53 protein-coding genes (2 of these 53 running past the window's edge) are annotated in these 57,111 nt (G+C 68.2%); 35 read left to right on the forward strand and 18 right to left on the reverse strand.

Annotation, left to right across the window (positions count from 1 at the left end):
- From BEMPMBAN_RS07500 to BEMPMBAN_RS07570, 15 genes are all read left to right on the forward strand, one after another.
- On the forward strand, positions 1 to 406 hold the 3' portion of the coding sequence (locus BEMPMBAN_RS07500; protein ID WP_159229732.1) for an ABC transporter permease. It extends 446 nt beyond the left edge of the window; only the last 406 of its 852 coding nucleotides appear in the window; the start codon falls outside the window, past its left edge; it ends in the stop codon at positions 404 to 406.
- A gap of 4 nt (positions 407 to 410) precedes the next feature.
- Complete coding sequence (locus BEMPMBAN_RS07505) at positions 411 to 1,784, forward strand: MCE family protein (protein ID WP_159229733.1); 1,374 nt, start codon at positions 411 to 413, stop codon at positions 1,782 to 1,784.
- A gap of 34 nt (positions 1,785 to 1,818) precedes the next feature.
- Positions 1,819 to 2,844, forward strand: coding sequence for a virulence factor Mce family protein (locus tag BEMPMBAN_RS07510; protein WP_234897345.1), 1,026 nt, complete (start codon positions 1,819 to 1,821; stop codon positions 2,842 to 2,844).
- Complete coding sequence (locus BEMPMBAN_RS07515; RefSeq protein ID WP_234897346.1) at positions 2,829 to 4,154, forward strand: MCE family protein; 1,326 nt, start codon at positions 2,829 to 2,831, stop codon at positions 4,152 to 4,154. The genes BEMPMBAN_RS07510 and BEMPMBAN_RS07515 overlap by 16 nt, the downstream gene beginning before the upstream one ends.
- Entirely contained in the window at positions 4,151 to 5,449 is a 1,299-nt protein-coding gene (locus BEMPMBAN_RS07520; RefSeq protein WP_425294942.1) for an MCE family protein, read from the forward strand. The genes BEMPMBAN_RS07515 and BEMPMBAN_RS07520 overlap by 4 nt, the downstream gene beginning before the upstream one ends.
- Positions 5,449 to 6,621: a virulence factor Mce family protein gene (locus BEMPMBAN_RS07525; protein WP_159229735.1), complete on the forward strand. Its 1,173-nt coding sequence runs from the start codon at positions 5,449 to 5,451 to the stop codon at positions 6,619 to 6,621. Before BEMPMBAN_RS07520 ends, BEMPMBAN_RS07525 begins: the two co-directional genes overlap by 1 nt.
- A complete protein-coding gene (locus BEMPMBAN_RS07530) occupies positions 6,621 to 8,060 on the forward strand; it encodes an MCE family protein (protein ID WP_159229736.1) in 1,440 nt (479 codons plus the stop codon). The genes BEMPMBAN_RS07525 and BEMPMBAN_RS07530 overlap by 1 nt, the downstream gene beginning before the upstream one ends.
- Positions 8,061 to 8,220: 160 nt before the next feature.
- Complete coding sequence (locus BEMPMBAN_RS07535; protein WP_159229737.1) at positions 8,221 to 10,518, forward strand: glycoside hydrolase family 3 C-terminal domain-containing protein; 2,298 nt, start codon at positions 8,221 to 8,223, stop codon at positions 10,516 to 10,518.
- Positions 10,519 to 10,664: 146 nt separating this feature from the next.
- Positions 10,665 to 11,684, forward strand: a complete 1,020-nt coding sequence (locus BEMPMBAN_RS07540) for an NAD-dependent epimerase/dehydratase family protein (protein WP_159229738.1) — start codon at positions 10,665 to 10,667, stop codon at positions 11,682 to 11,684.
- A gap of 161 nt (positions 11,685 to 11,845) precedes the next feature.
- Complete coding sequence (locus BEMPMBAN_RS07545) at positions 11,846 to 12,547, forward strand: cutinase family protein (protein WP_159229739.1); 702 nt, start codon at positions 11,846 to 11,848, stop codon at positions 12,545 to 12,547.
- A 48-nt stretch (positions 12,548 to 12,595) separates the two neighbouring features.
- Positions 12,596 to 13,477, forward strand: a complete 882-nt coding sequence (locus BEMPMBAN_RS07550) for a LysR family transcriptional regulator ArgP (RefSeq protein ID WP_425294943.1) — start codon at positions 12,596 to 12,598, stop codon at positions 13,475 to 13,477.
- A gap of 13 nt (positions 13,478 to 13,490) precedes the next feature.
- On the forward strand, positions 13,491 to 14,255 hold the full coding sequence (gene cobF, locus BEMPMBAN_RS07555; RefSeq protein WP_159229740.1) for a precorrin-6A synthase (deacetylating): 765 nt from the start codon (positions 13,491 to 13,493) through the stop codon (positions 14,253 to 14,255).
- Positions 14,255 to 15,760 carry a cobyric acid synthase gene (locus tag BEMPMBAN_RS07560; RefSeq protein WP_159229741.1) on the forward strand — a complete coding sequence of 502 codons (1,506 nt, stop codon included), beginning with the start codon at positions 14,255 to 14,257 and terminating at the stop codon, positions 15,758 to 15,760. Before cobF ends, BEMPMBAN_RS07560 begins: the two co-directional genes overlap by 1 nt.
- Positions 15,757 to 16,509: a cobalt-precorrin-6A reductase gene (locus BEMPMBAN_RS07565; protein ID WP_159229742.1), complete on the forward strand. Its 753-nt coding sequence runs from the start codon at positions 15,757 to 15,759 to the stop codon at positions 16,507 to 16,509. The genes BEMPMBAN_RS07560 and BEMPMBAN_RS07565 overlap by 4 nt, the downstream gene beginning before the upstream one ends.
- On the forward strand, positions 16,506 to 17,030 hold the full coding sequence (locus BEMPMBAN_RS07570; RefSeq protein ID WP_159229743.1) for a bifunctional adenosylcobinamide kinase/adenosylcobinamide-phosphate guanylyltransferase: 525 nt from the start codon (positions 16,506 to 16,508) through the stop codon (positions 17,028 to 17,030). Before BEMPMBAN_RS07565 ends, BEMPMBAN_RS07570 begins: the two co-directional genes overlap by 4 nt.
- 3 nt (positions 17,031 to 17,033) lie before the next feature.
- On the opposite strand, the gene bluB is transcribed toward BEMPMBAN_RS07570, so the two are convergent.
- Genes bluB through BEMPMBAN_RS07585 form a run of 3 tightly spaced genes read right to left on the reverse strand, consistent with a single transcriptional unit; the run spans position 17,034 to position 19,071 of the window.
- Positions 17,034 to 17,678: a 5,6-dimethylbenzimidazole synthase gene (gene bluB, locus BEMPMBAN_RS07575; RefSeq protein ID WP_159229744.1), complete on the reverse strand. Its 645-nt coding sequence runs from the start codon at positions 17,676 to 17,678 to the stop codon at positions 17,034 to 17,036.
- The gene (cobM, locus tag BEMPMBAN_RS07580) at positions 17,675 to 18,463 is read right to left on the reverse strand and encodes a precorrin-4 C(11)-methyltransferase (protein WP_159229745.1); all 789 of its coding nucleotides are present in this window, start codon (positions 18,461 to 18,463) and stop codon (positions 17,675 to 17,677) included. The genes bluB and cobM overlap by 4 nt, the downstream gene beginning before the upstream one ends.
- 29 nt (positions 18,464 to 18,492) lie before the next feature.
- On the reverse strand, positions 18,493 to 19,071 hold the full coding sequence (locus BEMPMBAN_RS07585; RefSeq protein WP_159229746.1) for a TetR family transcriptional regulator: 579 nt from the start codon (positions 19,069 to 19,071) through the stop codon (positions 18,493 to 18,495).
- A 133-nt stretch (positions 19,072 to 19,204) separates the two neighbouring features.
- Between BEMPMBAN_RS07585 and BEMPMBAN_RS07590 the strand changes: the two genes are divergently transcribed.
- Both BEMPMBAN_RS07590 and BEMPMBAN_RS07595 read left to right on the forward strand, forming a co-directional pair.
- Entirely contained in the window at positions 19,205 to 19,831 is a 627-nt protein-coding gene (locus BEMPMBAN_RS07590; protein ID WP_234897348.1) for a TetR/AcrR family transcriptional regulator, read from the forward strand.
- A gap of 81 nt (positions 19,832 to 19,912) precedes the next feature.
- On the forward strand, positions 19,913 to 21,529 hold the full coding sequence (locus BEMPMBAN_RS07595; RefSeq protein ID WP_159229747.1) for a diflavin oxidoreductase: 1,617 nt from the start codon (positions 19,913 to 19,915) through the stop codon (positions 21,527 to 21,529).
- Positions 21,530 to 21,533: 4 nt separating this feature from the next.
- Here BEMPMBAN_RS07595 and BEMPMBAN_RS07600 read toward each other — a convergent pair whose 3' ends face one another.
- From BEMPMBAN_RS07600 to BEMPMBAN_RS07620, 5 genes are all read right to left on the reverse strand, one after another.
- Positions 21,534 to 21,773, reverse strand: coding sequence for a hypothetical protein (locus BEMPMBAN_RS07600; RefSeq protein ID WP_159229748.1), 240 nt, complete (start codon positions 21,771 to 21,773; stop codon positions 21,534 to 21,536).
- A gap of 20 nt (positions 21,774 to 21,793) precedes the next feature.
- On the reverse strand, positions 21,794 to 23,017 hold the full coding sequence (locus tag BEMPMBAN_RS07605; RefSeq protein ID WP_234897349.1) for an acyl-CoA dehydrogenase family protein: 1,224 nt from the start codon (positions 23,015 to 23,017) through the stop codon (positions 21,794 to 21,796).
- A complete protein-coding gene (locus BEMPMBAN_RS07610) occupies positions 23,010 to 24,212 on the reverse strand; it encodes an acyl-CoA dehydrogenase family protein (RefSeq protein WP_159229750.1) in 1,203 nt (400 codons plus the stop codon). Before BEMPMBAN_RS07610 ends, BEMPMBAN_RS07605 begins: the two co-directional genes overlap by 8 nt.
- 157 nt (positions 24,213 to 24,369) lie before the next feature.
- On the reverse strand, positions 24,370 to 24,777 hold the full coding sequence (locus tag BEMPMBAN_RS07615; protein ID WP_159229751.1) for an STAS domain-containing protein: 408 nt from the start codon (positions 24,775 to 24,777) through the stop codon (positions 24,370 to 24,372).
- Positions 24,778 to 24,930: 153 nt separating this feature from the next.
- Positions 24,931 to 26,169: a DNA polymerase domain-containing protein gene (locus BEMPMBAN_RS07620; protein ID WP_159229752.1), complete on the reverse strand. Its 1,239-nt coding sequence runs from the start codon at positions 26,167 to 26,169 to the stop codon at positions 24,931 to 24,933.
- Positions 26,170 to 26,224: 55 nt separating this feature from the next.
- Here BEMPMBAN_RS07620 and fadD2 point away from each other — a divergent pair, with 55 nt between their 5' ends.
- Entirely contained in the window at positions 26,225 to 27,919 is a 1,695-nt protein-coding gene (gene fadD2, locus BEMPMBAN_RS07625; protein ID WP_159229753.1) for a long-chain-fatty-acid--CoA ligase FadD2, read from the forward strand.
- A 93-nt stretch (positions 27,920 to 28,012) separates the two neighbouring features.
- Here fadD2 and BEMPMBAN_RS07630 read toward each other — a convergent pair whose 3' ends face one another.
- The 5 genes from BEMPMBAN_RS07630 to BEMPMBAN_RS07650 are packed head-to-tail and all read right to left on the reverse strand — an operon-like array spanning position 28,013 to position 33,322.
- On the reverse strand, positions 28,013 to 28,342 hold the full coding sequence (locus BEMPMBAN_RS07630; RefSeq protein WP_159229754.1) for a hypothetical protein: 330 nt from the start codon (positions 28,340 to 28,342) through the stop codon (positions 28,013 to 28,015).
- A 41-nt stretch (positions 28,343 to 28,383) separates the two neighbouring features.
- A complete protein-coding gene (locus tag BEMPMBAN_RS07635) occupies positions 28,384 to 30,573 on the reverse strand; it encodes an acyl-CoA dehydrogenase family protein (protein ID WP_159229755.1) in 2,190 nt (729 codons plus the stop codon).
- Positions 30,574 to 30,631: 58 nt separating this feature from the next.
- A complete protein-coding gene (locus tag BEMPMBAN_RS07640; RefSeq protein WP_200845909.1) occupies positions 30,632 to 31,597 on the reverse strand; it encodes a 2-hydroxyacid dehydrogenase in 966 nt (321 codons plus the stop codon).
- Positions 31,576 to 32,700, reverse strand: coding sequence for an alpha/beta hydrolase (locus BEMPMBAN_RS07645; RefSeq protein ID WP_159229756.1), 1,125 nt, complete (start codon positions 32,698 to 32,700; stop codon positions 31,576 to 31,578). The genes BEMPMBAN_RS07640 and BEMPMBAN_RS07645 overlap by 22 nt, the downstream gene beginning before the upstream one ends.
- The gene (locus BEMPMBAN_RS07650; protein WP_159229757.1) at positions 32,693 to 33,322 is read right to left on the reverse strand and encodes a TetR/AcrR family transcriptional regulator; all 630 of its coding nucleotides are present in this window, start codon (positions 33,320 to 33,322) and stop codon (positions 32,693 to 32,695) included. Before BEMPMBAN_RS07650 ends, BEMPMBAN_RS07645 begins: the two co-directional genes overlap by 8 nt.
- Before the next feature lie 89 nt (positions 33,323 to 33,411).
- Between BEMPMBAN_RS07650 and BEMPMBAN_RS07655 the strand changes: the two genes are divergently transcribed.
- The gene (locus BEMPMBAN_RS07655) at positions 33,412 to 33,999 is read left to right on the forward strand and encodes a VOC family protein (RefSeq protein WP_159229758.1); all 588 of its coding nucleotides are present in this window, start codon (positions 33,412 to 33,414) and stop codon (positions 33,997 to 33,999) included.
- 77 nt (positions 34,000 to 34,076) lie between these two features.
- Here the strand turns inward: BEMPMBAN_RS07655 and BEMPMBAN_RS07660 are convergent, their stop codons facing one another.
- Complete coding sequence (locus tag BEMPMBAN_RS07660) at positions 34,077 to 34,697, reverse strand: TetR/AcrR family transcriptional regulator (protein ID WP_159229759.1); 621 nt, start codon at positions 34,695 to 34,697, stop codon at positions 34,077 to 34,079.
- Between the two features lie 90 nt (positions 34,698 to 34,787).
- Here BEMPMBAN_RS07660 and BEMPMBAN_RS07665 point away from each other — a divergent pair, with 90 nt between their 5' ends.
- From BEMPMBAN_RS07665 to eccE, 12 genes are all read left to right on the forward strand, one after another.
- Positions 34,788 to 35,693 (forward strand): oxygenase MpaB family protein, encoded by a 906-nt coding sequence (locus BEMPMBAN_RS07665; protein WP_159229760.1) that lies wholly within the window; start codon positions 34,788 to 34,790, stop codon positions 35,691 to 35,693.
- Between the two features lie 182 nt (positions 35,694 to 35,875).
- Positions 35,876 to 37,768: a type VII secretion AAA-ATPase EccA gene (gene eccA / locus BEMPMBAN_RS07670; RefSeq protein WP_159229761.1), complete on the forward strand. Its 1,893-nt coding sequence runs from the start codon at positions 35,876 to 35,878 to the stop codon at positions 37,766 to 37,768.
- Positions 37,765 to 39,315, forward strand: coding sequence for a type VII secretion protein EccB (eccB, locus tag BEMPMBAN_RS07675; RefSeq protein ID WP_159229762.1), 1,551 nt, complete (start codon positions 37,765 to 37,767; stop codon positions 39,313 to 39,315). The genes eccA and eccB overlap by 4 nt, the downstream gene beginning before the upstream one ends.
- On the forward strand, positions 39,312 to 43,313 hold the full coding sequence (gene eccCa / locus BEMPMBAN_RS07680) for a type VII secretion protein EccCa (RefSeq protein ID WP_159229763.1): 4,002 nt from the start codon (positions 39,312 to 39,314) through the stop codon (positions 43,311 to 43,313). Before eccB ends, eccCa begins: the two co-directional genes overlap by 4 nt.
- Entirely contained in the window at positions 43,313 to 43,621 is a 309-nt protein-coding gene (locus tag BEMPMBAN_RS07685; RefSeq protein WP_159229764.1) for a PE family protein, read from the forward strand. Before eccCa ends, BEMPMBAN_RS07685 begins: the two co-directional genes overlap by 1 nt.
- Positions 43,622 to 43,671: 50 nt before the next feature.
- Positions 43,672 to 45,249 (forward strand): PPE family protein, encoded by a 1,578-nt coding sequence (locus BEMPMBAN_RS07690; protein WP_159229765.1) that lies wholly within the window; start codon positions 43,672 to 43,674, stop codon positions 45,247 to 45,249.
- Positions 45,246 to 45,539: a type VII secretion system protein EsxG gene (esxG, locus tag BEMPMBAN_RS07695; protein WP_159229766.1), complete on the forward strand. Its 294-nt coding sequence runs from the start codon at positions 45,246 to 45,248 to the stop codon at positions 45,537 to 45,539. Before BEMPMBAN_RS07690 ends, esxG begins: the two co-directional genes overlap by 4 nt.
- A gap of 32 nt (positions 45,540 to 45,571) precedes the next feature.
- Positions 45,572 to 45,859: a WXG100 family type VII secretion target gene (locus tag BEMPMBAN_RS07700; RefSeq protein ID WP_159229767.1), complete on the forward strand. Its 288-nt coding sequence runs from the start codon at positions 45,572 to 45,574 to the stop codon at positions 45,857 to 45,859.
- Positions 45,860 to 45,868: 9 nt separating this feature from the next.
- Entirely contained in the window at positions 45,869 to 46,738 is an 870-nt protein-coding gene (locus BEMPMBAN_RS07705) for an ESX secretion-associated protein EspG (protein WP_159229768.1), read from the forward strand.
- Positions 46,720 to 48,174, forward strand: coding sequence for a type VII secretion integral membrane protein EccD (eccD, locus tag BEMPMBAN_RS07710; protein WP_159229769.1), 1,455 nt, complete (start codon positions 46,720 to 46,722; stop codon positions 48,172 to 48,174). The genes BEMPMBAN_RS07705 and eccD overlap by 19 nt, the downstream gene beginning before the upstream one ends.
- Entirely contained in the window at positions 48,156 to 49,547 is a 1,392-nt protein-coding gene (gene mycP, locus BEMPMBAN_RS07715) for a type VII secretion-associated serine protease mycosin (protein WP_159229770.1), read from the forward strand. The genes eccD and mycP overlap by 19 nt, the downstream gene beginning before the upstream one ends.
- Positions 49,544 to 50,473: a type VII secretion protein EccE gene (gene eccE, locus BEMPMBAN_RS07720; RefSeq protein WP_159229771.1), complete on the forward strand. Its 930-nt coding sequence runs from the start codon at positions 49,544 to 49,546 to the stop codon at positions 50,471 to 50,473. Before mycP ends, eccE begins: the two co-directional genes overlap by 4 nt.
- On the opposite strand, the gene BEMPMBAN_RS07725 is transcribed toward eccE, so the two are convergent.
- Both BEMPMBAN_RS07725 and BEMPMBAN_RS07730 read right to left on the reverse strand, forming a co-directional pair.
- Positions 50,460 to 51,614 carry an alpha/beta hydrolase family protein gene (locus tag BEMPMBAN_RS07725; protein WP_234897355.1) on the reverse strand — a complete coding sequence of 385 codons (1,155 nt, stop codon included), beginning with the start codon at positions 51,612 to 51,614 and terminating at the stop codon, positions 50,460 to 50,462. The genes eccE and BEMPMBAN_RS07725 overlap by 14 nt on opposite strands.
- Before the next feature lie 61 nt (positions 51,615 to 51,675).
- Positions 51,676 to 53,619 (reverse strand): heavy metal translocating P-type ATPase, encoded by a 1,944-nt coding sequence (locus BEMPMBAN_RS07730; protein WP_159229788.1) that lies wholly within the window; start codon positions 53,617 to 53,619, stop codon positions 51,676 to 51,678.
- Between the two features lie 89 nt (positions 53,620 to 53,708).
- Between BEMPMBAN_RS07730 and BEMPMBAN_RS07735 the strand changes: the two genes are divergently transcribed.
- From BEMPMBAN_RS07735 to BEMPMBAN_RS07745, 3 genes are all read left to right on the forward strand, one after another.
- Positions 53,709 to 54,041, forward strand: a complete 333-nt coding sequence (locus BEMPMBAN_RS07735) for an ArsR/SmtB family transcription factor (protein WP_159229773.1) — start codon at positions 53,709 to 53,711, stop codon at positions 54,039 to 54,041.
- Positions 54,042 to 54,045: 4 nt separating this feature from the next.
- Positions 54,046 to 54,810 carry a trans-aconitate 2-methyltransferase gene (locus BEMPMBAN_RS07740; protein ID WP_159229774.1) on the forward strand — a complete coding sequence of 255 codons (765 nt, stop codon included), beginning with the start codon at positions 54,046 to 54,048 and terminating at the stop codon, positions 54,808 to 54,810.
- A gap of 135 nt (positions 54,811 to 54,945) precedes the next feature.
- Positions 54,946 to 55,236, forward strand: a complete 291-nt coding sequence (locus BEMPMBAN_RS07745; RefSeq protein ID WP_159229775.1) for a CDGP domain-containing protein — start codon at positions 54,946 to 54,948, stop codon at positions 55,234 to 55,236.
- An 11-nt stretch (positions 55,237 to 55,247) separates the two neighbouring features.
- Here BEMPMBAN_RS07745 and BEMPMBAN_RS07750 read toward each other — a convergent pair whose 3' ends face one another.
- On the reverse strand, positions 55,248 to 55,730 hold the full coding sequence (locus tag BEMPMBAN_RS07750; RefSeq protein ID WP_159229776.1) for a hypothetical protein: 483 nt from the start codon (positions 55,728 to 55,730) through the stop codon (positions 55,248 to 55,250).
- A gap of 134 nt (positions 55,731 to 55,864) precedes the next feature.
- On the opposite strand from BEMPMBAN_RS07750, the gene BEMPMBAN_RS07755 reads away from it, so the two are divergent.
- Positions 55,865 to 56,473 (forward strand): phosphatase PAP2 family protein, encoded by a 609-nt coding sequence (locus BEMPMBAN_RS07755; RefSeq protein WP_159229789.1) that lies wholly within the window; start codon positions 55,865 to 55,867, stop codon positions 56,471 to 56,473.
- On the opposite strand, the gene BEMPMBAN_RS07760 is transcribed toward BEMPMBAN_RS07755, so the two are convergent.
- Positions 56,427 to 57,111: the 3' portion of a bifunctional phosphatase PAP2/diacylglycerol kinase family protein gene (locus tag BEMPMBAN_RS07760; RefSeq protein WP_159229777.1), read on the reverse strand. It continues 812 nt past the right edge of the window; 685 of the gene's 1,497 nt are visible here — the last part of the coding sequence; its start codon lies beyond the right edge, outside the window; its stop codon occupies positions 56,427 to 56,429. The genes BEMPMBAN_RS07755 and BEMPMBAN_RS07760 overlap by 47 nt on opposite strands.

Below are 57,111 nucleotides of genomic sequence, written 5' to 3' on the forward strand. Positions count from 1 at the left end.
GGTCATCGGCATTCGCAGCGTGACCTACCTTGCGTCCACGCGCGTCATCGCCGGCGTGATCGTGGTCATCCCGCTGTACTGCGTGGCGGTCATGATGGCCTTCCTGGCCGCCCGCACCGGCACCACGGTGATATACGGCCAGGGATCAGGGGTCTACGACCACTACTTCAACACTTTTCTCAACCCCACCGATCTGATCTGGTCGTTCTTTCAGGTGGTGGCGATCGCGGTGGTGATCATGCTCGTGCACACCTACTACGGCTATACCGCGACCGGTGGGCCGGCCGGGGTGGGGGAGGCAGTGGGCCGGGCCGTGCGGACCTCGATGGTGGTCGCGGCGATCGAGATCATCTTCATCTCGCTGGCCGTGTACGGCCAGTCCGGCAACTTCAATCTGGCGGGGTAGCGGGATGGACACCCGTGAACGACGCTTTCACCCCGGCTGGTGGGCACTGATGCTGTGTGCGGCCACCGCCGCGTTCATCCTCGTCACCTCGGCGATTTTTGCCGGCACCTTCACCTCCTCGGTGCCGGTGACGCTGACCTCCGAACGATCCGGTCTCATCATGGAATCCAACGCCAAGGTCAAGATGCGCGGCGTGCAGGTCGGTCGCGTCAGCCACATCGGTGCGGGCCGGCACGGCGCCAGGTTGGTGCTGGAAATAGATCCCGACCAGATCCAGTACATCCCGGCCAATGTCGAGGCGGAGATCAACGTGACCACCGCGTTCGGCGCCAAGTTCGTCGAACTGGTCGCGCCGAAGAATCCGAGCACTGAACGGCTGGCCGCCGGCGCGGTCGTGCAGAGCAGGAATGTCACCACAGAGGTGAACACGGTGTTCGAGAACGTCGCCGATCTGCTCGAGATGATCGATCCGGCCAAGTTGAACGCGGTGCTCTCCGCGGTGGCCGACGCGGTGCGTGGGCAAGGTGAGCGGATGGGTCAGGCCACCACCGATCTCGATCAGGTGTTGACGGCGCTCAACGACCGCAGCGAGATCATTCGTCAGGACTGGCGATCCTTCAAGAACGTCAACGACACCTACGCCGCCGCGGCCGACGACATTCTCACCGTCCTCGACGCCGCGAGCGCCACCAGCACCACCCTCGTGGATCATTCGGCCTCACTGGACAGCTTGCTGCTCAACGTCCTCGGATTCGCAGACTCCGGGACCAACCTGCTCGCCGGCACCAAGGACAATCTGGTCGCGTCGGCGGACCTCCTCGAGCCCACCGCGAACCTGCTGAACAAATACAGCCCCACCTACGCCTGCATGTTGCAGGGCATGCAGTTCAACCTCGAAAACGGCGGCTATTCGGCGTTCGGCGGCGCCGACGGCCGAACCCTGCACTTCGACGTCGCCCTGTTGCTCGGCAACGACCCCTACTCGTATCCGGAACATCTGCCGATCATCGGGGCCAAGGGCGGACCGGGCGGAAAGCCGGGCTGCGGATCACTGCCCGACGTGGCGAAGAACTTTCCGGTGCGCCAGCTGGTGACCAACACCGGGTGGGGCAGGGGCCTGGATATTCGGCCCAACCCCGGTATCGGGCATCCCTGTTACGCCAACTGGCTGCCGGCGACGCGCGCGGTCCCCGAGGTGCCCAGCGTCCGCCAGTGCATCCCGGGCCCGGCGATCGGACCGGTCCCGTATCCGGGAGCGCCGCCCTATGGCGCACCGCTGTATGGACCCGGTGGCGTGCCGCTGTGGCCGGGTGTTGCTCCGGCGCAGCCCGACCCGGGTCCGGCCAGGCCGGACACCAACGGGCAGACACCCCCGTGAGCGCCGACGACCAACCGACTCGGGAGATTTCACTGTGAAGGAACTCAAGGGCGCGGCGCTGCGCCTGGGAATCTTCCTGACGGTGTGCGCGCTCGGTGCGTTCCTCCTGGTGGCCGTGTTCGGGCAGGTTCGTTTCGGGGAAGGCAAGAACTACCTCGCCCAGTTCGTCAACGTCTCCGGCCTGCGCGAGGGTGACCTCGTCAGGATCGCCGGTGTTGAGGTCGGCAAAGTCCAGACGATCACGGTCAACCGGGACGCGACGGTGACGGTCGAGTTCTCGGCCGACGAAACCGTCTCTCTCACCGAAGGATCCCGGGCGGCGATTCGTTACGACGACCTGATCGGCAACCGCTTCCTCGCGCTGCTGGAGGGCGCCGGGCCGCTTCAGACGCTGAAGCCAGGTGGCACGATTCCCCTCAACCGCACCGAATCCGCGCTGGATCTGGATGCCTTGATCGGTGGTTTCCGTCCGCTCTTTCGGGCGTTGGACCCTGACCAGGTCAACGAGTTGACCGCACAGTTGATCGAGGCGTTCCAGGGACAGGGGCCCACGATCGGGTCGTTCCTCAACCAGGCCGCCGCGGTCACCAACACACTGGCCGACCGCGATGTTCTGATCGGGGAGGTCGTCGACAACCTCAACGTCGTGCTGGGTTCGCTGGGTGGCCAGACCGAGAGGTTCGACAAAGCGGTCACGTCGCTTTCGACACTGGTGCAGGGCCTCTCGGACCGTAGAAGCGACCTCTCCGAGGCGGTGGCCTACGTCGACGCCGGCGCCGGGTCGTTCACCGATCTGATGTCGCAGGCCCGGGAGCCGTTCCAAAAGGTGGTTCACGAACTCGACCGGGCCGCGGGAATCGCGGTGGCCGACCACGAGTACCTCGACCGCTTCATCAATGAGCTGCCGGACAAGTACCGGGCACTGAACCGTCAGGCGATGTACGGCGACTTCTTCAGTTTCTACCTGTGCGATCTGGTGTTGAAGCTCAACGGGAAAGGGGGCCAACCGGTGTACGTCAAGGTTGCCGGTCAGAGCACAGGGAGATGCGCACCCAAATGAAAACGTTCTCCGAACGCAGCCCGGTGCTCATCGGGGTCATCGGTATCACCATCGTGGCCACGATCACGATGGCCGCCCTCAACTATCAGAAGCTGCCGTTCTTCAGCCAGGGAACTGACTACTCTGCCGAATTCGCCGACGCCGGAGGACTGTTCACCGGCGCCGCCGTCGAGGTCTCCGGTTATCCCTCCGGGAAAGTCTCGAACATCGAACTCGACGGGCAACAGGTACGTGTGACGTTCTGGGTGGCCAAGAACATTCACATCGGAGACCGCTCCGAGGCCCGGATCATCGCGAAAAGTCTTCTGGGAACCAAGGTGCTGGAGGTGCTTCCGCGCGGTGACGACCCGCTCGTCGACTCGATCCCGATGGACCGGACGACATCGCCCTACCAGCTGCCCGACGCGGTGGGTGACCTCGCGGCCACGATCGGCGGGCTGAACACGGTTCAGCTGTCGGACTCGTTGACCACGCTGGCACAGACCTTCTCCGACACCCCGGAGGAGTTGAGGAGCGCCGTGCAAGGTGTGGCGCGGTTCGCGCAGACACTCAACGCCCGCGATGCCAATCTGCGCGACCTGCTCCAGAACGCGGCCAAAGCGACGGAAGTACTCGCCAAGCGGACCGACCAGGTGGTCAGCCTGGTGCGCGACACCAACGCCCTGCTTGCCGAGCTGCGAACGCAGAGCGCAGCGCTGGACAATATCTGGTACAGCCTCTCCACCGCGGCGCAGCAACTCAAGGAATTCATCAACGAGAACCGACAGGAGTTGCGACCTGCCCTGGACAAGCTCAACGGCGTTCTGACGATTCTCGACAATCGCAAAGAACGCCTGCAGCTGGCGGTGAAAGGCCTCAACACCTATGCCATGTCGCTTGGCGAATCCATCTCCTCGGGACCGTTTTTCAAGGCGTACGTCGTCAATCTGCTGCCGGGACAATTCGTCCAACCGTTCATCGATGCCGCGTTCTCGGACCTCGGACTCGACCCGGCTGTACTGCTGCCGTCCGAGTTGACCGACCCGCCTACCGGCCAGGTCGGGACCCCGGCGCTGCCGGTGCCCTTCCCGCGAACAGGTCAGGGCGGCGAGCCCCATCTGACCCTGCCCGACGCGATCACTGGCAACCGCGACCCCAATCTGCCTGTCCAGTCTCCGGGCCGGTATCCGTATCGAGAGCCGCTACCGGCACCGCCGCCGGGCGGCCCGCCGCCCGGGCCGCCCGCACCCGCCCCGCCCGGACTCGAGTCGGTACCGGAACCGACGCCCGCACCCGTGCATGTGCCTGCCGCGCCGGGAGACCGGCCGTGATCGCCGCCGCGACGTCCCGCAAATTCCTGACCGTGGCGCTGGTTCTGGTGCTCATCGGCGGAGTGATCACCGCGGCGCGCGCCGCCGGTCACAGCGCCCGAACCATGGTGGTCGGCTTCTTCGACAACAGCACTGCGCTGTTCCCCGGCGACGACGTCCGCATTCTGGGCGTGCCGGTGGGAAAAGTGGACAGGATCGAGCCGCAGCCCGACCGCGTCAAGATCTGGTTCTGGTTCGACGGCGACGTCAAGGTTCCGGCCGACGTCAACGCGGTGATCCTGTCGCCGCAGTTGGTCACCGGGCGGGCGATCCAACTGACGCCCGCCTACGCCGACGGTCCCATGCTGGCCGACGGCGCGGAGATCCCGCAGACCCGCACCGCGGTGCCGGTCGAGTGGGATGACGTCCGCGAACAACTTCAGCGGGTGAACGAACTGCTGCAGCCCACTGAGCCGGGCGGGGTGAGCACGCTGGGCGCGTTCGTCACCACCGCGGCGAACAATCTGCGCGGGCAGGGCCCGGCCATCCGCGACACCATCATCAAGCTGTCGCAGACGTTGTCCGCGCTCGGGGACCACAGTCAGGACATCTTCGCAACATTCAAGAACCTGTCGACGTTGGTGTCCGCGCTACACGACAGCGCTGGTCTGCTCGAGCAGCTCAACGGCAACCTCGCCGCGGCAACGGCGTTGGTCGCCGACGATCCCAACAAGGTCGGGCAGACGGTCGAAGACCTCAACGCGGTGGTCGGTGATCTTCAGGGCTTCGCCGCGGACAACCGCGAGGCGCTCGGCACCACCTCGGACAAGCTGGGGTCGATCACCACGGCGATGGTCGAAAGCCTCGACGATATCGAGCAGGCTCTGCACCTGGCGCCTGCCGCGTTTCAGAACTTCAGCAACATCTTTGAGCCGGCCAACGGTTCCTTCACCGGCGCGCTGGCGGTCAACAACTTCGCCAACCCGATCGGCTTCCTCTGCGGAGCGGTCCAGGCCGCATCCCGACTGGGCGCCGAGCAATCGTCGAAACTGTGTGCCCAGTACCTGGCGCCGATCATGAAGAACCGGCAATACAACTTCCCGCCATTGGGTTTCGACCTCTTCGTCGGGGCTCAGGCCAGGCCCAACGAGGTCACCTTCAGCGAGGACTGGATGCGGCCCGACTACGTTCCGCCGGCCGCTGAAGGTCCGCCGGCCGCTGCAGTGCCTACCCCGGATGCCTCGGCACCGGAAACGGTTTCGACAGATCCCGCTGCCGGTCTGCCCGGCTTGATGGTGCCTGCTGGAGGTGGCTGATGACACGCATCCGCGTGCGCCATTGGGTGAAAAGTCGTACTGCGGCGATTCTGATCATGATCGTCATCCTGGGAGTATCCGGCTGCGGTGACTGGCGCGGGCTGAATTCGCTACCCCTTCCGGGCACTCAGGGCACGGGACCGGGGTCCTTCATCGTCCAGGCGCAGATGCCCGATGTGAACAACCTGCAGCAGAACTCGCGAGTGCGGGTTGCCGATGTGTCGGTCGGCACTGTGACCGACATCGAGCGGCAGGGCTGGCACGCCGTGGTGACCATGTCGTTGGACGGCGACGTCGATTTGCCCGCCAACTCCACCGCCAAGCTCGGCCAGACCAGCTTGCTGGGTTCGCAGCACATCGAGCTCACACCCCCGAAAACCGCTCCGCCGCAAGGCAGGTTGCACGACGGGTCGGTGATTCCGTTGCAGAACAGCAGTCTGTATCCGACCACGGAGCAGACACTGGCGGCGTTGTCGGTGGTGCTCAACGGCGGCGGGATAGGTCAACTACAAGACATCACCACCGCATTCAGCACGGCGTTGCGGGGCCGCGAGAAGGACGTGCGGAGTCTGATCGAGCAACTCGACAGATTCACCGCATACCTCGACGACCAGTCCGGCGACATCATCGCGGCCACCGAGAGCCTGAACCGCCTGGTCGGCAAGCTGGCTCGGCAGCAGCCTGTGCTGGATCGAGCGCTCGAAACCATCCCCGATGCGCTGGCGGTGCTCAACGAGGAGCGGCGGACCCTTGTCGACGCGGCCGACCGGCTGGGCGAGTTCGGCGCCATGGTCGCCGACACGGTCAATCAATCCGAAGAGGACATCGTCAAGATCTTGACGGAATCCGGAACGGTCCTGGAATCCCTGGCCGACGCGGGCCCGAGCCTGACCCGCGCCTTGAGCGGAATTCTGACCTTCCCGTTTCCGAACGAGACCATCGAGACGTGGCAGCGGGGCGACTACGCGAACCTGACCGCGATCGTCGACCTCACCTTGAGCCGTGTGGATGCGGCACTGTTCACCGGCACCCGGTGGGAGTGCGATCTGACGCTGCTGGAGCTGCAGTGGGGGCGCACCATCGGCCAGTACCCCAGCCCCTGCACGGGGGGCGGGCCGAACACCCCGGGTAACCCGCTGATCGCTCCTTACCGCTGGGACCAGGGGCCGTAATGCATCTGCATCGGTTGGCCAAGATCCAGCTGGCGGTTTTTTCGGTGATCGCCCTCGTCGCCATGTCGTTGATGGCCCTGCAGTTCATGAAGTTGCCGGCCAGGTTCTTCGGTGTCGGCCAGTACACGGTGACGGTGCAGCTTCCGAAAGCCGCCGGCCTCTATGCCAGTGGCAACGTCACGTACCGGGGCGTCGAAGTGGGGCGGGTGCAATCCGTGGACTTGAACGACACGGGTGTGACGGCTGTGCTGTCGCTGAGATCCGACATCGACATCCCGTCTGATCTCGTCGCCGAGGTGCACAGTCAATCGGCGATCGGCGAGCAGTACGTACTGCTGCTGCCCCGCGATGGCACCGCGCCGCCGCTACGGGACGGCGATGTGATTGCGCTCGCCGACACCAGCGTTCCGCCCGACATCAACACCATCCTCGGCCAGGTGGTCACCGGTCTGCAGGCGATACCCAAGGACGACCTCAAGACGACCATCAACGAGTCGTACACGGCGGTGGGTGGGCTAGGACCCGAGCTGACCCGAATTGTGCACAACTCCATCGATCTTTCGATCGAGGCGCGGGAGAATCTCGACCCGCTGATCGCACTGATCGAGCAGAGCCAGCCGGTGTTCGACTCGCAGACCAACACCTCCGATGCGATTCAGGCCTGGGCGTCGAACCTGGCCACCGTGACCAGTGAACTGCGAACACACGATGAGGACATCGCCGGTGTCTTGGACAACGGCGGCCCCGCGTTCGGCGAAGCGCGGCAACTGATCGAGCGGCTGCAACCCACCTTGCCGATCCTGCTGGCGAATCTGGTCAGCGTCGGCGAAGTCGCGCTGACCTACCAGGCGAATATCGAGCAGGTGCTGGTGCTGCTTCCCCAAGTCACTGCGGAAGCTGGGGCGACTTTCGTGGCCAACCGGGACACCGAGCAGGACTACCGCGGCGAATACCTCAGCTTCAACCTGAACATCAATCTGCCGCCGCCGTGCACCACCGGATTCCTGCCGGCCAGCCAGCGGCGGGCCCCCACGTTCGAGGACCACCCGGAACGCCCGCCGGGCGACCTCTACTGCAGGACCCCGCAGGACTCGATGTTCAATGTGCGCGGCGCCAAGAACACTCCATGTGTCACCCGACCCGGTAAGCGGGCGCCGACGGTGAAGTTGTGCGAGAGCGACGAACAGTATGTGCCGCTCAACGACGGCAACAACTGGAAGGGCGACCCGAACGCGACGCTGTCCGGCCAGGATATCCCGCAACTGCCGCCGGGCGCGCCGGCGGAAGCCCCGGTGGCGCCGCCGATAGGCGTCGCCCCATACGACCCGGCGACCGGTACCTACATCGGGCCGGACGGCCGGCAGTACCGGCAGGCTGATCTCGCGCAGCCGGCACCGGCGGAGCAGACGTGGCAGACGATGCTGCTGCCGCCCCGGTGATGGCTAGCGCAACCCGGTGAAGCTGGGACTTCAGCTGGGTGATGGGGAACGCGTGGTGCGGCTTTGAACAGATCGAAGATGTTGTGCCCAAACAGTTTCCGGCCGCCACTCGGTATACCGACCAGTCAATTGACCGGCGAGCCGGGTGTGATCGGGCACCATGGACGTCGTGTCCATCGATGCTGTGCTCGCTGAACTGTCCCTCGAGGAGAAACTATCGCTCACCAGCGGTGTGAAATTTTGGTACACGAAGCCGATCGAGCGTCTGGGCGTCCCGTCGGTGATGTTGACCGACGGCCCGCACGGTCTGCGCAAACAGCGGCAGGGCGCCGACCACCTCGGAATCGGCGACAGCGTGCCCGCGACGTGCTTTCCGCCGGCTGTCGCCCTCGGTTCAAGCTGGGACGTCGCCCTTGTCGAGCGGGTCGGTGCGGCCCTGGCCACCGAGGCGGCGCTCGAGCACGTCGCGGTCGTGCTCGGACCGGGCATCAACATCAAGCGCTCGTCGCTGTGCGGACGCAATTTCGAGTATCTGTCCGAGGATCCGGTGCTCTGCGGTGTTCTCGGCGCAGCGCTGGTGACAGGAATCCAGTCGAGGGGGGTCGGCGCCTCGGTCAAGCACTTCGCGGCCAACAACCAGGAGAGCGACCGGATGCGGGTCAGTGCGGACATCGATCCCCGGCCACTGCGCGAAATCTACCTCCGCGGCTTCCAGCGTGTCGTCGAGGATGCGCAGCCGTGGACGGTGATGTGCTCCTACAACCGCATCAACGGGGTGTACGCGTCGCAGGATGCGTGGCTGCTGACGCAGGTGCTGCGCCGCGAGTGGGGATTTGACGGCGTCGTCGTCTCGGACTGGGGCGCGGTGACCGACCCGATCGCCTCCCTCGGGGCCGGTCTCGACCTCGAGATGCCCGGCTCGCCGAGCGACGCCGACGTCCTCGCCGCGGTCCGGGACGGCTCACTCGATCAGCAGTGTGTGGACGACGCTGCTGCCCGAATACTCCGGTTGGTCGACAGGGCGCAGGCAGGTGCGGCCCTGGCCACCCCTCCCGCCGCCGGCGCTCACCACGCGCTCGCGCGCGAAGCGGCGGGCCGTTCCATCGTGCTGCTCAAGAACGACGGCGGCATCCTCCCGCTGGCGAAGCACGTAAACCTGGCAGTGATAGGGGAATTCGCTGTCCACCCGCGTTATCAGGGCGGCGGTTCGTCGATGATCAAACCCACCCGACTGGACAACGCGCTCGACGAGATCCGTTCGCTGGCAACCGGGGACGTCGTCCTCGCGGCGGGTTTCAGCTCGGCCGTCGACGTCTCGTCGGACGAGTCCACCCGGCTGCGGCAGGAGGCGCTCACCGCGGCCGAGTCGGCAGACGTCACCGTCGTCTTCCTGGGGCTGCCCGCCCGCCTGGAGTCCGAGGGTTACGACCGCGACGACATCGACCTACCGGCGCACCAGCTGCAGCTCCTCGCCGCTGTGCTCGAGGTCAACCCGAACACGGCGGTGGTGCTGTCCAACGGTGGCGTGGTGGCTCTGCCGTTCGCCGCCGAGGTGCCCGCGATCCTGGAAGGGTGGCTCCTGGGGCAGGCGGGCGGCGGTGCGATCGCCGACGTGCTGTTCGGCGAGGTCAACCCGTCGGGCAAGCTCACCGAGACCATCCCGGTCCGCCTCGCCGATACCCCGGCCTATCTCGACTTCCCGGGCGAGTTCTCCCACGTCCGGTATGGCGAGGGTCTGTTCGTCGGCTACCGCTGGTACGACACCCGCGACATCGAGGTCACGTTCCCCTTCGGACACGGCCTGTCCTACAACACGTTCGAGTACGGGACCGCCACGGCCGTCGTCAACGAGGACGGGGACATCGAGGTCGGGGTAGTTGTCACCAACACCGGCCCCGTCGCGGGTCGTGAGGTCGTCCAGGTGTACACCGCGTTGCCCGGCAGCAGGATCACCCGGCCGCGGCGGGAACTCAAAGCGTTCGCCTCGGTAGCGCTCGACCGCGGCGAGTCCCGCGAAGTCACCGTCACCGTCCGTCGAAAAGAACTGGCTTACTGGGATACTCGCGTCGACCGCTGGGTGGTCGAGGCCGGCACGTACACGGTGGACGTCGCCGCGTCGAGCAGGGACGTCCGTACGTCGGTCCAGGTCGACGTCGACGGAGATCCGGTGACCATCCCGCTGTCGCGGTCGTCGTCGATCGGTGAGGTGCTCGCGCACCCCGTGGCGGGCCCGATCCTGCAGTCCGCGATGGCGTCGGCGATGGCGGGTGCGGGCGAGGCCGCCGCGATCATGCCCGACGGTGTTGACCTGGCCCGGTTGCTGAATTCCTTTCCGATCGGGCAGGTCGGCATGCTGGCCGCCGGCAGCGGAGCCGAAGTCGACCCGGCGATGATCGATGCGCTGCTGGCGGCGGCGAATGCCGATGACGAGGGGACGGCGGCTCATGCACTGGACTGACCCGGGCCGTCGCGCCGCGGATCGCTGCTGCGTGATACCCGGTGATCGCCGAATCTCACGGGACGATGCGCCTCGGCGCCCACCACCGCGATCCGCCCTTGAACTGTCGGCGTTACCGTATCCGGTTCGGCTAGCATGGGCCGGTTATGGACGCCGACAGCCACGAAGTGAACGTCACCGGCCAGCGAGCCCTCGTGATGGGTGCGAGCGGCAACGTGGGCGCGTGCGTGACGCGGCACCTGGCGGCCGGTGGCGCCGACGTGCGGGTGCTTCTGCGCACGACCAGCTCCACCGTGGGAATCGACGGAACGGACGTCGAAAAGTGCTACGGGGACCTGTCCGACGGTGCGCAGGTTGCCGCCGCGATGTCCGACCGCGACGTCGTCTACTACTGCGTCGTCGACACCCGGGCCGAACTGCGTGACCCGGCGCGGCTGTTCGAGACCAACGTCAACTGCCTGCGCAAGGTGCTCGACGTCGCGGTGGAAGCGCACCTGCGCAAGTTCGTCTTCCTGAGCACGATCGGCACGATCGCCGTCGGCAGGAACGGTGAGACCGTGGACGAGGACACCCCGTTCAACTGGGCCGACCGCGCCGGTGGCTATATCGAATCCAGGCGTGCGGCAGAGGAACTGGTGTTCTCCTATGTAGCCGACCGCGGACTTCCCGCTGTCGTGGCCAACGTGTCGAATCCCTACGGCCCACCTGATTGGCAGCCGCGACAGGGGATGTTCGTCCAACTCGCGGCTCTGGGGAAACTGCCGTTCTACGTCCGCGGTGTTGCCTCCGAAGTCGTGGGGATCGACGATGCCGCCGACGCAATGCTGCGCGCGGCAGAGCATGGTCGGGTCGGCCAGCGCTACATAATCTCCGAGCGGTACATGACCCACCGGGAGTTGGTGACCGTCGCCGCCGACGCCGTGGGTGCGCGACGACCAGGTTTCGGCATCCCGATGGGCGTGATGCACGGTCTGGGATATCTTGCCGACGGTGTCGCGGCGCTGACCCGACGCGACATCCCGATCAGCAGGCAGAGTGCCCGGTTGCTGGCACTGACGTCACCGGCAAGCCACGCCAAGGCGACCCGGGAACTCGGCTGGCGGCCCCAACCGACCGAACACTTCATCCAGCGCGCGGCGGAGAACTACGTCAGCAGAGCCGGTTAGCCGCCAAATCCGCATGCCGCTCGGTGCCGGCCACCCGGATGCATCGAAGTAGCGTCGGCCCCCATCGGCGCGGCTGCCGACGTCGGATGGAATTTCTTCAGGTGGTTCGGCGGTTGGTGCCCAGTGATGCCGTCGGCAGACACACCAAGGGAGAACCCACGATGACCGATCGTCACACGGTAAGGCGAGCTCTGGTCATGGCCGGAGTCGGCGGCGTCGCCGCGGCCGGTCTGATCGGCCCCGGCGCGGCGAACGCGGATGCGGCCGAGGCCTGCTCCGACGTAGAAGTGGTGTTCGCCCGAGGCACCGCGGAACCGGTCGGTGTCGGCCGTGTCGGCCAAGCATTCGTCGACGACCTGCGGGGCTCCTTGCGCGGCCAGAGCATCAGCGTGTACGCGGTCAACTACCCTGCGTCATACGATTTTCTGCAGGCCACCCCGCAGGGAGCCGACGACGCCAGCGCTCACGTCCAGGCCACCGCTGCGAACTGTCCGGACACCAGCATCGTGCTCGGGGGATACTCGCAGGGTGCGGCCGTGGTGGACTTGATCACCGCAGATCCCAACGCGACCTTCGGGTTCGGCCGCCCGATGCCTCCTGCAGTCGCCGACCACGTCGCCGCGGTCGCGGTCTTCGGCAATCCTGCCGGCAAGATCGGGCGCACCCTCACCGCGATGAGCCCGCTGTACGGGACCAAGACCATCGATCTGTGCAACGGCGCCGATCCGGTGTGCTCCGACGGCGATGACCGGCCGGCCCACAGCCTCTATGTGGAGTCCGGATTGACCGATCGGGCAGCCGATTTCGTCTCCGGGCGGCTCGCCTCCGACACGCTGGTCAACGCCTCGGGCGCCACCGGGTAGCTCGCCGAGTGGCCGGATGCCCCTACTGATCCGATTAGTATGGGCAGTGTGACTGCTAACCGGCCCATCGGTCTGGACGCCGGTCAGCTGGCGGCGTTGTCGGCGGTCGTCGAGTTCGGCAGCTTCGACGCCGCCGCCGAGCGCCTGCACGTCACGCCGTCGGCGATCAGTCAGCGCATCAAAGCGCTCGAGCAGCGGGTCGGACAAGTGCTGGTCCTGCGGGAAAAGCCCTGTGTCGCAACGCCGGCCGGCAACCCATTGTTGCGTCTTGCTGCGCAGACGGCCCTGCTGGAGTCCGAGGCGCTCGCCGAGATGAGCGGTGGTTCCGCACAGCACCCGCGAATCGCGTTGGCCGTCAACGCCGATTCCATGGCCACCTGGTTCACCGACGTCTTCACCCGACTCCCCGATGTGTTGTTCGACGTGCGCATCGAGGATCAGGACCACTCCGCGCGGCTGCTGCGTGAGGGGGTGGTGATGGGCGCGGTGACCACCGAACGCGCTCCGGTCGGCGGCTGCCGCGTGCAGGCCCTCGGCGTGATGCGTTATCTGCCGGTCGCGACGCGGCAGTATGTGCAGCGATTCCTTCCGGACGGGTTCACGGTCGACGCTGTGGCCGCGGCCCCGTCGCTGGCGTGGAACCGCGACGACGCACTGCAGGATCAGTTGGTGCGCAAAGCGCTCCGCAAGAGCGTCCACCGGCCCATCCACTACGTACCCACCGCGGAAGGCTTCGGCGCGGCCGTACGTGCCGGGCTGGGCTGGGGCATGTACCCGGAGCAGCTCGTCGACAGGGCGTTCGTCCCGATCACCGCCCAGCACCTCGACGTCCCGCTCTACTGGCAGTGCTGGAAGTTGGACAGCTCGACGGTCATGCGGGTCACCGAGGCGGTCCGGGCGGCCGCGGCGGGGTTGCGCCGCAGCCGGTGACAGAATCGCTGACATGCCCGAACCGGTGAAGGTCCGCATCCTCGGTGTCGGTATGGGCCCGCAGCACGTCACCGCCGAGGTCGCCGAGGCGCTTCGGTCGGCGGACTACGTGCTGGCCGCGGAGAAAGCCGACGGTGACCCGCTGCTGGCGCTGCGCCGCGAGATCGTGGCGGCACACCCGGGTGCCGCCGGTCCGGTCGAGGTCGTCGCCGTCCGCGACCCGGAGCGTGATCGCTCCGCCGGGCTCACCACCGGCGGCTACGAATCCGCCGTGACCGACTGGCACGACGCCAGGGCCGCGCGGTACGCCGCCGTCCTGCAGCAGCGCGCCGGCACCGCGGCGTTCCTGGTGTGGGGTGACCCGTCGCTGTACGACTCGACCATCCGGATCGTCGAGAAGGTGCGCGCTCTGGGGGTGGACCTGGACTACGACGTGCTGCCCGGCATCAGCGCGCCGCAGTTGCTCGCCGCCAGGCATCGCATGGTGTTGCACGACGTCGGCCGTCCGGTGCACCTCACCACCGGCCGCCGCCTGCAGGAAGCGGTCGCCGCCGGGCTCGACAACATCCTGGCGATGCTGAACCCGCCGCCGGAGCGGCTCGACTTCACCGGGCTGGCGGACTGGACGATCTGGTGGGGTGCCAACCTCGGTGCCGCGGGCGAGCGATTGGTGACCGGTCGCCTCGGTGATGTGCTGCCCGCGATCGCAGAGGCCCGCGCCGCCGCGCAGGCGCAGGACGGCTGGGTGATGGATCTGTTCCTGGTACGGAGGACCTGATGGCTGGTCTGCTGGTTGCCGGCACCACGAGCGATGCCGGCAAGAGTGTGGTCACCACCGGCCTGTGCCGCGCCCTGGCCCGTCGCGGCGTCAAGGTCGCGCCCTACAAGGCGCAGAACATGTCGAACAACTCGATGGTGTGTGTCGGTCCCGATGGCTCCGGGGCGAGCGAAGCGACGGGGAGTGTATCCGGCGTGGAAATAGGGCGGGCGCAATGGGTGCAGGCACACGCCGCACGGGCGACGCCCGAGGCCGCGATGAACCCGGTGCTGCTCAAACCGGGCAGTGACCGGCGCAGCCACGTCGTGTTGATGGGCCGGCCCTGGGGTGAGGTGGCGTCGTCGGACTGGCTGGAGGGGCGGCGCGCACTGGCTGCCGCGGCGCACGCCGCCTACGACGATCTGGCGTCCCGCTACGAGGTCGTGATCGCCGAGGGTGCCGGTAGTCCAACCGAGATCAACCTCCGCGCAGGAGATTACGTCAACCTCGGGCTGGCCCGGCATGCCGGCCTGCCGACGGTGGTGGTGGGCGACATCGACCGGGGCGGGGTCTTTGCGGCCTTCCTGGGAACCGTCGCGCTGCTCTCGCCCGAGGACCAGGCGCTGATCGCGGGGTTCGTGGTGAACAAGTTCCGCGGTGATCTCGACCTTCTGGCCCCCGGTCTGCGGGACCTGGAGCGGGTCACCGGACGCCGGGTATACGGCACGCTGCCATGGCGTCCCGACATCTGGCTGGACTCCGAGGACGCCCTCGAGCTGCAGGGGCGGCGCTCCCCGCGACCCGGTGCGCGCCGCGTCGCGGTGGTGCGGTTGCCGCGGATCAGCAACTTCACCGACGTCGACGCCCTCGGTTTGGAACCCGAGCTGGACGTCGTCTTCGCCTCCCACCCAGCAGCTTTGGCCGATGCCGAGCTGGTGGTGCTACCGGGAACCCGGTCCACGATCGCCGACCTGGCCTGGCTGCGGTCCCGCGGCCTGGACCGCGCGATCCGGAGCCATGCCGCCGCCGGAAAGCCGGTGCTCGGCATCTGCGGCGGCTTCCAGATGCTCGGGTCCGTCATCCGCGACCCGGCGGGCGTCGAAGGCGCCAGCGCCGAGGTCGAGGGGCTCGGACTCCTCGACGTCGAAACCGATTTTGTTGCGGCCAAAGCCCTTCGGTTGCCCACCGGCCACTGGGGCGAGGTGCCGGCGGCCGGTTACGAGATCCATCATGGCCGGATCATCCGCGGTCCGGGCGTCGACGATTTCCTCGAGGGCGCGCGTGCCGGCCAGGTCTTCGGCACGATGTGGCACGGTGCGCTCGAAGGTGATGCGCTGCGGGCACGGTTTCTGCGGGACACCCTCGGGCTCGACGCGTCGGATGTCTCGTTCCCGCGGGCCCGCGAGCAGCGCCTCGATCTGCTCGGCGATCTGGTCGAAGAGCATCTCGACATCGACGCCGTCATGGATCTCGTCTGGGGCGGTGCCCCCGCCGGCCTGCCCTTCCTGCCGCCAGGAGCACCGTGACGAAAGTTCTTCTGCTGGGCGGCACGTCGGAGGCCCGGGCGCTCGCAGAGCGTCTCACGGCCGCGGGCGTCGAGGTGACGACGTCGCTGGCCGGAAGGGTCGCCGATCCGCGGCTGCCCGTCGGCGCGGTGCGCATCGGTGGGTTCGGCGGAGTCGACGGGCTGCGGTCCGTGCTGACCGGCTACGACGCCGTCGTCGACGCCACCCACCCGTTCGCACGCAACATCTCGGCCAATGCCGCCGCCGCCTGCGCATCCGGAGCCACCCGCCGGCCGCTGCTGCGGCTGGAGCGGCCCGGGTGGGCCGACCGTTCGGACGACTCGTGGCGCTGGGTGGACTCCCACGAAGAGGCGGCCGCGCTCGCCGCACGGTTGGGCGATCGTCCCTTCCTCACCGTCGGGCGTCAGGAGATCGCCCGGTTCGTCCCGGACCTTGCGGAGCACGCCGTCATGGCGCGGGTGGTCGACGTCCCCGAAACCGTGCTGCCACCCGCATGGCGGCTGCTGACCAGCCGCGGCCCCTACGAGCTGCCCGGTGAACTGGCGCTGATGCGTGCGCACCGCACCGACGTGCTCATCACCAAGGATTCCGGCGGTGAGCACACCTGGCCGAAGATGGCCGCCGCCGAACAGTTGCGCATCCCGGTTGTCGTGGTGGCCCGACCACCCCGTCTGCCCGGCATCCCGACGGTTCACGATGTCGACGAGGCGATGAACTGGGTGCGCGGCCTCACTACGATGTCCGGGTGAGGATCCTGGTCACCGGCGGCGTGCGCTCCGGCAAGTCCCGCCACGCCGAAGAACTGTTGAGCGGAGCGGCCGTCGTGACCTACGTGGCGCCCGGTCGGCCTGCGGACGGGACCGATCCCGACTGGGACGTCCGCGTCGCGCGCCATCGCGCCGACCGGCCGGCGCAGTGGACGACGCTCGAGACGACCGATGTCGCGGGCGCGGTGGCCCGGGCCGACGGTGCGGTGCTCGTCGACTGCCTCGGCACCTGGCTGGTGGGGCTGATGGACGGTGGGCAACTCTGGGACGCACCCACCGACGAGGCGCACGACGCGATGGCCGCGCAGATCGGCCCGCTGTGTGACGCCCTGGCCGCGACGCCCGAGGCGGTCGTGGTGACCAACGAGGTGGGTCTGGGTGTGGTGCCGGCCCACCGCTCGGGGGTGGTCTTCCGCGACCTGCTCGGCATCCTCAACCAGCGGGTCGCCGCGGTGTGCGACGAAGTCCACCTGGTGATCGCGGGCCGGGTGCTGAAGATCTGAGGCTCAGCGGGTCCGGTAACGCTCCTGGTGCAGCACGGTGCCCAACGAGGACCGTCGCCGCCAGCCGTGACGCTCGAGATCGGGCACGTCGGGCAGCTCGCCGACGCGGCCGACACACAGCCACGCGACCGGGCGGACATGCGGCGGCATGCCGACCAGGTCGCGGAGGAACTCTTCGTGATAAAACGACACCCATCCGACCCCGAGACCCTCGACTGTTGCTGCCAGCCAGAGGTTCTGGATCGCACAGACCACCGAGTAGAGCCCGGCGTCGGGGACGACGTGCCGGCCGAGAACCTGCGGTCCGCCCCGCGTCGGGTCGTATCCGACGACGATCCCGAGGCCGGATTCGCAGATGCCCTCGATCTTGACCCGAGAGAACGTGTCGGCGCGCTCGCCGGTCAGGGCCGAGGCGAACACCTCCCGTTCGCCGGCCACGTGGTCGCGGAATGCCCGCAGCGTCTGCGGCGAGCGGACGAGTACGAAGTCCCACGGTTGCGACATCCCGACCGACGGCGCGGCGTGGGCGGCCAGCAGAATGCGTTCGAGCACCTCGGGGGCGATCGCTTCACCGGTGAACTCGGCCCGGGTGTCGCGGCGGCGGTTGATCACGTCGTAGAGCGCGTCGCTCGACAGCTCCGCCGTCATCGCAACCCCCCGGCGGGTTTGGCCGAGCGGTCGCGCGCGGGGTCGTAGAGGTGGCTCTCCCCGGCTTCGGGATCGGGCGTGCCGGCCAGCGCCCGCCCGACCAGGATCACCGCAGCCTGGCGCAGACCGGCCGCCTCGACCACGTCGGCGATGTCGGCGACGGTGCCGCGCAGCACCTGCTCACCGGGTTGGGAGGCCCGGTACACCACCACCACCGGGCAATCCGGTCCGTAATCGGGCGACAGCTCCGCCATCAGTTCCCGGGTGCGGGTGATCGCGAGGTGCAGCACCAGGGTCGCCCGGGTGGCCGCGAAAGCCGTCAGCGTCTCGGTGTCCGGCATCGCGGTGGACCGCTGCCGGGTGCGGGTCAACACCACCGACTGCGCGACCAACGGGACGGTCAGCTCCCGGCCGACCCGCGCCGCGGCCGCGGCGTAGGCCGGGACCCCCGGCGTCACCGCCCACGGCACACCGGCCGCGTCGAGCCGGCGGGTCTGCTCGGACACCGCGGAGTACACCGAGGGGTCCCCGGAGACCAGGCGCACCACCCGTCGGCCGGCCCGGTGACCCTGGACCAACCGGTCGACGATCGCGTCGAGGTCCAGGTTCTCGGTGTCGACGAGCTCGGCGCCCGGTGAGCAGTTCGTGAGCACGCCCGCGTCGAGATAGCTGCCAGGGAACAGCACGATCTCGGCCTCGGCGAGCAGCCGAGCCGCACGGATGGTCAGCAGATCCGCGGCACCGGGTCCGGCGCCCACGAACTGCACAGCACTGTCGTCGTCCATCGGTCGGCAGTCTAGGCGGGCACGCTCGGCTACTGCGGCAGTCCGCCCTCGAGGATATCCAGCGCCTCGAGAATGGCCGCACCCGACATCGGGGCGTCGTCCGCGGTGGCCATCATCACCCCGACGATCGCGCCGGCCGCGACGCGCATCCGATGGTCGTCCTCGGCGAGGCCGAGTCGTTTGGCGCATGCCTCGGTGAGCAGCCTGATGGTGCGGATGTACTCGTCGTACAACGCGCCCTTGGCCTCGGGCAGGGTGTACATCAGGCGCTGCCGGGCGATCGCGTAGTCGTACTGCTCCCCGGCCATCGTGCTGAAGACCTTGCCGACCGCGTGGCGGCACGCCGCAACCGGGGACAACTCCGCGGGGGCGGCAAGGAAGGCCTCGATGATGGGGTCGGTGAACTCATCGGAGATCAGCACCGTCTCTTTGGACGGGAAGTAGCGGAAGAACGTCCTGGGCGAGACGTCGGCGGCCTCGGCGATCTGGTCGATCGTGGTCTGTGCGTAGCCGTTCAGCTGGAAAAGGCGGAACGCTTCCCGACGCACCGTGTCCCGAGTGCGCGTCTTCTTGCGCTCCCGGAGGCCGGGTTCTTCGCTGGCGTCCACGCGTAGATTGTGGCAGCAATCGGTCCGTCGCGGGGTGGCCCTGCGGTGGCCGGAACGGTATTCCAGCAGGCGTCCACGCAACATTTCGCTGCTGGAACGCAGTTCCGGCGCCAGGGATCGCCGCACTACAGTTGTGCATGTAGAGACCAGACGAAAGCCGAACCCCGCCGAGCGGCGCCGTCAGTTGTGCGACGCCGCCATAGCGCTGCTCGCCGAGGACGGCGCCCGCGGCCTGAGCCACCTCAAAGTGGACCGTCGCGCGGGCGTTCCCGACGGGACCACCTCGTTCTACTACCGCACCCGCTCGGCGCTGCTGCACGGTGTCGCAGACCAGATCGTCGGCTACGACGTCGTGGCTTTCGCCGAGGCCTTCAAGGATGAACCGACCGACGGCGGCGACGCCATCCTGTCGATGCTGGCCGGGCAGATGATGCGGATTCGCACCGAGCCGAATCTGTCGCGAACCCGCGCGCGGCTGGAGTTGACGATGCTGTCCAAGCGCGACGAAGATCTGGCGGCAGGGTTCCAGGAGGTCCTCGAGAGCTACCGGTCGCTGGCCGAGCGCGTCGTCGTCGCCATCCAGCCCGACCGGGAGCCACCGGATAGCCCGTTGGTTGCCGAGCAGGCCGCGGTGTTGCTGACGTTCCTCAGCGGCATGGTGTTCGGGTTCGCCAACGGAGCGACCGAACCGGCAACAGGTGAGCACATCGCGCGGCAGATCCGCGCTGTCATCCTCGGGGTGGCCGCGGAGAACACCTGACGGAGCCCGCACAGAAGCGCCGACGGACAGTAAGGTCGCCCTAACTAAGGGCGCACTAACTTGTCTGGAGGGCGGCCAACGATGGCTGACGATCTTGCCTTTGAGCTGGTCCTGGGCTTCGCCACCGAAACCGGGAACGCGGCGATGGTCGCCAAGAAATTCGCCCAGGCCGCCAAGGATGCCGGCGTGGACGTCGAACCGCAGTACCTCAACGACCTCACCTTGGACCACCTCAACCGGGTATCGCACTTCCTGGTCATCACCGCGACGTACGGCGACGGCGAGGTGCCCTACGACGCGGAGGTGTTCTGGGAGTCGCTGAGCTCCGCGGACGCCCCGCGCCTGGATCACCTCACCTTTGCCGTCCTCGGTCTGGGCGACAGCTTCTATCCGTACTTCTGCAATGCCGGCAAGATCATCGACGCCCGGCTGGAGGAACTCGGCGCGCAGCGGCTGGCGGACCGGGTCGACTGCGACCTCGAGTTCGAGGAACCGGCTGACGCCTGGACCGCACAGGTGATCGAGCTCCTCTCAAAGGCGACCGCCGCGGCGCCCACGCCGCACAGCGCACCGGGCGTTGTGGCGCAGCACGATTCGCGCTGGCATCGGAAGAATCCGTTCCCGGCGCGGGTGATGGTCGCTCGCGAACTGACCGGCCCACAGTCGGACAGGTCGGTGCACCACTACGAGATCGACCTCGAAGACAGTGGCATCACCTACCAGGCCGGGGACTCGCTGGGGGTGCACCCGGTCAACCACCCCGCGCTTGTCGATGCGATCCTGCACCGGCTCGGCGTGAGCGCCGACCACCTCCCGGCCGGCCGGGAGGTGCCGTTGGGAGCGCTGCTGACCGAGCACCTCGAGATCCGCACACCGTCCGGCGCGCTGCAGACCCTGGTGGCTTCCCGGGCCCGCGACGTCCGCGCAAGGGCGATTCTGGGCAGCCGGGATTCCGCGGCACTGGCGGACTGGCTCTACGGCCGCGACGTAGTCGACCTGCTCGAACTCGCCGACGTGAGCGTCGATGAGTTCGTCGAGACGCTACGGCCCCTGCAGCATCGGGACTATTCGATCGCGTCGAGTCCGCTGGTGGCACCCGGCCGCATCCACCTGACCGTCGCAGCAGTGCACTACGAACTGCAGGGCCGACTCCGCGACGGAGCCGCCTCCGGGTTTCTCGCCGGTGGCGCCGACACTGTCCGAATCCATCTGGCGCCCAACGACGGATTCCGGCTGCCTGCCCCCGACGCGCCGATCGTCATGGTGGGTCCGGGCACGGGCATCGCTCCGTTCCGGGCGTTCCTGCAGGAGCGGGAGGCCACCGGAGCGACGGGCAGGTCCTGGCTGTTCTTCGGAGGCCGGCGCCGCGCAACCGACTACCTCTACGAAGACGAACTCGGCGGCTTCCTCGACGCGGGTGTGCTCACCCGCTTGGACACCGCGTTCTCCCGGGACCGCGCCGACGGCACCAAAGACTATGTGCAGCACCACATGCTGGCCCACGCCAGTGAGCTGTACTCCTGGTTGCAGGATGGCGCGCACATCTACGTCTGCGGCGACGCCGACCGGATGGCCCGCGACGTCCACCGCGCCCTGCACGAGGTGGTCACCGTCGCAGCCGGTGTGGACGATGCCGGTGCGCACGCGTACGTCAACGACCTCATCACGCAACGTCGCTACCTGCGCGACGTGTACTGAGGCGCTACACCCGCGGAGGGGGCGGCGGGGGAGGCGGTAGCGGCATGCACAGCCCGTTGACCGGGCTGAGGTACTTGCCGGGGAGACAGAACGGCGCGCACCCGTAGATCACGCCGGTCTCCCCGGGCGGGCACTGCGCGATCGACGACGCAGGGGCAGGCCGCACCGCTGCCGCCATGGGCAGTGCGACGGCGGCCGCGGCCACGACACTCGCGACGGCGAAACGCGCGATCGGTTGTCTCACTTTGTCCTCCCAGCCCACAGTCACAGTGGCATTCCGGTGGCGACGCGCGGAGCGTCCTTGGCGGGGGCGTCGAGCACCATCGCGCCCACACGGGCCCGGTGCTGCTCGGCGGTGCCCAACAGCGCAGCGTCGGCGTAGGCACGCTTGTAGTACAGGTGCGCCTGGTGTTCCCAGGTGAAGCCGATACCGCCGTGCACCTGGATCGTGTCGGTGGCCACCCGAACGAGCGCTGCCGAACATGTGGCCTGCGCGATGCTGACCGCCAACGCCGGATCGTCGGAGCCGTCGTTCAACGCCCAGATCGCGTGGTAGGCGGTTGATCTGGCGTGCTCGAGTGCGACGAGATCGTCCGCGAGTCGGTGTTTGACCGCCTGGAACGACCCGATCGGCCTGCCGAACTGCAGGCGGTTCTTCGCGTAGTCGACGGACAGGTCCAATAGATGCTGTGCCGCGCCCACCTGTTCGACGGCCAACAACGCCGCGCCGACCCGCAGCGCCTGGGTGATCACCCGGTCGGCCTCGTCAGGACCGGCGATGAGCAGGCCGGTGGCCTCGCGCAGTTCCACGGTGGCCTGGGGCCGGGTCAGGTCCAAGGTGGCCAACGAAATACGTTGCACTGCAGACTGGTCCGCATCCACCGCGTACAGACCGACACCGTCGGGGCCTTTTGCCGCTACCAGCAGCATGTCGGCGGCACCCGCATCGACGACCTGGGAGACGGTGCCGGTCAAGGCCCAGCGTCCGCCGGCCTGGGCGGCGGCGACGGTGACCGCCGCGGCGTCGAACTCGCCGGCCACGTCACCGGCGGCCAGCGCAGCGGTACGGACACCGTCGAGCAGCGGCGCCAACAGATCACCGTCCGCAGACGCCGCGACCAGCGCCGGGATCGCGAGATACACCGTGCCGAAAAGCGGTCCGCACGCCAGTGCGGCGCCCAGCTCCTCGACCGCGACAGCCTGATCGACCAGCGTGCCACCCGCGCCGCCGACGGGTTCGGGCACCGCCAGGCCGAGCACGCCCAGCTCGGATCCCAGACGCTTCCACACCTTGGGGTCGAACGGCGGATCCGCCGTCATCGACGCGCGCACCGCCGCCTCGTCGAGGTACTCGGCGCAGAATGCGCGCACCCCTGCGCGCAGCTGGTTCTGCTCGTCGGTGAACGTGAACTCCTCAGCTGTCCTGTCGGGCTGATCCGCAAGCTCCTCAGCTGTCCTGTCGGGCTGATCCGCAAGCTCCTCAGCCACGCGGGATCTCCTTCCACGCCATCCCCGCATCCGCCCTCAAATCCCCGGGTAGCCCCAGAACCCGTTCGGCGAGAATGTTTCTCATCACTTCGGAGGTGCCGCCCTCGATGGTGTTCGCGCGGCTGCGCAGGAACCTCTGCTGAATCGGGCCGCGCCAATCGTCCACATCCCGGGCCTCACCGTCGCTGCCCGGCGTCCCATAGCCGTCGTAGAGGATCCCCTCCGGCCCCAGCAGGTCCATGCAGAACTCGTAGATGTGCTGGTTGAGCTCGGCGCCGACCAGTTTGCCGATCGACCCCTCCGGCCCGGGGCCGCCGACGGTCGCGGTCGCCCTGGACCGCTCCGAGGTCAGTCGCTGAGCTTCGGCCCGCAGCCACAGCGAGGTGAGACGGTCGGACAACACGGGGGTGTGCAGGTCCGGCCGCGACGCCCACAACGCAACGGCATCGCCGATGGTGCCCGCACCGCGCCTGCTACCGCTGGCGCCCAGCGCGCTGCGTTCGTTCATCAACGTGGTCATGGCCACCCGCCAGCCGTCGCCGACCGCGCCCAGCCGATGTGTGTCGGGGATCCGCGCATCGGTGATGTAGACCTCGTTGAACTCCGCGTGTCCGGTCAACTGCCGCAGCGGACGGGTTTCGACGCCGTCCGCGTGCATGTCGAGGACGAAGTAGGTCAGGCCACGATGCTTGGGCACGTTCGGATCGGTGCGGGCCAGCAGCAGCCCCCACCGCGCCCGGTGTGCCAGGCTGGTCCACACCTTCTGCCCGTTGACGATCCAGTTCTCGCCGTCTCGGACCGCCGAAGTCGCCAGACCGGCGAGGTCGGACCCCGCGCCCGGCTCGGAGAACAGCTGACACCAGATGTCCTCGGTGGTCGCCAACGGCCGCAGCAGCTGCCTGCGGACCTCGTCGGTCTGGGCGTGCTCGCGCACTGTCGGGGCGGCCATCCCGTAGCCCATCGGGTTGAGTGACAACGGCACCGGGCCGCCGGCGTTCTGCAAGATGCGGTCGGCGACGGCCTGCAGACCACGGGACACGCCCAGGCCGCCGAACCCTTCGGGAAAGTGCACCCACGACAGACCTGCGTCGAAGCAGGCCCCGAGGAACTGCGGAATGGGCACCGAGCGCGGATCGTGCTCCGCCACCACTCGGTGCGCGGACTCGGTCACCCGGTCGGCATCCTCGGCACTCATATGAGCACAGTAGAGCGTGGCGAGTCAGCCGATGGGCAACTCGGTGGTCTCGGGCGAACGATCAGTGCGCGGTCAGCGCGAGGCGCTCCGCTTCCGACTTGTGGCGAGAATGGAGGAGGTACCGGAGCCAGCGAACATCAATGAGCACAATGATCCTTTACGCGGTCTTTGTGAGAAGTGGGAGTAGTTGGCGCCGCGCCACCATGGCATCGGCGAAGTGGTTGAGCGCTTCCGGAACAGAACCGGCCGCGGTGAACTCGATGTCGCACTCACGCAGTACCTGCTCGACCGAGCGGCTGGCGACCAGAGACCACTCGACGCCGGCGGCGGCGCAGACGTCGTCGACGGTGAACAGCAGTGAAATGGCTTCGTGACTAATCGAAGTGAGGCCGCTGAGGTCCAGCACGAAGGGCTTCTCCGCGAGGATGAACCGACGGGTGTAGCGGGTGGCGCGATCGGTGTTGAGATCGTCGAGGCGACCCTTGATGGTCACCACCGTCGCCAGCTGGCGGCAGTGCGCCCGAATCTCGGCGCCGTTGCAGTCGAACGTCGGATTGCCGTACATTGCAGCCTCCCTCGATCGTGTGCTGACATCAGCCGCCAGTGGGCGTTACAACAACGAACGTAGTGAGCCAATCTAAGGCGGCGGGGAGTAACTACTAATACTTCGCTAAGAACTGGATTCGTCCGAGTCAGCAAACTCGTCGGTAACTTGGCGTCAACCTCTGCGCTGCTGCTGGGAACCGTGGTAACCCGCCCAGGGGTCGTAATCGGCCAGCAGTGCCTCCTGTGGTGGCCTGGCGCCCTCGGCAACGTGCTCGAGGTTGATCCGGATGCGGTACCAGATCGAACTCGGCCCGCGCATACCGTCGACGAGGACGTCTGTGGGTTCCAGCTTTTCGGCGGCGTCCGGATACTTCTCGCGCCACCGCTGCAGCGCGGCCATCGCCTCGTCTCTGGTCTTGGTCCGGGCGATCTCGATCAACGGTTTGACCGACTGCCTGCGACCGTCGGCAGATCGGCGGGCTCCTTTCGGGGCCTTCTCGGCCGGCCCGAGGCGGTCGGCGAGGTCGAGCAGTGACTCCAGGCCGCCCGCCGCGTCGTCCATTCCCTCCCACGGGTCGCCGAGTGTTGCGAGGCGTTGCGGCACCGTGGCGACGGTGAAGGACTCTGCTCGGCAGTCGGCGACCTCGTCCCAGAACAGCGGCGTCGACACCCGGGCGTCCGGGGTGGCGCGCACCGAGTACGCGGAAGCGACCGTTCGATCCTTGGCGTTCTGGTTGAAGTCGACAAAAACCCCGTGGCGTTCTTCCTTCCACCAGCGCGCGGTGGCCGACTCCGGTGCGCGGCGCTCCACCTCGCGGGCCACCGTCTCGGCTGCCAGTCGCACGAACTTGAACGGCCAGCGCCGGTGGATGCGCGCGTAGATGTGGAAGCCCCGCGACCCCGAGGTCTTGGGCCAGGCCACCAGCCCGTGCTCCTCGAGGACCTCACGCGCCACGAAAGCCACGTCGAGAATCTGTCGCCAGCTCACGCCGGGCATCGGGTCGAGGTCGACGCGCAGTTCGTCGGGATGATCGAGATCGTCAGAGCGCACCGGGTGCGGGTTGAGGTCGACACAGCCGAGGTTGACCGCCCAGACCAGTCCCGCCGCGTCGCGCAGCACCGCTTCCTTGGCCGAGGTCCCCGACGCGTACTTCAGCTCGGCGACGTCGACGAAATCGGGCCGCTTCTCCGGGGCGCGCTTCTGGAAGACCGCCTCCTGTTCGATGCCCTTGACGAACCGCTTGAGGATCATCGGGCGGTCCCGCACTCCACGCAGAGCACCGTCGGCCACCGCGGTGTAGTAGTGCATCAGGTCGAGTTTGGTGACCCCGAGGTCGCCGAACACCACCTTGTCGGGATGGGTGATGGGCACCTGCTGTCCACCGACCTCCAGGTAGCGGGGAGCAGGCACCGTCTCATCGTAGAATCCGGTCGATCCGCGAGCGCGGTCACATAAAGTTGTGCCCATGTCCAAGCTCAGTGATCTTCCGGTGCAGGCGCTCGCCCAGGTCCAGCAGTCCGTCGGCAAGTATCTAGAGCGTGGCTCGGCAGAGCTGCACTATGCCCGCAAGATGTTCGAGGCGGGTGCGCTGAAACTGGAGGCACCGCAGGACATCGCCGCGTTGGTCGGTGACATCCGGCGGTGGGGTGAGTTCGGGATGATCCCGGCGCTCAACGCCCGCCGGCACCCGCACCGCGTCGCGGTGATCGACGACTTCGGCGAGATGACGTTCTCCGAACTCGACAACGCCGCCAACGCCGTCGCCAACGGGCTGATCGCCAAGGGGGTCCGAGGCGGCGACGGGGTGGCGATCCTGGCCCGTAACCACCGGTGGTTCCTCGTCTCGGTGTACGGCGCCGCGAAGGCCGGCGCCCGCATCATCCTGCTCAACAGCGAGTTCTCCGGCCCGCAGATCAAAGAGGTCTCGGAGCGGGAAGGCGGCAAGATCGTCATTTACGACGACGAGTACACCGCCGCGGTCTCGCAGTCCGAACCCGAGCTCGGCAAGCTGCGCGCGCTGGGGGTCAACCCGGACAAGCCGGACGAACCGTCGGCCAGCACCGACGACACCCTCGAGCAGTTGATCGCCCGCACCAGCACCGCGCCGCCGCCCAAGGCCGCCAAGCACTCGTCGATCATCATTCTGACCAGCGGCACCACCGGTACCCCGAAGGGCGCCAACCGCAGCGCGCCACCGTCGCTGGCGCCGATCGGTGGGGTGTTGTCGGCGGTGCCCTTCAGGGCCAAGGAGGTGACGTCGCTGCCGGCGCCGATGTTCCATGCGCTGGGCTTCCTGCACGCAACGATCGCGATGATGCTGGGCTCGACGCTGGTGCTGCGCCGCAAGTTCAAGCCGGCCACCGTGCTCGCCGACATCGAGAAGCACAAGGCGACCGCGATCGTGGTGGTCCCCGTGATGTTGTCCCGGATGCTCGACGAGCTCGAGAAGACCGCACCCAAACCCGACCTGTCGTCGTTGCGCATCGTGTTCGTCTCCGGTTCGCAGCTCGGCGCGGAGCTTGCCACCCGAGCGCTGAAGGATCTCGGCCCGGTCATCTACAACCTCTACGGCTCCACTGAGGTCGCCTACGCGAGCATCGCACGGCCCCAAGACCTTTCGATGAACCCGGCGACTGTCGGGCCGGTGGTCAAGGGTATGAAGGTCAAGATCCTCGACGACAACGGCAACGAAGTCCCGCGGGGTGAGGTCGGCCGGATCTTCGTGGGCAACTTCTTCCCGTTCGAGGGCTACACCGGCGGCGGCGGAAAGCAGATCATCGACGGGCTGCTGTCGTCTGGCGACGTCGGCTACTTCGACGACAACGACCTGCTCTTCGTCAGCGGCCGCGACGACGAGATGATCGTCTCCGGCGGAGAGAACGTCTTCCCCGCCGAGATCGAGGACCTCGTCAGTGGCCACCCCGAGGTCGTCGAGGCCACCGCGCTCGGCGTCGAGGACAAGGAGTGGGGTGCCCGGCTGCGCTGCTTCGTCGTCAAGACCGAGGGCGCCTCGATCGACGAGGACGCCATCAAGGCGTACGTGCGGGAGAACCTGGCCCGCTACAAGGTTCCCCGCGAGGTGGTCTTCATCGATCAACTCCCGCGGAACCCCACCGGCAAGATCCTCAAGCGCGAGCTGCGAGACATGGAGATCGACTAGCTTCCTCGCGGGTTTCCTCGCCGGAACGGTATTCCGCGTGGGCTTTTCCCGGTTTTTGGCGCCTGGAATACAGTTCCGGCGCGGCGGGGGCGGCTACTGCACGCCGCCGACCATGTACGCCGACCCCGGGATCGGCAGGGTCAGCAGCATCAGCAGCAGCAGGAACCAGCCGACGCCCTGCCAGGCGGTCCAGCCGCGGCCGCCTTTCCACTCGCGGTAGGTCCGGACGAGCGCCCCGACGCCCCCGAGGAACAGGACCGTCGGGACCAGCGCCGCGGCGAAGACCGAATCACGGGCAACGAACGCAAAAAACGCCAGGGCAATCCCCGCCAGGGCGATAACGGCGGCCCCGTAGAGCACCGCCGGTCGCAGGGTGCCCGGTCGGTCGAACCGCTTCTCGACAAAATCCCGATCGCTGGTCATCACCATCGGGTTCCCCGTACCGGCGGCGGGAAACACGGTCGCTACGGATCCCGAGGCAGCCCGAGAAGCCGCTCGGCGATGATGTTCAGCTGTACCTCCGACGTACCGCCGTAAATCGTGGTCGCCCGGCCCGCCAGCAGGTACTCGGCCCACTTGCCGGACGCCTCACCCTGGTCGCCGATGGCCGCGTCGGTGCCGAACGAGGACACCCCGAACTCGGCGTAGCCCTGACCGGTTTTCATCGACAGCAGCTTCGAGATCGCGGCCGCCGGCATCGGATCGCCACCGGCCAGTGTCAGCAGTGTCGAACGCATGTTGAGCAGCTTCGCGGCATGCCCCTCGGCGATCAGCCGGCCCGCCTCGTTCTGCTCGATCTGGTCGAAATGCCCGTCGCGCACGAACTCGACGAACTGGTCGAGGCTCGCCAGGAACGGTGGCTCACTGCTGCCGATCGAGACGCGCTCGTTGGTCAACGTGTTGCGGCTGACCTCCCAGCCGCGGTTCACCTCACCCAGCACCATGTCGTCGGGCACGAACACGTCGTCGATGAACACGGTGTTGAACATCGCGTTGCCGGTCAGCTCCCGCAGCGGCTTGACCTCGACGCCCTCGGCCTTCATGTCGAGCAGGAAGTACGTGATCCCCTGATGCTTGGGCGCCGACGGGTCGGTGCGGGCCAGCAGCGCGCCCCACTGTGAGTACTGCGCACCGGTGGTCCAGATCTTCTGGCCGGTGATGCGCCACCCGCCGTCGACCTTGGTGGCCTTGGTGGTCAGGCTGGCCAGATCCGACCCCGCCCCCGGCTCGGAGAACAGCTGGCACCAGATCATCTCGCCGCGGAACGTCGGCGGCAGGAACTGCTGCTGCTGGTCGTGGGTGCCGTACGCGACGATCGACGGGATGATCCACGCGGCGATGCCCATCTGGGGCCGCTTGACCCGGCCGGTGGAGAACTCCTGGGCGATGATGATCTGCTCGACCGGGTTGGCGGCCCGGCCCCACGGCTTGGGCAGATGCGGCTGCACCCAGCCGGCCTCGGCGATGGCGGTGTTTCGCTCTTCCTTCGGAATCGCCTTCAGTGCAGCGACTTCCGCGCGGATCTCGTCACGCAGTTTCTGGGTGTCCGGATCCAGGTCGATGTTGATGGACCGCATGCCCGTCGAGGTCGCGGTGTCGACGACCTGCTGCGGGTAGTCGGCGTGGCGGCCGAAGCTCGCCGCCAGCACGATCGCCCGCCGGTAGTAGACGTTTGCGTCGTGCTCCCAGGTGAAGCCGATGCCGCCGTGCACCTGGATGCAGTCCTGCGCGCAGTGCTGAGCAGCGACCGGTGCCAGCGTCGCGGCCACTGCGGCGGCGAATTCGTAGGAGGCCTCGGCATTTCCGCCGATGTACTCGTCGATCGCCCGCGCCGCGTCCCAGACTGCGCTGGTGGCGCGCTCGGTCTCGGCGATCATCCCCGCGCACTTGTGCTTGATGGCCTGGAACTGTCCGATCGGCCTGCCGAACTGCTCGCGGATCTTGGCGTACTCCGACGCCTCGTCGGTGGCCCACCGGGCGACGCCGACACACTCTGCGGACAGCAGCGTCGACATCAGTGCGCGGGCCAGGGTGCGGCTGAGATTGGACAGCACCCGGTCGTCGGACAGCTCGACGGCGTTGGCGCGCACGTGCGCGATCGGACGCAACGGGTCCACGCTGGCGACCGGCTCGATCTCGAGCTGATCGGCGTCGAGAACCACCCATTCCTCACCCGACTCGATCGCCACCGGCAGCACCAGCACCGAAGCCTGCGCGGCGGCCGGCACGGCGCGCACCTCACCGCGGATGACCAGCCCGTCTCCGTGGCGCGTTGCGGTCAACCCCGAGTCGATCGCGTAAGCGGCGATGACGTCCCCGGACGCCAGGTCGTTGAGCACGGCGGCGTCGGGGTCGTGCGCGGCGATCAGCGCGCTGGCGATGGCCGACGGCACGAACGGGCCGGGCACCGCCCCGTAGCCGAACTCGGCGACGACGATGGCCAGCTCGACGATGCCGAACCCCTGTCCACCGACCGATTCGGCGAGATGAACACCCTGCAAACCCTGCTCGGCAGCGACCTTCCAGTAGGGCGGCGGATTCGGGATCGGAGTCTCGAGCGCTTCGTGCAATACCTCGGAGGGCGCCACACGCGCCACCAGGGACCGGACCGAATCCGCGAGGTCGTTGTGCTCTTCATTGATCGCGATGGGCATGGCGGCACCTTCTTCACGTCGTCGTGGCGGATCCCCAACCGGTTGGTTGGGTCCGAGGTTACCCCGCCACCTGGTTCACCAAGTTGGTGAGGTCCCGGCCGTCACGAAGGCGTTCGCAGTTGTCCACCGCGAACTCCAGGTAACGGCGCATGGTGTCGGCGGTGTACCAGGCCACATGCGGGGTCAGAACGGTGTTGCTCAACTCCAGCAGTGGGCTGTCCGCCGGCACCGGCTCGATGGCGAAGACGTCCAGGCCGGCGCCGGCGAGGCGTCCGGTCCGCAGCGCGTCGACGAGCGCGTCCTCGTCGACGATCGGGCCGCGTGAGGTGTTGACGAGGATCGCCCCCGGTTTGATGCGTGCCAACGCGTCGCGGTCGAGGAGGCCGGCCGTGCGCTGTGTCAGCGGCAGGTGGAGCGAGACGATGTCGCTGACATCCAACAGGTCGGGCAGACTGCGCCAACCCCGATGCCCGTCGTCACCGGTGCTGGTGTGCACAACGGCGCCGCCCATCGCCTCGATGATGCGCTCGACACGTTTGGCGATGTTGCCGTAGCCGACCAGCCCGACGGTGCAGCCGCCGATATCGCGCACCGTCTCACCGAGGGTCGGGTCCGAGGGCCAGCCGGCACCGGCACGGGTGGCCCTGTCCAGTTCGGGAAGCCGGCGCAACGTGGCCAGCATCAGCAACACCGCGCCCTCGGCGACCGACGCAGCGTTGGCACCGGGCATGTTGGCCACCGCGACACCACGGGCCGTCGCGACGTCGACATCGATGGTGTTCACCCCGGCACCCAGCTTGTGCACCAGGCGCAGCCGCGGTGCGCGGGCGAGGTCCTCGCCCGAGAGCGGACGCAGGACGTGCCAGATCACCTCGGCGTCGGGAAGCTCACGATGGAAGGTGTCGTCGTCCTCTTCGGCGCAGAACCGAACATCGAGCCAATCAGAGTGCGGTTCAAGGAATTCCAGCACCTTGGGGCCGGGGGTGAAGTGGGCCAGGACTCTCACCAGCGGCGCGCGATCCATCCGGCGATGGTATCGGCCTTCTCGCTGCGTGCGCCCGGGGTGGTGAAGTAGTGATCGGTGTCGACGGCGCACTGTGTCTTGTCCTCGCTGCCCAGCGCGTCGTGGATGCGCTGCGCATCCGACGGATACACGCCGGTGTCCTGATCGGCGTTGATCACCAATGCCGGACAGTCGATGCGGGCCAGGTGCGGCTCTGCCCGGGTCTGGGCGTAGCGCAGACTCCACATCCCGATCCAGCTGCGCAGCGTGCAGGCCGAGGCGATCCCGTGCGTCGATCTGTTGGCCTTGACCGGTATTCCTGCGTAACACATGTTGGCGGGTCGTTTCGTCGGTTCCAGGGCGGGATCGACCATCCGTGGATCCGCCCAGGTGCGCATCACCGTGAACGGCCGGTCGGAGAACCCCGCGGCACGTACCCGGATGAGCTCGGCCTCCGCCCAGTCGGTGATGGCTTCGTTGCGGGTGACCTGTGCCGCCCGGTAGCGCTGCACGAAATCCGGGTCGTAGGGCGGGCCGTTGACCTCGTTGAACAGATCAAGATCGGGTTGCGTTGCGATGGGGTCACTTTCGTCGACCACCGCGGCGTCCATCCACGCGGTCAGCACATCGGGACGTCCGGGGTGCGCCGCGCTGGCCACGTAACCGTCGGCGGGCGGGAGGTCGTCGAGCCCGGCGGCCGGCCTCATCCCCTCCAACGGGGTGACGTGCCGATCGGTGGCGTTGGCCTGGTAGGCAGCCATCAACGACCCGCCCCCCGAATTGCCCAGCAGGATCACTGTTTCGATGCCCTGGGCCTCGCGAAGCCAGCGCACCCCGACACCGATGTCCACCAGCGCGTGGTCGAGCAGGAAGCTGCTCTCGAACCCGCGGAACCTGGTGTTCCAGCCCAGGAAGCCGATGCCGCGGGTGGCCATGTACTCGGCGAGATAATGCTCGGAGAAGTCGATCTGGTAGTGCGACGCGATCATCGCGACCTTCGGCTTGCGGCCCACGCCGCGGTGGTAGAGGCCCTGGCACGGATGACCACCCGAGCCCGCCTGCCTCGCGGTGGTCGAGTCCAGGCCGACGAACTCCCGGGTGACCCCTGGTGTCGATTTACTCATGGCTTCCGTCCTCCCGGTGATAGATCGTCCGGTAGAAGATGTCGGTCAGCGTCTTGATGCAGGCGTCGTCGTCGACATCGGCGTGGGCGCCGGACAGTTGGGTGTAGCAGAACTGGTTGAGCATCGACACCAGCGCGACGGCGATCAGACGCGGGTCACTACCCGCGCAAAACCCTTGCTGCTGTGCTTGTTTGACCAGTGAGGTGATCAAACCGATCGGCAGCGAACAGATCTCGTTCCAATACTCGGCGAAGTCGTCGCTGATCATCGCCATCTGGAACACGCTGATGATCTCCGCGAGCCGGTTGCGGTAGGTGTTCCAGTGCGCCGCGGCCGCCTGGTGAGAGCGCTCCCGGTGGCTGAGCCCGGGTTGCGCGGCGGCCATCGAACGCTCACGGGCTTCGTCGCGGAACCGCACGGCCCACTCCCGGACCATCGCTTCCTTCGAGTCGTAGTAGTTGTAGAACGACGCCGTGGACCGCCCCGCCTCGCCGGCGATGTCCGCGATCGTCGTCGCCAGGATTCCCTTGCGCGCCACGACCGTGCGGGCGGCGGCATCGATCGCGGCCTGAGTCTGGCGACCGCGCACCGTCGGCAGGTGCTCGCGAGGACTGACGCTCACCCGGTTCGCTCCCCACGGTTGTTGTTGCCGAACTGAATCTGATGTTAGATTCAGTTTCTGCCCGTGGCCAGTACCCTGGAGGTGCGATCGTGATCAAGCCGCACAATGTTGGCGGGAAAACCAACACCGAATTCGAACTGGGCGGCATCAACCACGTTGCGCTGGTGTGCTCCGACATGGCCAAAACTGTGGACTTCTACTCGAACGTGCTGGGTATGCCCTTGGTCAAGTCGCTGGATCTGCCGGGCGGCATGGGCCAGCACTTCTTCTTCGACGCCGGCAACGGTGACTGTGTGGCGTTCTTCTGGTTCGCCGACGCGCCGGACCGGGTGCCCGGTATCTCCTCGCCGGAGGCCATCCCCGGGATCGGGGACATCGTCAGCGCGGTGAGCACGATGAACCATCTCGCGTTCCACGTGCCTGCGGAGAAGTTCGACGAGTACCGGCAGCGCCTCAAGGCCAAGGGAGTGCGCGTCGGCCCGGTGCTCAACCACGACCAGAGTGCCGCCCAGGTGTCGGCGACCGTGCATCCCGGGGTGTACGTGAGGTCGTTCTACTTCCTGGACCCGGATGGCATCACACTCGAGTTCGCCTGTTGGACGAAGGAATTCACCGAGGCCGACGCGGCGGCCACACCGAGGACGGCGGCCGACCGCCGAGTACCCGCCGCACGCTGAGCCTCCCGCCGGAACGGTATTCCAGCAGACGCTCACTCGGGTTTTCCCTGCTGGAATACCGTTCCGGCGGGGGTTGTTCAGTCGCGGTACAGGGCGGGATCGCCGAGTTGGTCGATCAGCGCCGCCAGCTGGTCTGTCAGTTGAGCGGGGCTGAAGGCGACGGCGCCGGCCAGCCAGGCGCTCAGCGTCTGCGCGACACCGCCCACCACGAAGTGCGACGCCGCTTTGATCCGGTCGTTGTGCTCGAGTTGCAGCGCCACCCCGGCGTGCTGGCCCGACAACAACGCGAACAGCGCCCCGGACTCGGCGCGCTTGCGCACCACGACCGGGTTGGCGAGGTGGGCGCTGAACAGCAATCGACCCACCCGGACGTCGTCGGCGATGACCCGCACGATGTTGGCGATACCTGCGCGGGTCTGCTCCCGTGCCGGCGCGGCCGCCACCGCCGCCTGGGTGGTCGCGGCGATGTCGGCGACCACCCAGTCGAAGATGGCGCCGACGAACACGTCCTTGTCGTCGAAGCTCTCGTAGAAATAACGCGCCGCCAGGCCGGATTGTGAGCAGATCGCCCGCACCGTCAGGTCGCTGGGAGTGGTCCGGCTGCCGAGCAGGTCCAACCCTGCTTCCAGCAACCGGCGCCTACGCTCTGCGATCCGTTGCGTGGCGTCCACGCCGCGGTACGGACGTACCTGGGGCATCTGTCCATATTGACACCCGGCCACGCGTGAGAGCAATATCAGGAAACAGGCGTTCGCACAATTGGGCGCCGAAGTGGAGAGGAGCCGTCGATGACTGTGGAGGAATCGATCGCAGCAGCTGTGCCGCACGTCGAGCGCCCGGTGGCCGATGTCGCGACGACCGCCCCGCGAAAGTCCCGGTTCCGGCGGACCGACGACGGCATGCTGGGGCTGGGCCTGCTCGCCGGCCCCGCGAACGTCATCATGCAGCTCGCCCGCCCGGGTGTCGGGTACGGCGTGATGGAGAGCCCGGTCGAGAGCGGCCGGGTCGACCGGCACCCGATCAAACGGGCCCGCACCACGTTCACCTACCTCGCGGTGTCCACCAACGGCACCGACGAACAGAAGGCGGCGTTCCGCCGCGCCGTCAACGGCGCGCACGCCCAGGTGGTCTCCACCGAGTCGTCTCCGGTCACGTACAACGCCTTCGACAAGGACCTGCAGCTATGGGTCGGGGCGTGCCTGTACAAGGGCGTCGTCGACGTGCACCGACTGTTCGTCGGCGAGATGGACGAGCAGACCGCCGACCGGCTCCACCTACAGGGCCGGGCGTTGGCGACGATGCTGCAGGTGCCCGAGCAGATGTGGCCGCCGGATCGGGCCGCATTCGACAGGTACTGGCAGAAATCGCTGGACCAGGTGCACATCGACGACGCGATTCGCGACTATCTGTACCCGATCGCGGTGTCGCGGCTGCGGGGCCTGAGCCTGCCGGGACCGCTGCGGCGCCGGTCGGAGAATCTGGCACTGCTCATCACCACGGGGTTTTTGCCCCAGCGCTTCCGCGACGAGATGCAACTGCCCTGGGACGCGGCGCGTCAGCGCAAGTTCGACCGGCTGGTCACCGTGCTGCGCACCATCAACAACGTGTCGCCGAAGTTCGTCCGCGAGTTCCCGTTCAACTTGCTGCTCAAGGACGTCGACCGGCGCATCCGCACCGGGCGCCCGCTGGTCTGAGCACCCGGCCCCGGTGACCCGGCTCACCCCTGATCCGGTACCTGTGCATCTCGACAGTTTGGTTATGCAATGCTAACTTCAGCAAAAGTTAGCTTAGCCATACATAACCACTCGTAGGGAGATGGCGGGGGACCGGCGCGCGGTCGATTCGACGAGGCGCCGGCGCTTTCGCGAAACAGTTCATGGAAATGGGAAGTGACACGCTCGCGACCGCGGCGCCCCGGGTGGATCCCGACGTCCTCAGCCGGTTCGCCACCTGCTGTCGTGCACTGGGGTTATCCGTGCACGACCGGCAGCGTCCGGCCGATCTCGGCGCCGCCCGCTCCGGTTTCGACGGGCTGACGCGGATCGCCAACGATCAATGCGACGCGTGGACGGGCCTGGCGGCTTCCGGAGAAGTGTCGTCCGGGGTGATCGAGGCCATCTGGCAAACATCCGCGACGGCGGGCGTGCTGCAGCGTCAGCTCGATCTCACCCCGGGGGCACTCGGCTTCGCCTATGACACCGGGCTGTACCTCCAGCTCCGCGCCACCGCGCCCGACGATTTTGCGCTGGCCTACGCGGTCCGGCTGTGTGACGCGGCCGACGGGTCCGCATCCTTTGCCGCAGCCGACCGAATGGTGGGCGAAATCCTGGACCGCCGACCCGGCTGGCTGGCGGCACGGTGGGTGCGGGTGGCGACCTACTACCGGGCCGGACGGTGGTCAGACGCGGTCAGGTTGCTGACGCCGGTGGTCACCGACGAGTCCCTCGATGAGACCTACGCGCACGCGGCACGTGTGACCCTCGGAATCGCACTGGCCCGGCTGGGCATGTTCGCCCCGGCCCTGTCCCATCTCGAGCGGCCCGAAGGCCCGATCTCCGTCGCCGCCGTCGACGGTGCGTTCGCCAAGGCGCTGGCGTTGCGGGCCCAGGGGGAGGACGAGGAAGCCCACGAGCTGCTGCAGGAGCTCTACGCCGCCAACCCCGAGAACACCCACATCGAAGAAGCGTTGTCGGACACCTCGTTCGGGATCGTCACCACCACCGCCGCACGCATTGAGGCGCGGACCGACCCGTGGAATCCGGAGACCGAGCCGGGGGAGGCCGACTTCGTCGACCCGGGCGCCAAGGAGCGCAAGGCCCATCTGCTGATCGAAGCCGAGGCCGAGCTGGCCGAGTTCATCGGCCTCGAAGAGGTCAAGTATCAGGTGGCCCGCCTGAAGAGCTCGGTGGCGATGGCGATCAGGCGCCAGGAGCGCGGTCTGGCCGTCGCCCAGCGCACCAACCACCTGGTGTTCGCCGGCCCCCCCGGGACCGGCAAGACCACGATCGCCCGCGTGGTCGCCAAGATCTACTGCGGTCTGGGGCTTCTGAAGAAGGAAACCGTCCGGGAGGTGCATCGCGCCGATCTGATCGGCCAGCACATCGGCGAAACCGAAGCCAAGACCAACGCCATCATCGACAGCGCGCTCGACGGCGTGTTGTTCCTCGACGAGGCGTACGCGCTGGTGTCCACCGGCGCCAAAAACGACTTCGGTCTGGTGGCCATCGACACACTGCTGGCCCGGATGGAGAACGACCGCGATCGGTTGGTGGTCATCGTCGCCGGCTACCGCAAGGATCTTGATGCGTTCCTGGACGCCAACGAGGGACTGCGGTCCCGGTTCACCCGCAGCATCGACTTTCCGTCGTACTCACCGAAGGAGCTCGTCGAAATCGCAACCCGGATGGCCGAAAAGCGGGACTCACGTTTCGAGGAGGCTGCGCGCGCCGACATGGAGCGGCTGTTCGCCCACCTGGCGCAGTCTTCGACACCGGACGCCAACGGCGTGGAACGCCGCAGCCTCGACATCGCAGGTAACGGCCGATTCGTCCGAAACCTCGTGGAACGCTCGGAGGAGGAGCGCGAATACCGGCTCGACCACACACCGCGCACTGGCGGCTCGACCGCCGAAGCCGATGATTTCACCGACGACGAGCTGATGACGATCACCGCCACCGACGTCAACAATTCAGCCGCACCGCAGCTGCGTGGCCTCGGTCTGTCGGTGCCATCGAGTGAGCCGGAACAGCGTCAGCCGGAACAGCGATGACGGCACCGAACGGGGATCGGCGGTCCTTCAGCTCGCGCACCCCGAACAACGAGAACCCCGAAGGGGTCAGTTACCGGCGCGGATTCGTCACCCGCCATCAGGTGACCGGCTGGCGGTTCGTCATGCGCCGCATCGCTTCCGGGGTTGCGCTGCACGACACCCGGATGCTCCTCGACCCGTTGCGCACCCAGTCGCGCGCCGTGCTCGTCGGCGGCCTGATCCTGGTGACCGGCATGATCGGCTGCTTTCTCTTCTCGTTCATCCGGCCGTCCGGCGCCGCGGGGAACGATTCCGTGCTCGCCGACCGCGAGTCCGCGGCGCTCTACGTCCGGCTCGGAGACCAGCTGCACCCGGTGCTGAACCTGGCCTCGGCCCGTCTGATCGCCGGAAAGGCCGACAACCCCGCGCTGGTGAAGAGCAGCGAGCTCGACCAGTTCCCACGGGGAAACATGCTGGGCATTCCCGGCGCCCCGGAACGCATGGTGGCCAACACAACTCGTGACGCGTACTGGACCGTGTGCGATGCCGCCACCGGCCCCGTGGGCACCACCGGTACCACCGTGATCGCGGGAAAGCCGGAGACTGGCGGTGAGCGTGCGGCCGACCTTCCCGCGGACCACGCGGTGCTCGCCGAGAACGCCGGCAGAACATGGCTGTTGTGGGACGGCAAACGCAGTCCTGTCGACCTGGCCGACCGCGCGGTCACCGACGGGCTGGGCATCGGCGGCGGTGGCGCCCGAGTCCAGCCGATTGCGACCGGGCTCTTCAACGCGCTCCCGGAAGCTCCCCCGCTGATCTCCCCGGTGATTCCCGGCGCCGGCGGACCGGCGGCAGTGCCGTTGCCCGTCGCCGCGCCGGTGGGTGCGGTCGTCGTCTCCTACGAGGCGGACAACACCCTGCGGCACTACCTCGTTCTCGCCGACGGACTGCAGCCGATCTCCGGTGTGCTGGCGTCGATCATCCGCAACACCAACTCCTACGGACTGGACCAGCCCCCGCGCCTCGGTGCTGACGACGTCGCGCGGATCCCGACCGCCCAGGCCGTCGACACCACCGCCTACCCGTCGCAGCCGGTCACCCTGGTCGACCCCACCGTCGATCCGGTCACCTGCGCGGCCTGGGCGAAACCCGAAGGCGCCCAGGCGGCGTCGCTGAGCCTGCTGTCAGGGGCGACACTGCCGATCCGTGACGGACTGCGCACCGTGGACCTGGTGAGCTCAGGGGCCCCCGGCGGTCCGGCCGACCGGGTGGCGCTGACGCCGGGCACCGGCTACTTCGTCGACAGCGGTGGCGCGCTGTTCTGGGTCAGCGACATCGGCGTGCGTTACGGCATCGCCGCCGGTGCGGACTCCGGCGACTCCGCAGGCGCCGACACCGTCGCCGCGATCGGCCTGACCTCCGCCCCGCTGCCCATTCCGTGGTCGGTGCTGTCGCAATTCGCCGCGGGCCCGACGTTATCGCGTACCGACGCGCTGCTGGCCCACGACACGCTGGCGCCCAACCCGGCGCCGGCCCGACTGGACATCCCCCGTTTGGAGAACCCGTGAGCAGGCTGATCTTCGAGCACCGCAAACGGGTGTCGCCACCGGCCACCCGCAAGGGCACCATCACCATCGAGCCACCGCCGGAGTTGCCGCGCGTCGTGCCGCCCTCGCTGCTGCGCCGGGCGCTGCCCTACCTGATCGTCATCCTCATCGTGGGCATGATCGTCGCCCTCGTCGCCACCGGTATGCGGTTGATCTCGCCCACCATGCTGTTCTTCCCGTTCGTGCTGCTGCTGGCAGCCACCGCGCTCTACCGCGGGTCGGACAACAAGATGCGCACCGAGGAGGTCGACGCAGAGCGGGCCGACTACCTCCGCTACCTCTCGGTGGTGCGCGACAACGTGCGCGCACACGCCAACGAGCAACGTGCGTCGCTGCTGTGGTCCCATCCGGAACCCGTTGCACTGGCGAGTATCCCGGGGACCCGCAGACAGTGGGAGCGTGACCCGCGCGACCCGGACTTCCTGGTGCTGCGTGCCGGTCTGCACGATCAGGCCCTCGATGCCACGCTGCGGGTCAAGGACACCGCCGACGAGATCGACCTCGAGCCGGTCTCCCACACCACCTTGCGGGGACTGCTCGACACCCAGCGCACGCTGCACGACGCCCCGACCGGCATCGACCTGACCAAGGTCTCCCGGGTGACGGTGACCGGTGACGACGGTGAGGTCGACGCCGCGCTGCGCGCGTGGCTCGCGCAGGCGATGACGTGGCACGACCCGTCGGTTCTGGGAATCGCTTTCGCCGGAGCCGATCTGGAAGGAGACGAGTGGTCGTGGCTCAAGTGGCTGCCGCACGTCGACGTTCCCGGTCAGGTCGACGGTGTCGGCCCGGCACGGTATCTGGACACCGAGGTCTCGGCACTGCGCAGGCTGCTTGCGCCCGCGCTCTCCGATCGCGAACCGTTCGACATCGGCGGTACGGCCAACACCAAGCATCTGCTCGTCGTGCTCAACGATCCCCGCGATGATTCCGGTGCCGATGTCGACGACCTCGTCGGCCGTGGACTCACCGGTGTGACGGTGATTCACCGAACGACCAAAGAGCCGCACCGCGAACAGTATTCGGATCCCGAGCGGCCCATCCTGCGAATCGCCGACGGCGCGATCCGGCGCTGGCAGAACGGTGGCTGGAGCCCGTTCATCGACACGGCCGACGGGTTGGCCCCATCGGATGCCAGGCATATCGCCCGCCGGTTGTCCCGGTGGGACTCCAACCCCAGCCACGGCAGGTCGGCCAGCACCGGCGGTGCGACGTTCTCCACGCTGCTCGGCATCCCCGACGCCTCGGCCCTGGACGTCGCGGCGCTGTGGGCGCCGCGCAACCGCGATGACGAGCTGAGGGTCCCAATCGGTGTGACGGCGACGGGTGAGCCGCTGTACTTCGATCTCAAGGACGAGGCCGAGGGCGGTATGGGTCCGCACGGTCTGATGATCGGGATGACCGGGTCCGGCAAGTCGCAGACGCTGATGTCGATCCTGCTGGCGCTGTTGACGACCCATTCGGCCGACCGGCTCATCGTGATCTACGCCGATTTCAAGGGCGAGGCGGGCGCGGACATCTTCCGACACTTCCCCCAGGTCGTCGCCGTGATCTCCAACATGGCCGAAAAGCGGTCGCTGGCCGACAGATTCGCCGACACCCTGCGCGGTGAGGTGGCCCGGCGTGAGCAGCTGCTCAAGGAGGCCGGCCGCCGGGTGCAGGGCAGCGCGTTCAACTCGGTCACCGAGTACGAGGCTGCCCGTGAGAGGGCAGAAGCCGACGGTCACGACCTGCCGCCGATGCCGACGCTGTTCGTCGTTGCCGACGAGTTCACGCTCATGCTGGCCGACCACCCGGAATACGCCGACCTGTTCGACTATGTGGCCCGCAAGGGGCGGTCGTTCCGCATCCACATCCTGTTCGCCTCGCAGACCCTCGACGTGGGCCGGATCAAGGACATCGACAAGAACACCTCCTACCGGATCGGCCTGAAGGTCGCCAGCCCCAGTGTGTCTCGCCAGATCATCGGGGTCGAGGACGCCTACCACATCGAGTCGGGTCGAGACCACAAGGGCGTCGGCTTCCTGGTGCCCGCGCCCGGTGCGTTGCCGATCAAGTTCCGCAGCACCTATGTCGACGGCATCTACGAACCGCCGCGGGTGGACAAGTCGATCGTCGTGCATGCGATCCCGCAGCCGCAGTTGTTCAGCGCCGGGTGGGTCGATCCCGAGCCCGACACCGTCATCGTCGACGACGGTGCCGACGTCGAGGTCCTGCCTCCGCGCAAGCTGATCGCCACAATCGGTGATCAGCTGGCTCATTACGGCCCGCACGCCCCGGCGCTCTGGCTGCCGCCGCTGGACGAGCCGATTCCGCTCGACGGCCTCCTCGAGCGCGCGGGTGTCGGTCCCGGACAGCGGCGCTGGCCTCTCGGCGAGATCGACCGGCCCTTCGACATGCGGCGCGATCCCCTCGTCTTCGACGCCACCTCGGCCGCGTCCAACGTGGTCATCCACGGCGGCCCGAAATCGGGGAAGTCCACGGCGCTGCAGACCTTCGTGCTGTCGGCGGCCGCGCTGCACGCTCCCGGCGACGTCACGTTCTACTGCCTCGACTACGGCGGTGGACAGTTACGTGGCCTCGAGGACCTGGCCCACGTGGGCAGCGTCGCCTCACCGCTGGAATCGGAGCGGATCCGGAGGACGTTCGGTGAGCTCGAGGCGCTGCTGCGGGCCCGCCAGAAGCACGGCGCGGATACCCGCAATGCGGATTACCGCGACGGCTACGGCGAGGTGTTCCTACTCATCGACAACCTCTACGCCTTCAGCCGGGACAACACCGACACCTTCAACACCAGAAACCCGTTGTTGGCCAAGGTGACCGAGCTCGTCAACGCGGGGCTGTCCTACGGCATCCACGTGGTGATCACCACGCCGAACTGGCTCGAGGTTCCGCTGGCGATGCGTGACGGCCTGGGCCTGCGCCTGGAGTTGCGGCTGCACGACGCCCGCGACAGCAACGTGCGGGTCGTGGGCGCTCTTCGCCGCCCCGCCGAGGGTGTGCCCGTCGACCAGCCCGGCCGCGGCCTGACGATGGCCGCCGAGCATTTCCTGTTCGCCCGTCCCGCAATGGATTCGATCCCCGCGCTCAACGCCCGCCATCCCGGCCGGAGCGCCCTGCCGGTGCGGCTGCTGCCGACCAACCTGGGCCCGGAGGCGTTCGGCTCGCTCTACCCGGCCCCCGAGCAGGTGGTCATCGGCCAGCGGGAAGAGGACCTCGCCACTGTCAGTGTCAACTTCGCCGACAACCCGCTGATGATGGTCTTCGGCGATTCGAAGACGGGCAAGACCACGCTGTTGCGGCACCTGATCCGCACCATCCGGGAGAACTCGCGTCCCGATCAGGTGGCGTTCACCGTGATCGACCGTCGCCTGCAGCTGGTGGACGAACCGATCTTCCCCGACAACGAGTACACCCCCAACATCGACCGGATCACCCCGGCCATGCTCGGCCTGTCGGCACTGATCGAGAAGCGTCGTCCACCGGCGGACATGAGCCCGCAGGAGTTGCGTGGGTGGTCGTACAAGAACGGCAGCGGCAACCACATCCACTACCTGATCATCGACGACGTCGACCAGATCCCGGACGGGCCTGCGGCCAGCGGACCCTATGTCGGACAACGGCCCTGGACGCCACTCATCGGCCTGCTGGCGCAGGCCTCCGACCTGGGACTGCGTGTCATCGTCACCGCCAGAGCTGCGGGTTCGGCGCACGCGGTGATGACCGCCCCGTTGCTGCGGCGCCTCAACGACCTGCAGGCGACCACCCTGATGTTGTCGGGAAACCCGCAGGACAGCGGCAAGATCCGCGGACACCGGTTCGCCAGGTTGCCGGTGGGCCGCGGCATGCTGCTCGACGACGGGGACACCCCGGCGTTCGTCCAACTCGTCAATCCCCTTGCCGGGCAGTCGGTGACCGCCCGATCCGGAGGAGCACACAGAGGAGAGGAACACAGCTGATGACCCTGCGAGTAGTACCGGAAGGCCTGACCGCCGCCGGCGCAGCCGTCGAAGCACTCACCGCCCGGATGGCGGCCGTACACGCCGCGGCCGCACCGTTGGTGAGTGCGGTGGTGCCGCCGGCAGCAGATCCGGTGTCACTGCAGACCGCGGCCGGGTTCAGCGCCCACGGCGCCCAACACCAGGCGCTGGCCGCCCACGGCGTCGAAGAACTCGGCCGCTCCGGGATCGGCGTCGGCGAATCTGCCGCCAGCTACGCGTCCGGAGACGCGATGGCGGCGTCGGCCTACCTGATCGCCCGCGGCTGAAGATGACATCCCCCGTCGCTTCGCTCGCCCCGGCCACAACCCCCGTCTGGATGGCGCTCCCGCCCGAGGTGCACTCGGCGGCGCTGAGCAGCGGCCCCGGGCCCGGGCCGCTGCTGGCCGCGGCCGGCGCATGGCAATCGCTGAGCACCGAGTACGCCTCTGCGGCAGCGGAGCTCACCAATGTCCTCGGTGCCGTGCAGGGCGGCTCCTGGGAAGGCCCCAGCTCGGAGCAGTACGTCGCCGCGCACACCCCCTATCTGGCCTGGCTGGCTCAGCAGAGCGCGAACAGTGCAGCCACCGCCGTGCAGCATGAGACGGCGGCGGCGGCGTACACGTCTGCGCTGGCGACCATGCCGACGCTACCGGAACTGGCCCTCAACCACACCACCCACGCGGTGCTGGTGGCGACGAACTTCCTTGGCGTCAACACGATTCCGATCGTGCTCAACGAGGCCGACTACGTCCGGATGTGGATTCAGGCGGCCACCACGATGGGCGCGTATCAGGCCGTGTCCGGTGCGGCACTGGCCTCGACACCGACCTCCACACCGGCGCCACTGGTGTTGATTCCCGGTGTCGGTGAGGCCGGAAGGGCCGCAGCCGATGTGATGAACTCGGCAGCGCAGGTGCAGGCCGCGGAGGCAGGTTCGGCGCTGAACATCGGCGACATCATCGCCGACCTCATCCGGGTCTACGGCGACATCCTGCGGTTCCTGTTCGAGCCGATCTTCAACTTCCTGCGGGATCCGATCGGCAACACCTTCGCGCTGATCACCGACTTCCTCACCAACCCGGCGGCCGCGCTGGTGACCTGGGGCCCGTTCCTGGCCGCTGTGCTGTACCAGGCGGTCTCCTGGGTGGGCGCCTCGATCCTGTATCCGTCGCTGTTTCTGCTGCCGCTGGCGGCGATCACCCTGGGCATCATCGCGGGGGTCGCCCAGGAGCTGCTGAACCGGCTTCCGGAGCAGCCGGCGGACACGCCCGCCGAGGAGCAGGCGCCGGCGCAATCGGCCCCGGCGAACCGAAACGACCCGCAGCCGCTGCCGGCGGCGGGGGTTGCCCCGGCGCCCACCGGAACCGCGGCGGCCCCGGTGAACACGGTCAGCGCGGGCTCCGCCCCGGCCGCGGGCGCTCCGGCGGCTGCCGCGGCGCCGCTGGTCCCCTATGCGGTCGCCGCGCGGGATCCCGGCGGGGGATTCTCGCCTACCGTCCGTGACTCGACCGGGGCCAAAGCCCCTGCGGCCACAATCCCCGCCGCGGCGTCCGGGGTGGCGGCCTCGGCGGCCGAACGGCGCAAACGCAGGCGTCGGCAGAAGGAGGACGTCAAGGGTCGCGGGTACGCCGATGCCTACATGGACTACGAAGACGACCCCGATGAGGATGCCCCACCGGCATCCGCGGCGGACGTCGGCGCTTCATCGCGGGGCGCCGGCACCATGGGCTTCGCCGGCACGGTGCCCAAAGGCTCCGCGGACGCTGCCGAGGCCACCGGCCTGACGACCCTGGCGGGGGACTCGTTCGGCGGCGGTCCCAAGAGCCCGATGTTGCCCGGCACCTGGGATCCGGCATCGGGGGAAGAGTCCGACGCAGAAGATCACAACCACCACAACCGAAAGGAAAACCCATGAGCCTCTTGGATGCTCACATTCCACAGCTCATCGCCTCGGAGAGCGCGTTCGGCGCCAAGGCTGCGCTGATGAGAAGCACCATCGCCCAGGCCGAGCAGGCGGCACAGTCGGCGCAGGCCTTCCACATGGGTGAATCCTCGGCCGCGTTCCAGGCATCGCATGCCCGGTTCGTGGAGGTGTCGGCGAAGGTCAACGCCCTGCTCGACATCGCGCAGGCCAACATCGGCGATGCCGCAGGCTCGTACGTCGCCGAGGACGCCGCGGCCGCCAGCAACTACACCGGCATCTGACCGGTTCTGTCAGGTAGACGAAAGGAACTTCGATGTCGCAGATCATGTACAACTACCCGGCGATGATCGCCCACGCAGGTGAGATGTCCAGCTACGCAGGGGCGTTGCACGCGGTAGGTGCCGATATCGCCAGCGAGCAGGCCGCTCTGCAGGGCGCCTGGCAGGGTGACACCGGTATGACCTACCAAGCTTGGCAGGCCCAGTGGAACGCCAGCCTGGAGGAGTTGGTCCGCGCCTACCGTGCCATGGCGAGCACCCACGAGATGAACACCACCTCGATGGCCGCGCGTGACCAGGCCGAAGGCGCCAAGTGGGGCTGACCGAGTCCAGTGCGCGCTAATGCCGTCGAGCTGAGCGCCGAGGCGGCCTGGTTTCTCGCCGACGTCCTCGGCGCCGGCAGTTTTCCGTGGGTGCTGGCGGTCACGCCCCCCTACAGCGACATGGCGCAGCGTGCAGCATTCGAGAACGACCAGGTCGCCAGGCTGACCCGGCTCGGCGTCATGACCGCCGATCGGGTGGTGGAACCGTCTGTGGCGCAGTGGCTTCGGACGGTGTGTCGGCCCGGTCAGTGGCTCGAGCTCAGGTTCATCGCCGGTCGTGGGGCCATGTTGCGCGGGATCATCGCCCGCGACGCCGGCGCGACCGTCGTGGCGTTGCGCAGTGGAGCGCTGATCACGTTCACGGCCATGGAGATCGACCACCCGCAGGCGTTGGTGCCGGTGCTGACCGCAGGTCTGTCCGGCCGGCCCCCGGCACGCTTCGAGGAGTTCTCGTTGCCCGCACGCGCCGGCGCCAAGGCCGACGAGCAGATCCGCGGTGGCGCCTCGGTGCGGGACATGCTGGACTACCTGGGAATCCCTTCGTCCGCGCGTCCTGTGGTGGTGGCCGCGTTCGAGGACTCCCGCACCTACGTGGAGATCGTGGCGGGCCAGCATCGCGACGGACACCGGGTCAGCACCGACGTCGGCGTGAGCATCGTGGACACCTCGGTCGGCCGTGTCCTGGTCAGTCCCGCCAAAGCGTTTGACGGCGAGTGGATTTCCACGTTCTCCCCGGGTGGCTCACTGGCCATCGCCGCCGCCGTCGAGCGGCTGACGGGCGCCCTGCCCGACGGGCCGTGGTTTCCCGAACACGCCGTCACCAGAGACTTCGACGAATACCCGCAGCAGAGAGAAGAACAATGCCAGAGTCCGCTCTAACTTCGCCCAACAACGCGGTGATGCCGATCGTCCGCGTCGCCGTGCTCTCCGCCGCGGCGGGAGAGGACGGCACCGCCGACGGCAGTGGCCGCCTGACCGAGGTGGCCCTACCGGCCGAACTCCCGCTGCGGGAGGTCATCCCGGCGGTTCGGCGGATCGTGTCCCCGGCCGACGAGGCGGCGGACGCGGCAGAGCTGCTGAGCCTGGCACCCATCGGCGGAGCACCGTTCAGTCTCGACGCCACACTCACCACGGTGGGTGTCGTCGACGGCGACCTGCTCGCCCTGCAGCCGGTTCCGGTCGGCCCACCGGCGCCGCGGATCGTGGAGGACATCGCCGATGCGGCGATGATCTTCTCCGTCGCCCGCGAGAAACCCTGGGGAGCCGGGCACATCCGACGCGGCGCCGCGCTGGCCGGGATCGGCCTGATCCTGATCACGACCGCGCTGGCGGTCCTGCACCGCGTCGTCACCGGCGCTTCCGTCGGATTGTTCGTGGTCAGCGGGGTGGCGGTGGCCACGGTGCTGGGCGCGCTGCTGAGCCGCACCGGCTCACCGCGGCTGGCGACCGCGCTGGCCGCGACCACACTCGCCCCGGTGGCCGCGGCGTTCGCGCTGGCCGTTCCGGGGGATTTCGGACCGTCCCACATACTGCTCGCGGCGGCGGGCGTGGCCGCCTGGTCGATCATCAGCATCACCGTCGGCGAACGCGCCATCGCGTTGTTCACCGCGACCGCCACCACCGCGCTGGGCTCACTGCTGGCGGCCGCGGCAGCCGCGGTGTGGACCCTCTCGCCCCTGGCGCTCGGTTGCGGATTGATCGTCGCGGCGCTCCTGATCACCGTGCAGGCCGCCCAACTCTCGGCACTGTGCGCCCGGCTGCCCGTGCCGATGATCCCGGCCCCGGGTGATCCGACACCGTCGGCGCCGCCGCTGCGGGTGCTCGAGGATCTGCCGCGCCGCATCCGTGCCGGTGACTCGCACCAGACCGGTTTCATCGCCGCAGGGGTGCTGCTGGCCGTCTCCGGTTCGGTCGCGGTCCTCTGGCCGGTCGTCAGCGGGGAGGGCGACGTGTCCCCCTGGGCGTGGTACGTGGTGATCGCCGTCGCGCTGGGCGCCGCGCTGCGCGCCCGGGTATGGGACTCAGCGCCGTGCAAGGCGTGGCTGCTCGGACATTCGTACCTGCTCACCACGGTGCTGCTGGCGATGTTCGCCGCATCCGGCAGCTTCGCCGCGGCGTGGTGGACGCTGGCCGGCCTCGCCGCGTTGGTCGCGGTGTGGGCGGTGGCCGCGCTCAACCCGCGGATCGCCGAGCCGGACACCTATTCGTTGCCGATGCGACGGCTGCTCGGCTTTGTCGCCTCGGCGTTCGACGCCTCGTTGATCCCGGTGATGGCGTATCTGGTGGGGATCTTCGCATGGGTGCTGAATCGGTGATCCGACGCGCAGGCGTCGTGTCGGTGGTGACACTGGCTGTTCTGGCGGTCGGCGGGCCGTCGGCAGGCGCGATCTCCCCTCCCGAGGTCGACCCGGCGGTGGTTCCGCCGAGCGGGACCGCCGGCCCGGTGCAGCCGATGGCGCAGCGCAGTGAGTGCGTGACCAGCGGTGTCATTGCGGGCACCGACCCTGCGGCGGCGAGCCCGAACCTGCTGTCGCTCGCCCTTCCCGAAGCGTGGAAGCACAGCAGGGGCGACGGTCAGCTGGTGGCGGTCATCGACACCGGCGTGACCCCCGGTCCGCGGTTGCCCGAGGTCGAGTCCGGCGGGGATTTCGTGGAATCCACCGACGGCCTCACCGACTGCGACGGCCACGGGACTCTCGTGGCAGGCCTGATCGCAGGACAACCCGGCGAGGACGGCTTCTCCGGAGTGGCGCCGAATGCCCGCCTGATCTCGATCCGGCAGTCCTCAGCCCACTTCGCTGCCCGTGATCCGGGTGAGGATCCGGCCGTCGCGCAGGCCAACCGCGACGTGGCGACGCTGGCGCGCGCCGTGGTGCGCGCCGCCGACGCCGGAGCGAGGGTCATCAACATCTCGACGGTGACGTGCGTGCCGGCGAACAAGAACGTCGACCAGACCGAGTTGGGCGCGGCGCTGAGATACGCCGCCGTCGAGAGGGACGCGGTGATCGTCGCCGCGGCCGGTGACACCCGCGGGGGCATGGCAGGCGGGTCGGCCTGCGAGTCCAATCCGCTCACCGATCCGGCCCGACCGTCCGATCCACGGAACTGGGCGAGCGTGAACTCGGTGTCGATCCCGTCGTGGTGGCAGCCGTACGTGCTGTCGGTCGGCTCGCTGACAGCGGGCGGCCAACCCTCGCAGTTCACCATGGCGGGGCCGTGGCTGGGTATCGCCGCCCCCGCCGAGAACGTGACGTCGGTCAGCAACGCCGCCGACGGCGGGTTGGCCAACGGCATGCCCGACAGCGATCAGGGAATGGCGCCGATCAGTGGCTCCGGCTATGCGGCCGCATACGTCTCGGGGGTCGCGGCGTTGGTGCGCAGCCGATTCCCGGATCTGAGCGCACAGCAGGTCGTGAGCCGCCTCAGCGGCACCGCCCACGCCGGCGCCCGGTCGCCGTCGAATCTGTTCGGGGCCGGCAGCATCGACCCGGTCGCGGCACTGACCTGGGTGGTGCCCGAGGGTTCCGAGAGCGACCCGGCCGCCGTCAGACCAACAGCAGCGCCGCCGACACCTGCACCAGAGGATCCGATGCCCCGGGTGGTCGCGTTCGCCGGGGTCGGAGTGTTGGCGATACTCGTGCTCGTCGTGGTAGTGGCGAACGCAAAACGGAAGGGCAAGAACACATGATCGTCCGGACCACCCTGGCCCTGCTGTTCGTGATCCCGGCCGCCATGGCCTACCCCTGGGAGTCGACCGCTGATCGCTGGCTGCTCGGTGTGGCGATCGCTGTGGTCGCCGTGGCCTTCGCGTGGTGGCGTGGAATGTTCGTGACGATGATGGTCGCCCGCCGAATCGCCATGGTGCGCAGCCGAAATCACACCGACGGCAACCACCAGGCCGGCGAGTTCGCCACCGTGGTGTTGCGAGTCGAGTCGCCGGAGGCTGTCGACTTCCCGCTCGAGCTCGTCTCCGGCTACCTCGACCGCTATGGAATCCGGTTCGACAAGGTTCGAGTGACCAGCCGTGACGCCGAAGGTGCTCGCACCACCTGGATCGGACTGACCCTCGGTGCGGCGGACAACATCGCGGCGCTGCGTGCGCGGTCTTCCCGGATTCCACTGCACGACACCGTGATCGTCGCGGCTCGACGGATGGCCGACCACCTGCGCGAGGCAGGCTGGGAGGTCAGTGTCGACGACACCGGCACCGGAGCCGGGGTGGCACCACTGGCGCAGGGCAAAGAGACCTGGCGCGGTGTCGCCGACGACCGCGGCTACATCGCCGCGTATCGCGTCGACGTCGGTGACAACCTGGCCGAGACACTCGCGGCGGTCTGGGCGTCAGAGTCGGACGAGGTCTGGACTGCGCTCGAATTGACCGGCAGCAGAAGCACTTCCGAGCTGGCCGCGGCATGCGCCATCCGCACCGCCGAGCGCCCAGGGTCCCGCGCACCGCTGCCCGGTCTGGAACCCGAGCGCGGTCGGCACCGGCAGGCACTCGCCGCGCTGGCCCCCGAATCCGACAAGCGGTTGTCCGCGACCCCCGTCCGGGTGTCCGCCGAGCGGTTGGCGCAACTGCGCTGGCCGGTCGGTGCGGTTCTCAGTCGAACATGAACGCCGCCATGAAGCGGGTCATCCGGCGCAGGTAGTCCGGCTGGCTGACATGCAGCACGTGGTTGCCCGGGAACCAGTGGAACGCGCAACGATCCCAGTGCTCCCAGAGGATCTCGGCCTGTTCCGGCGGGGCCAGCCGGTCACCGAGGCCGGCGATGATCAACCGTCGGTCCTTGGCCGGCAGCGGCCGATAGTTCAGCGGGGAGGGGTACATCGTCGCCGCGTCGGACAACTCCCTGTCGGTGCCCACGATGTGGTCACGCAACGCCACCATCTTGTTGGCCGGGAACCACTCGTCGACGGTCCTGTCCGGCGTCACGACGGGCACGTTGGGGATCACCGCCTGGATGCGGTCGTCGACACTGGCGATCAACGCCGACGTGTAGCCGCCCAGCGACATCCCGGTCAGTGCGATCCGGTCGACGCCGGTGTACTCGAGATAGTCGACCAGTGACCGGAAGTCGTGTACGGCCTGCGCCATCGCCTCGGCGAACCCGGCGAAGCCGTGGGCGAAATAGCCGTATCCGCTGAATGGCGAGTACTTTTCGGCCCGACGCCCGTGGAACGGCAGCGTGTAGAGCATCACGTCGTACCCGGACCGGTAGAACCAGGGCAGCGAGAAGAACAGTCCGTTGAACAGATAGGCGGACCCCATGAAACCGTGGATCACACACAGGGTGGGCCGCGGCCCGTCGTTGTGGCGCCAATGCTGGGCATGGACGACGTTGTTGCGGCGGTAGCCGCGGCACTGATCCCGCAGGGCCGGGTTGACGGCGGTGAAGCTGCTGTTGAAGCGGATGTTGCGGACGTTGCCGTGCGCGATCCACTCGGCCACGGGGTTGGCCGGCCTCGACGACACCCGCGGCAGCGACGTGGGCGCGGGGAAGGAGACCAGCGGATCCTTGGCGGCAGCGAGTTCGGCGTAGAAGCGCAGATGCTGCTCCTCGGTCCGCGACTGCGGCCGGCGCAGCGCACCCGCCACGGTGGGCAGCATGGTGGCGCTGATCAGCGACGCCATGGACGTGCGCAGCACCATGTCGGCGAGCGCCGACGAGTCCACGATGAGCCGCTGTCGCTGCGTGAGGTCCACGCGGCGAGGCAGTCCGCGGGCGGAGGCATCGGCACCCGGAACGTCCGGCATCGGTATGGGCGGCTCGGCGTCGGGCACGAGGCGGGGCGAGCTGGACTCCACCCTTGGCATGCTAACGCCAGGCACGTTCACGGAGCAGTCGCAGCCCGTTGAGCGCGACCAGCACCGTCGAACCCTCGTGCCCGGCCACACCGAGAGGTAGTGGGAGGTGGCCGACCAGGTCCCAGGTGACCAAGACGACGATGAACGTCGACGCGATGACGAGGTTCGCCACCACCACGCGCCGGGCCCGGCGAGCCAGTGTGATGACGGCGGGCAGGGTGGCGAGCTCGTCGCGCGTGGTGACGGCGTCGGCGGTGTCCAAGGTCAGATCGGATCCGCTGCGCCCCATCGCGATCGACACATGGGCGGCCGCCATGGCGGGGGCGTCGTTGACTCCGTCGCCGACGAGCAGCACCCGGTCACCGCCGGACTCGAGGTTCCGCACCGCGCCGACCTTGTCGGCGGGCAGCAATCCGGACTCGATCACCTCGAAACCCACCTGCTCGGCGAGATTTGCGGCCGCGCGGGCGTTGTCACCGGTCAACAGCACCGGTGGGGCTGCGGTCAGCGCCGCCAGCGCAGCCACTGCCTTGGCGGCGCCTTCGCGCGGGCTGTCGGACAACCCGAGCACTCCGGCGGCGTCGCCGTCGATGCGCACCACCACAGCCGTGTGGCCGGCCTGCTCGATCTGCTCGAGGGCCGCACCGACCTCCGGTTGGCCGCGGTCGGCCGGGGCCGGCCGCCCGACCTCGACGACAGCGTCACCGATGCGGGCACGAACCCCCTGACCCGGGACGGACGAGAAGTCGGTAGCGGATCGAACCGCGACGTCGGCGGCTCGGGCCCCGGCGACGACGGCTCGGGCGAGCGGATGCTCGGACGGATCCTCGGCGGCCGCCGCAGCGGCGAGCAGCGCAGCCGCTGTCACACCCGAACCGGGCAGGGGGCGCACCACCACGAGTCGCGGCGTCCCTTCGGTCACGGTGCCGGTCTTGTCGAGGGCCACTCGTGTCACGGTGGCGAGCTTCTCCATCACCACGGCCGACTTGACGAGCACGCCGTGCCGGCCGGCGTTGGCGATCGCCGCCAGCAGCGGCGGCATCGTGGAGAGCACCAGCGCGCATGGGGAGGCCACGATCATGAAGGTCATCGCGCGCAGCAGCGTGGACTGCAGATCCGCCCCGAACAGCAGCGGGATCACGAAGATCGCGACGGTGGCGCTGACCATCCCGATCGAGTAGCGCTGCTCGATCTTCTCGATGAACAACTGCACCCGGGCCTTGCTGGCGCCGGCTTCGGCGACCATCGCCACGATCCGCGCGACGACGGTGTCGGCTGCCGGACGGTTCACCCGCACCCGGAGTGTTCCGGTGCCGTTGACCGTGCCGGCGAACACGCCGTGACCCGTGGTCTTGTCGACCGGGAGGGGCTCGCCGGTGATGGTGGCCTCGTCGACTTCGCTGGCACCGGCCACGACCACGCCGTCGCCACCGATTCGCTCGCCGGGACGTATCACCAGGACATCGCCGACCTCCAGTTCGGCGGTGTCCACGATCTGCTCGCCGGACGCGTCGAGCCGGGTGGCGGTCTCGGGCGCCAGGTCGAGCAGACCCCGAACCGAGTCCTCGGTGCGTTTGGTGGCCACCGCTTCCAGAGCACCCGAGGTCGCGAAGATGACGATGAGCAGGGCCCCGTCGAATATCTGACCGATGGCCGCGGCACCGACCGCAGCGGCGACCATCAGGAGGTCGACGTCGAGGGTCCTGCGCCGTAGCGCCCGGAGCCCGGACAGCGCCGGCTCCCATCCGCCGCTGAGGTAACACGCGAGGTAGAGGGCCCAATGCGACCACGCCGGGGCGCCGGAGAGTTGAGCGAGCAGCCCCAGCCCGAACAGCACGGTCGCGGCGGCCGCCCAGCGCACCTGCGGAAGCGCCCAGGTGCTGGACACCGCCGCGGGCCGGGACTTCTGGGTGTGCGTTCGGGGACGGTGAGGGGTCGCGACGCCACAGGACATGCCGGCCACCTTATCTGCGTAGTCACGCATATACGCAAGCTGCTTTACACATGAACAGGTGAACACGTTGTCAGCGGTATGCTCACGACGTGCACACGTCGATCTCCGGGTTCACGATGCCGAGCGAAGAACAGGTCGCAGCCGCTGCCGGGGCATTCCGGATGTTGAGCGATCCGACACGGATCAAGGTGCTGTGGGCGCTGGCGCAGGGGGAGTCGTCGGTCGCCTGCCTGGCTGAGTTGGCCGACGTGACGCCGGCGGTGGTGAGCCAGCATCTGGCGAAGCTGCGGCTGGCCGGGTTGGTGAAGGGCCGCCGCGAGGGCACCTTCGTCTTCTACTCGGCAGTCGACAAGGACCTTTTGCCGGTGCTCGGTCAGGCGCTGTTCGGCAGCGCCGAAGCCGGAAGCGATACCGCACACTGACGGCATGTGGAATCCGGACGTCTACCTCGCCTTCGCCGACCAGCGGGGCCGGCCGTTCGTCGACCTGCTGTCACGAATCGGTGCGGACCACCCGCGACGAGTCGTCGACCTGGGTTGTGGGCCCGGCAATCTCACCGAGACACTGGCTGCCCGATGGCCGGCGGCGCTGATCGAAGCGTGGGATTCGTCTGCCGAGATGGTGGAGGCGGCGCGGGGACGTGGAGTGGCCGCGCAGCTCGGCGACGTCCGGGAGTGGACCCCCGAACCCGACACCGATGTGGTGGTGAGCAACGCGACCCTGCACTGGGTGCCCGAACATCCGCAACTGCTGGTCCGGTGGGTGGGTCAGCTCGGCGCCGGATCATGGTTGGCGTTTCAGGTTCCCGGCAACTTCGAGGCGCCGTCGCATCAGGCGGTTCGTGACCTCGCACATCGTCCCGATTGGTCAAAAGTGTTGCCGGACAGCATTTTCCGGGACTCCGAGGCGGTGCAGTCGGCGGCGGGTTATGCCGGGCTGCTGGCCGACGCGGGGTGCACCGTCGACGCGTGGGAGACGACCTATGTCCACGAGTTGACCGGCGAGAACCCGGTGCTGGAGTGGATCACCGGGACCGCGCTGCGGCCGGTGCGCAGCAGCCTCGACGACGCGCAGTGGCAGCGGTTCCGCGCCGAGCTGATCCCGCTGCTCGACGCGTCGTATCCGGCCCGCGCCGACGGGACGACGTTCTTCCCGTTCCGCAGGGTGTTCGTGGTGGCACAGGTGAACTGAGATGCCCGAGTCGTGATGGCAAAGGCCGTAGAACGCGGGTGACCAACGGTAGCGTGAAACTTTGCCGGCCTCGCTGACGACGATGTTTGCCGCCCCGGTCGCTCGGCAATGCAGCACGCGGCGACGGGAGACACGATGAAGCGCTGGATGGTTGCGGGATCGGCCGGGCTGCTCATGGCCGCACAGCTGTTGGTCGCAGCACCGCCGGCCGATGCCGGCTGTCTCTACGGAGGACCCGTCATCAGCAAGTGTGACGGTCCCGTCCAGCCGGACGGCACCTGGGAGCGTTGCGTAGCGGTCGCCAAGATGATTCCTCGGGGAGCCAGCTCCTATCTGGCGCCGGAGCGGCGCTGCGAGCTGATGGGCCCCGGCCGCCCGATGTCAGATTTCGCCTTCGCCGAGCCACCGATCCACATCGCCGGCTGAGCTGTCACCGGCTACGGGTGGTACGGCACGCCCACGGCCCGGAACACGAACTCCGGCGGTACGTCGAACGCCAGCGAGGTCCGGGGCAACTGCGCCAGCACGTCGTCGGGGATGTCCTCTTTGTAGTGCAGCGACAGCTCACCGGAAAAGCGCGGGTCCACCGCGGCCATGTCGACATCGAGGCTCAGCCCGGTGGCCGACAGTTCGGCGGTCACCGCCCCCGACTGCGGGGCATCCCAGCGGTGGTCGATGGTGCGCCCGGCGAGTTTGGGCACCGAGGACAGGGTGCCCAGTACCCGCTGTTCGGTGAGCACCAGCGCACCGACGTAGCTGGCGAGACTGCCGGCGGAGCGCAGTCCCGGCACCGTGCCGTGGAACCGCCGGGTCACGGCCACATACTCGGCGATGAACAACAGTCCCTCGGCCTCGACCTGGGCGCGTAACTCGCCGGGGAGCTTGCCGATACGGAACAGCTTCCGGAGTAATACGGCCATCAACGCACGGTAGCTCAGCCGCGCGCAGTGGTCAGGAGGCCGTGGGCCGACGGGGTGGTACAGCTTGTCTGGTGAGGGCGCACAGGGGCCGGCTTGTCGGCACCGCCGTGGTGGCGGTCGGGCTGTTCGCCGTGATGTGGCTGGGATACGCGTGGCAGTGGTCGTGGGTGGCGCGGGTCGACGCGTGGGCACTGGAGCCGATGGACCGGCTCGCCGAGGCGTATCCGGGCTGGGCGACGGCGTGGGACGTCTATTGCACAGTGCTCGGGCCCGGTGCCTTCCGGCTGGTGACACTCGTGGTGATCGTGGTGGCACTGATCCGACGCAACATCCGCGTCGCGATGTTCCTGGTGATCAGCGTGGAACTGAGCGGCTTGGTGACCGAGATCGCGAAGGGGCTGGCCGACCGGCCGCGACCGGACACCGCGATGGTGTCGGCACTGGGGTCGTCCTTCCCGTCAGGACACGCTCTGGGCGTGATGGTTTCGGTGCTGGCCCTGCTGACGGTCGGGCTTCCGGCCGTCCGCGCTTCCCGACGCGGGTGGCTCGTCACCCTCGGCGTCGCCGTGGTCGTGACTATCGGGCTGGGCCGGGTAGCGCTCAATGTGCATCACCCGTCCGATGTGATCGCCGGGTGGGCGCTGGGCTACGCGTACTTCGTGGCCTGCGTGCTGTTGGTGCCGCGCGTCCGGCCCGTCACGCAGCCGGACGAAACACCGGCAGCGCACGGTAGCGAACGCTGAAGCTGGCCTTGGTGACCTCGGTGCCGACCTCGCCGTCCAGCGCCAGGATCGTCGGCCCGTCCACTGCCTCGAACGAGAACTCGGGCACCCGCATCTCGTGATAGAGCGGGCTGCGTTCCAGCCGTCCCAACGCGAGAGACGTGACAATCCGCAGCCTGCTCAATCGTCGCCCGGTTTCCAGGATCCGGACGTCGATCAGGCCGTCGTCCATCCGTGTCCGCCGCGACGGGGCGAAGCCCGACGGGAGGTAGATCGAGTTGCCGAGGAAGAACATCGATGTCTGCAGCGTCTGGTTGTCGAAGGCGATGCGGACCGGTTCGCCGTGGCGCAGCGTATGGAACATCGCGTAGATCCCGGCCAACGGTTTGCCGATCCGGTGTTCGAACTTCTCGCGCTTCTGCACGAACTGCGGATACGCCCCGATGCTCGCGGTGTTGACGACCATGTGCTTTTCGTTCAGGCACACCAGGTCTACACAGGAGACGCTGCCGTCCTCGATCGCCGCCACGGTGACGGCGGTGGTGTCACACCCGATGTCCTTGGCGAAGTGATTGAAGGTGCCCGCAGGGAACACCGCGAGCGGCACACCCGCATCGACCGCCACCGCCGCCGCGGCTGCGACGGTGCCATCTCCGCCG

It is taken from the genome of Mycolicibacterium austroafricanum, from assembly GCF_902705885.1.
In the GTDB taxonomy this organism is placed as follows: Bacteria; Actinomycetota; Actinomycetes; order Mycobacteriales; family Mycobacteriaceae; genus Mycobacterium; species Mycobacterium vanbaalenii_A.

Coding starts and splice junctions, on each gene's coding strand:
- BEMPMBAN_RS07505 (WP_159229733.1), top strand. CDS start 411: ATGGACACCCGTGAACGACGCTTTCACCCCGGCTGGTGGGCACTGATG.
- BEMPMBAN_RS07515 (WP_234897346.1), top strand. CDS start 2,829: ATGCGCACCCAAATGAAAACGTTCTCCGAACGCAGCCCGGTGCTCATC.
- BEMPMBAN_RS07525 (WP_159229735.1), top strand. CDS start 5,449: ATGACACGCATCCGCGTGCGCCATTGGGTGAAAAGTCGTACTGCGGCG.
- BEMPMBAN_RS07530 (WP_159229736.1), top strand. CDS start 6,621: ATGCATCTGCATCGGTTGGCCAAGATCCAGCTGGCGGTTTTTTCGGTG.
- BEMPMBAN_RS07535 (WP_159229737.1), top strand. CDS start 8,221: ATGGACGTCGTGTCCATCGATGCTGTGCTCGCTGAACTGTCCCTCGAG.
- BEMPMBAN_RS07540 (WP_159229738.1), top strand. CDS start 10,665: ATGGACGCCGACAGCCACGAAGTGAACGTCACCGGCCAGCGAGCCCTC.
- BEMPMBAN_RS07545 (WP_159229739.1), top strand. CDS start 11,846: ATGACCGATCGTCACACGGTAAGGCGAGCTCTGGTCATGGCCGGAGTC.
- cobF (WP_159229740.1), top strand. CDS start 13,491: ATGCCCGAACCGGTGAAGGTCCGCATCCTCGGTGTCGGTATGGGCCCG.
- BEMPMBAN_RS07560 (WP_159229741.1), top strand. CDS start 14,255: ATGGCTGGTCTGCTGGTTGCCGGCACCACGAGCGATGCCGGCAAGAGT.
- bluB (WP_159229744.1), bottom strand. CDS start 17,678: ATGACGGCGGAGCTGTCGAGCGACGCGCTCTACGACGTGATCAACCGC.
- cobM (WP_159229745.1), bottom strand. CDS start 18,463: ATGGACGACGACAGTGCTGTGCAGTTCGTGGGCGCCGGACCCGGTGCC.
- BEMPMBAN_RS07595 (WP_159229747.1), top strand. CDS start 19,913: ATGGCTGACGATCTTGCCTTTGAGCTGGTCCTGGGCTTCGCCACCGAA.
- BEMPMBAN_RS07610 (WP_159229750.1), bottom strand. CDS start 24,212: ATGAGTGCCGAGGATGCCGACCGGGTGACCGAGTCCGCGCACCGAGTG.
- BEMPMBAN_RS07615 (WP_159229751.1), bottom strand. CDS start 24,777: ATGTACGGCAATCCGACGTTCGACTGCAACGGCGCCGAGATTCGGGCG.
- fadD2 (WP_159229753.1), top strand. CDS start 26,225: ATGTCCAAGCTCAGTGATCTTCCGGTGCAGGCGCTCGCCCAGGTCCAG.
- BEMPMBAN_RS07630 (WP_159229754.1), bottom strand. CDS start 28,342: ATGACCAGCGATCGGGATTTTGTCGAGAAGCGGTTCGACCGACCGGGC.
- BEMPMBAN_RS07635 (WP_159229755.1), bottom strand. CDS start 30,573: ATGCCCATCGCGATCAATGAAGAGCACAACGACCTCGCGGATTCGGTC.
- BEMPMBAN_RS07640 (WP_200845909.1), bottom strand. CDS start 31,597: ATGGATCGCGCGCCGCTGGTGAGAGTCCTGGCCCACTTCACCCCCGGC.
- BEMPMBAN_RS07645 (WP_159229756.1), bottom strand. CDS start 32,700: ATGAGTAAATCGACACCAGGGGTCACCCGGGAGTTCGTCGGCCTGGAC.
- BEMPMBAN_RS07660 (WP_159229759.1), bottom strand. CDS start 34,697: ATGCCCCAGGTACGTCCGTACCGCGGCGTGGACGCCACGCAACGGATC.
- BEMPMBAN_RS07665 (WP_159229760.1), top strand. CDS start 34,788: ATGACTGTGGAGGAATCGATCGCAGCAGCTGTGCCGCACGTCGAGCGC.
- eccA (WP_159229761.1), top strand. CDS start 35,876: ATGGAAATGGGAAGTGACACGCTCGCGACCGCGGCGCCCCGGGTGGAT.
- eccB (WP_159229762.1), top strand. CDS start 37,765: ATGACGGCACCGAACGGGGATCGGCGGTCCTTCAGCTCGCGCACCCCG.
- BEMPMBAN_RS07685 (WP_159229764.1), top strand. CDS start 43,313: ATGACCCTGCGAGTAGTACCGGAAGGCCTGACCGCCGCCGGCGCAGCC.
- BEMPMBAN_RS07690 (WP_159229765.1), top strand. CDS start 43,672: ATGGCGCTCCCGCCCGAGGTGCACTCGGCGGCGCTGAGCAGCGGCCCC.
- esxG (WP_159229766.1), top strand. CDS start 45,246: ATGAGCCTCTTGGATGCTCACATTCCACAGCTCATCGCCTCGGAGAGC.
- BEMPMBAN_RS07700 (WP_159229767.1), top strand. CDS start 45,572: ATGTCGCAGATCATGTACAACTACCCGGCGATGATCGCCCACGCAGGT.
- eccD (WP_159229769.1), top strand. CDS start 46,720: ATGCCAGAGTCCGCTCTAACTTCGCCCAACAACGCGGTGATGCCGATC.
- mycP (WP_159229770.1), top strand. CDS start 48,156: ATGGGTGCTGAATCGGTGATCCGACGCGCAGGCGTCGTGTCGGTGGTG.
- eccE (WP_159229771.1), top strand. CDS start 49,544: ATGATCGTCCGGACCACCCTGGCCCTGCTGTTCGTGATCCCGGCCGCC.
- BEMPMBAN_RS07725 (WP_234897355.1), bottom strand. CDS start 51,614: ATGCCGGACGTTCCGGGTGCCGATGCCTCCGCCCGCGGACTGCCTCGC.
- BEMPMBAN_RS07730 (WP_159229788.1), bottom strand. CDS start 53,619: ATGTCCTGTGGCGTCGCGACCCCTCACCGTCCCCGAACGCACACCCAG.
- BEMPMBAN_RS07740 (WP_159229774.1), top strand. CDS start 54,046: ATGTGGAATCCGGACGTCTACCTCGCCTTCGCCGACCAGCGGGGCCGG.
- BEMPMBAN_RS07745 (WP_159229775.1), top strand. CDS start 54,946: ATGAAGCGCTGGATGGTTGCGGGATCGGCCGGGCTGCTCATGGCCGCA.
- BEMPMBAN_RS07750 (WP_159229776.1), bottom strand. CDS start 55,730: ATGGCCGTATTACTCCGGAAGCTGTTCCGTATCGGCAAGCTCCCCGGC.
- BEMPMBAN_RS07755 (WP_159229789.1), top strand. CDS start 55,865: ATGTGGCTGGGATACGCGTGGCAGTGGTCGTGGGTGGCGCGGGTCGAC.